The sequence below is a fragment of the Massilia scottii genome (assembly GCF_030846495.1).
Classification (GTDB): Bacteria; Pseudomonadota; Gammaproteobacteria; order Burkholderiales; family Burkholderiaceae_D; genus Telluria_A; species Telluria_A violaceinigra.
The window spans coordinates 287,987-341,645 of sequence record NZ_JAVCWM010000005.1 but is presented as its reverse complement, the minus strand read 5'-3'; the positions used below and the strand labels follow the sequence as shown (position 1 = coordinate 341,645).

59 protein-coding genes and 2 pseudogenes (2 of these 61 cut by a window edge) are annotated in these 53,659 nt (G+C 62.0%); 29 read left to right on the top strand and 32 right to left on the bottom strand.

Annotated elements, in window-relative coordinates; translation table 11 throughout:
- The 4 genes from RBA41_RS09275 to RBA41_RS09260 all read right to left on the bottom strand — a co-directional run.
- On the bottom strand, positions 1-507 hold the 5' portion of the coding sequence (locus RBA41_RS09275; RefSeq protein WP_306623288.1) for a DUF3617 domain-containing protein. It extends 96 nt beyond the left edge of the window; the window shows 507 of its 603 coding nt (coding positions 1-507); its start codon is at positions 505-507; its stop codon lies off the left edge, out of view.
- 108 nt (positions 508-615) lie between these two features.
- Positions 616-900, bottom strand: coding sequence for a hypothetical protein (locus RBA41_RS09270; protein WP_306623287.1), 285 nt, complete (start codon positions 898-900; stop codon positions 616-618).
- 78 nt (positions 901-978) lie between these two features.
- Complete coding sequence (locus tag RBA41_RS09265) at positions 979-1,434, bottom strand: hypothetical protein (RefSeq protein ID WP_306623286.1); 456 nt, start codon at positions 1,432-1,434, stop codon at positions 979-981.
- A 46-nt stretch (positions 1,435-1,480) separates the two neighbouring features.
- A complete protein-coding gene (locus tag RBA41_RS09260; RefSeq protein WP_306623285.1) occupies positions 1,481-1,948 on the bottom strand; it encodes an NUDIX hydrolase in 468 nt (155 codons plus the stop codon).
- On the opposite strand from RBA41_RS09260, the gene RBA41_RS09255 reads away from it, so the two are divergent.
- A complete protein-coding gene (locus RBA41_RS09255) occupies positions 1,947-2,495 on the top strand; it encodes a DeoR/GlpR family DNA-binding transcription regulator (RefSeq protein WP_306623284.1) in 549 nt (182 codons plus the stop codon). The genes RBA41_RS09260 and RBA41_RS09255 overlap by 2 nt on opposite strands.
- 47 nt (positions 2,496-2,542) lie before the next feature.
- Here RBA41_RS09255 and RBA41_RS09250 read toward each other — a convergent pair whose 3' ends face one another.
- The 4 genes from RBA41_RS09250 to RBA41_RS09235 form a co-directional block, all read right to left on the bottom strand.
- Positions 2,543-3,208 carry a YiaD family glycine zipper/OmpA-like lipoprotein gene (locus tag RBA41_RS09250; protein WP_306623283.1) on the bottom strand — a complete coding sequence of 222 codons (666 nt, stop codon included), beginning with the start codon at positions 3,206-3,208 and terminating at the stop codon, positions 2,543-2,545.
- A gap of 104 nt (positions 3,209-3,312) precedes the next feature.
- The gene (locus RBA41_RS09245; protein ID WP_103170603.1) at positions 3,313-3,459 is read right to left on the bottom strand and encodes a lmo0937 family membrane protein; all 147 of its coding nucleotides are present in this window, start codon (positions 3,457-3,459) and stop codon (positions 3,313-3,315) included.
- 92 nt (positions 3,460-3,551) lie between these two features.
- Complete coding sequence (locus RBA41_RS09240; protein WP_306623281.1) at positions 3,552-3,782, bottom strand: hypothetical protein; 231 nt, start codon at positions 3,780-3,782, stop codon at positions 3,552-3,554.
- Between the two features lie 170 nt (positions 3,783-3,952).
- Positions 3,953-4,693 (bottom strand): glycine zipper 2TM domain-containing protein, encoded by a 741-nt coding sequence (locus RBA41_RS09235; RefSeq protein WP_306623280.1) that lies wholly within the window; start codon positions 4,691-4,693, stop codon positions 3,953-3,955.
- Between the two features lie 237 nt (positions 4,694-4,930).
- Between RBA41_RS09235 and RBA41_RS09230 the strand changes: the two genes are divergently transcribed.
- Entirely contained in the window at positions 4,931-5,662 is a 732-nt protein-coding gene (locus tag RBA41_RS09230) for a Crp/Fnr family transcriptional regulator (protein WP_099881034.1), read from the top strand.
- A gap of 133 nt (positions 5,663-5,795) precedes the next feature.
- Here the strand turns inward: RBA41_RS09230 and RBA41_RS09225 are convergent, their stop codons facing one another.
- Positions 5,796-5,954: a hypothetical protein gene (locus RBA41_RS09225; RefSeq protein ID WP_306623278.1), complete on the bottom strand. Its 159-nt coding sequence runs from the start codon at positions 5,952-5,954 to the stop codon at positions 5,796-5,798.
- A gap of 12 nt (positions 5,955-5,966) precedes the next feature.
- On the opposite strand from RBA41_RS09225, the gene RBA41_RS09220 reads away from it, so the two are divergent.
- Positions 5,967-6,746 carry an IS66 family transposase gene (locus RBA41_RS09220; RefSeq protein WP_306623276.1) on the top strand — a complete coding sequence of 260 codons (780 nt, stop codon included), beginning with the start codon at positions 5,967-5,969 and terminating at the stop codon, positions 6,744-6,746.
- A 750-nt stretch (positions 6,747-7,496) separates the two neighbouring features.
- On the opposite strand, the gene RBA41_RS09215 is transcribed toward RBA41_RS09220, so the two are convergent.
- The 3 genes from RBA41_RS09215 to RBA41_RS09205 form a co-directional block, all read right to left on the bottom strand.
- The gene (locus tag RBA41_RS09215) at positions 7,497-7,718 is read right to left on the bottom strand and encodes a YMGG-like glycine zipper-containing protein (protein WP_099881030.1); all 222 of its coding nucleotides are present in this window, start codon (positions 7,716-7,718) and stop codon (positions 7,497-7,499) included.
- Between the two features lie 27 nt (positions 7,719-7,745).
- A complete protein-coding gene (locus tag RBA41_RS09210; protein ID WP_306623274.1) occupies positions 7,746-8,057 on the bottom strand; it encodes a BON domain-containing protein in 312 nt (103 codons plus the stop codon).
- Between the two features lie 142 nt (positions 8,058-8,199).
- Positions 8,200-10,272 carry an AsmA family protein gene (locus RBA41_RS09205; RefSeq protein ID WP_306623273.1) on the bottom strand — a complete coding sequence of 691 codons (2,073 nt, stop codon included), beginning with the start codon at positions 10,270-10,272 and terminating at the stop codon, positions 8,200-8,202.
- 185 nt (positions 10,273-10,457) lie between these two features.
- Here RBA41_RS09205 and RBA41_RS09200 point away from each other — a divergent pair, with 185 nt between their 5' ends.
- From RBA41_RS09200 to RBA41_RS09170, 7 genes are all read left to right on the top strand, one after another.
- On the top strand, positions 10,458-10,850 hold the full coding sequence (locus RBA41_RS09200; RefSeq protein ID WP_306623272.1) for a DUF4398 domain-containing protein: 393 nt from the start codon (positions 10,458-10,460) through the stop codon (positions 10,848-10,850).
- 132 nt (positions 10,851-10,982) lie between these two features.
- Positions 10,983-11,918, top strand: coding sequence for an OmpA family protein (locus RBA41_RS09195; protein WP_306623271.1), 936 nt, complete (start codon positions 10,983-10,985; stop codon positions 11,916-11,918).
- A gap of 38 nt (positions 11,919-11,956) precedes the next feature.
- On the top strand, positions 11,957-12,496 hold the full coding sequence (locus RBA41_RS09190) for a ferritin-like domain-containing protein (protein ID WP_306623270.1): 540 nt from the start codon (positions 11,957-11,959) through the stop codon (positions 12,494-12,496).
- A 55-nt stretch (positions 12,497-12,551) separates the two neighbouring features.
- Complete coding sequence (locus tag RBA41_RS09185) at positions 12,552-12,890, top strand: ElaB/YgaM/YqjD family protein (protein WP_099881018.1); 339 nt, start codon at positions 12,552-12,554, stop codon at positions 12,888-12,890.
- A gap of 18 nt (positions 12,891-12,908) precedes the next feature.
- Positions 12,909-13,295, top strand: coding sequence for a phage holin family protein (locus tag RBA41_RS09180; protein WP_306623268.1), 387 nt, complete (start codon positions 12,909-12,911; stop codon positions 13,293-13,295).
- Positions 13,296-13,321: 26 nt separating this feature from the next.
- Positions 13,322-13,714, top strand: coding sequence for a hypothetical protein (locus RBA41_RS09175; RefSeq protein ID WP_306623267.1), 393 nt, complete (start codon positions 13,322-13,324; stop codon positions 13,712-13,714).
- Between the two features lie 170 nt (positions 13,715-13,884).
- Positions 13,885-15,039, top strand: coding sequence for a patatin-like phospholipase family protein (locus tag RBA41_RS09170; RefSeq protein ID WP_306623266.1), 1,155 nt, complete (start codon positions 13,885-13,887; stop codon positions 15,037-15,039).
- A gap of 18 nt (positions 15,040-15,057) precedes the next feature.
- On the opposite strand, the gene RBA41_RS09165 is transcribed toward RBA41_RS09170, so the two are convergent.
- The 3 genes from RBA41_RS09165 to RBA41_RS09155 all read right to left on the bottom strand — a co-directional run bounded on the left by RBA41_RS09165 (position 15,058) and on the right by RBA41_RS09155 (position 16,273).
- Complete coding sequence (locus RBA41_RS09165) at positions 15,058-15,477, bottom strand: hypothetical protein (RefSeq protein ID WP_306623265.1); 420 nt, start codon at positions 15,475-15,477, stop codon at positions 15,058-15,060.
- Between the two features lie 103 nt (positions 15,478-15,580).
- Positions 15,581-15,733, bottom strand: a complete 153-nt coding sequence (locus tag RBA41_RS09160) for a DUF3309 family protein (protein ID WP_099881010.1) — start codon at positions 15,731-15,733, stop codon at positions 15,581-15,583.
- 75 nt (positions 15,734-15,808) lie between these two features.
- Entirely contained in the window at positions 15,809-16,273 is a 465-nt protein-coding gene (locus tag RBA41_RS09155) for an outer membrane lipoprotein (protein ID WP_306623264.1), read from the bottom strand.
- A 208-nt stretch (positions 16,274-16,481) separates the two neighbouring features.
- On the opposite strand from RBA41_RS09155, the gene RBA41_RS09150 reads away from it, so the two are divergent.
- From RBA41_RS09150 to RBA41_RS09125, 6 genes are all read left to right on the top strand, one after another.
- On the top strand, positions 16,482-17,030 hold the full coding sequence (locus RBA41_RS09150; protein ID WP_306623263.1) for a hypothetical protein: 549 nt from the start codon (positions 16,482-16,484) through the stop codon (positions 17,028-17,030).
- 60 nt (positions 17,031-17,090) lie between these two features.
- Complete coding sequence (locus RBA41_RS09145; protein ID WP_099881004.1) at positions 17,091-17,405, top strand: BON domain-containing protein; 315 nt, start codon at positions 17,091-17,093, stop codon at positions 17,403-17,405.
- A gap of 66 nt (positions 17,406-17,471) precedes the next feature.
- Entirely contained in the window at positions 17,472-18,716 is a 1,245-nt protein-coding gene (locus tag RBA41_RS09140) for an AI-2E family transporter (RefSeq protein ID WP_306623262.1), read from the top strand.
- Between the two features lie 152 nt (positions 18,717-18,868).
- Positions 18,869-19,792, top strand: a complete 924-nt coding sequence (locus tag RBA41_RS09135; RefSeq protein WP_306623261.1) for a polysaccharide deacetylase family protein — start codon at positions 18,869-18,871, stop codon at positions 19,790-19,792.
- A 6-nt stretch (positions 19,793-19,798) separates the two neighbouring features.
- Positions 19,799-21,058 carry a lipoprotein-releasing ABC transporter permease subunit gene (locus RBA41_RS09130; RefSeq protein WP_306623260.1) on the top strand — a complete coding sequence of 420 codons (1,260 nt, stop codon included), beginning with the start codon at positions 19,799-19,801 and terminating at the stop codon, positions 21,056-21,058.
- A gap of 670 nt (positions 21,059-21,728) precedes the next feature.
- Positions 21,729-23,036, top strand: coding sequence for a hypothetical protein (locus tag RBA41_RS09125; RefSeq protein WP_306623259.1), 1,308 nt, complete (start codon positions 21,729-21,731; stop codon positions 23,034-23,036).
- Positions 23,037-23,361: 325 nt separating this feature from the next.
- Here RBA41_RS09125 and RBA41_RS09120 read toward each other — a convergent pair.
- Positions 23,362-23,521, bottom strand: a pseudogene (locus RBA41_RS09120) (acetyl-CoA C-acyltransferase); the annotation flags it as partial.
- Between the two features lie 545 nt (positions 23,522-24,066).
- Between RBA41_RS09120 and RBA41_RS09115 the strand changes: the two are divergent.
- The 6 genes from RBA41_RS09115 (at position 24,067) to RBA41_RS09090 (ending at position 32,273) form a co-directional block, all read left to right on the top strand.
- Positions 24,067-25,227 (top strand): GNAT family N-acetyltransferase, encoded by a 1,161-nt coding sequence (locus RBA41_RS09115; protein WP_306623258.1) that lies wholly within the window; start codon positions 24,067-24,069, stop codon positions 25,225-25,227.
- Between the two features lie 10 nt (positions 25,228-25,237).
- Positions 25,238-26,452, top strand: a complete 1,215-nt coding sequence (locus RBA41_RS09110) for an MFS transporter (RefSeq protein ID WP_306623257.1) — start codon at positions 25,238-25,240, stop codon at positions 26,450-26,452.
- A complete protein-coding gene (locus tag RBA41_RS09105) occupies positions 26,449-27,609 on the top strand; it encodes a LuxE/PaaK family acyltransferase (protein WP_306623256.1) in 1,161 nt (386 codons plus the stop codon). The genes RBA41_RS09110 and RBA41_RS09105 overlap by 4 nt, the downstream gene beginning before the upstream one ends.
- A 2-nt stretch (positions 27,610-27,611) precedes the next feature.
- Positions 27,612-30,143, top strand: coding sequence for an acyl-CoA reductase (locus tag RBA41_RS09100; RefSeq protein WP_306623255.1), 2,532 nt, complete (start codon positions 27,612-27,614; stop codon positions 30,141-30,143).
- Entirely contained in the window at positions 30,143-31,420 is a 1,278-nt protein-coding gene (locus RBA41_RS09095) for a phenylacetate--CoA ligase family protein (RefSeq protein WP_306623254.1), read from the top strand. The genes RBA41_RS09100 and RBA41_RS09095 overlap by 1 nt, the downstream gene beginning before the upstream one ends.
- Positions 31,421-31,616: 196 nt before the next feature.
- Positions 31,617-32,273 (top strand): IS5 family transposase, encoded by a 657-nt coding sequence (locus tag RBA41_RS09090; protein ID WP_306623253.1) that lies wholly within the window; start codon positions 31,617-31,619, stop codon positions 32,271-32,273.
- A gap of 115 nt (positions 32,274-32,388) precedes the next feature.
- On the opposite strand, the gene RBA41_RS09085 is transcribed toward RBA41_RS09090, so the two are convergent.
- The 3 genes from RBA41_RS09085 to RBA41_RS09075 all read right to left on the bottom strand — a co-directional run bounded on the left by RBA41_RS09085 (position 32,389) and on the right by RBA41_RS09075 (position 34,931).
- Positions 32,389-33,321, bottom strand: coding sequence for a YihY/virulence factor BrkB family protein (locus RBA41_RS09085; RefSeq protein WP_306623252.1), 933 nt, complete (start codon positions 33,319-33,321; stop codon positions 32,389-32,391).
- 62 nt (positions 33,322-33,383) lie between these two features.
- Complete coding sequence (locus RBA41_RS09080) at positions 33,384-34,400, bottom strand: OmpA family protein (protein ID WP_374709520.1); 1,017 nt, start codon at positions 34,398-34,400, stop codon at positions 33,384-33,386.
- 240 nt (positions 34,401-34,640) lie between these two features.
- On the bottom strand, positions 34,641-34,931 hold the full coding sequence (locus RBA41_RS09075; RefSeq protein ID WP_306623250.1) for a collagen-like protein: 291 nt from the start codon (positions 34,929-34,931) through the stop codon (positions 34,641-34,643).
- 341 nt (positions 34,932-35,272) lie between these two features.
- On the opposite strand from RBA41_RS09075, the gene RBA41_RS09070 reads away from it, so the two are divergent.
- From RBA41_RS09070 to RBA41_RS09055, 4 genes are all read left to right on the top strand, one after another.
- A complete protein-coding gene (locus tag RBA41_RS09070) occupies positions 35,273-35,884 on the top strand; it encodes a winged helix-turn-helix domain-containing protein (RefSeq protein WP_099880988.1) in 612 nt (203 codons plus the stop codon).
- Positions 35,885-36,210: 326 nt separating this feature from the next.
- A complete protein-coding gene (locus RBA41_RS09065; RefSeq protein WP_306623248.1) occupies positions 36,211-36,963 on the top strand; it encodes a glutathione peroxidase in 753 nt (250 codons plus the stop codon).
- 82 nt (positions 36,964-37,045) lie between these two features.
- On the top strand, positions 37,046-37,939 hold the full coding sequence (locus RBA41_RS09060) for a M90 family metallopeptidase (RefSeq protein ID WP_306623246.1): 894 nt from the start codon (positions 37,046-37,048) through the stop codon (positions 37,937-37,939).
- 68 nt (positions 37,940-38,007) lie between these two features.
- Complete coding sequence (locus RBA41_RS09055; protein WP_306623355.1) at positions 38,008-39,360, top strand: ATP-binding protein; 1,353 nt, start codon at positions 38,008-38,010, stop codon at positions 39,358-39,360.
- A gap of 63 nt (positions 39,361-39,423) precedes the next feature.
- Here the strand turns inward: RBA41_RS09055 and RBA41_RS09050 are convergent, their stop codons facing one another.
- The 6 genes from RBA41_RS09050 to RBA41_RS09025 are packed head-to-tail and all read right to left on the bottom strand — an operon-like array spanning position 39,424 to position 46,505.
- Positions 39,424-39,951, bottom strand: a complete 528-nt coding sequence (locus RBA41_RS09050; protein WP_306623244.1) for a response regulator — start codon at positions 39,949-39,951, stop codon at positions 39,424-39,426.
- A gap of 1 nt (position 39,952) precedes the next feature.
- A complete protein-coding gene (gene nosR, locus RBA41_RS09045) occupies positions 39,953-41,284 on the bottom strand; it encodes a response regulator c-di-GMP phosphodiesterase, NosR family (RefSeq protein WP_306623242.1) in 1,332 nt (443 codons plus the stop codon).
- Positions 41,281-42,771 (bottom strand): PAS domain-containing sensor histidine kinase, encoded by a 1,491-nt coding sequence (locus RBA41_RS09040; RefSeq protein ID WP_306623241.1) that lies wholly within the window; start codon positions 42,769-42,771, stop codon positions 41,281-41,283. The genes nosR and RBA41_RS09040 overlap by 4 nt, the downstream gene beginning before the upstream one ends.
- 13 nt (positions 42,772-42,784) lie before the next feature.
- Positions 42,785-43,630, bottom strand: a complete 846-nt coding sequence (locus RBA41_RS09035; protein WP_306623239.1) for an HDOD domain-containing protein — start codon at positions 43,628-43,630, stop codon at positions 42,785-42,787.
- Positions 43,630-43,959, bottom strand: a complete 330-nt coding sequence (locus tag RBA41_RS09030) for a hypothetical protein (protein ID WP_306623238.1) — start codon at positions 43,957-43,959, stop codon at positions 43,630-43,632. Before RBA41_RS09030 ends, RBA41_RS09035 begins: the two co-directional genes overlap by 1 nt.
- A complete protein-coding gene (locus tag RBA41_RS09025) occupies positions 43,956-46,505 on the bottom strand; it encodes an EAL domain-containing protein (RefSeq protein ID WP_306623237.1) in 2,550 nt (849 codons plus the stop codon). The genes RBA41_RS09030 and RBA41_RS09025 overlap by 4 nt, the downstream gene beginning before the upstream one ends.
- Positions 46,506-46,721: 216 nt before the next feature.
- On the opposite strand from RBA41_RS09025, the gene RBA41_RS09020 reads away from it, so the two are divergent.
- Positions 46,722-47,279, top strand: a complete 558-nt coding sequence (locus RBA41_RS09020) for a hypothetical protein (protein ID WP_306623236.1) — start codon at positions 46,722-46,724, stop codon at positions 47,277-47,279.
- A 222-nt stretch (positions 47,280-47,501) separates the two neighbouring features.
- Positions 47,502-47,903 (top strand): hypothetical protein, encoded by a 402-nt coding sequence (locus RBA41_RS09015; RefSeq protein ID WP_306623234.1) that lies wholly within the window; start codon positions 47,502-47,504, stop codon positions 47,901-47,903.
- A gap of 6 nt (positions 47,904-47,909) precedes the next feature.
- Here RBA41_RS09015 and RBA41_RS09010 read toward each other — a convergent pair whose 3' ends face one another.
- A complete protein-coding gene (locus tag RBA41_RS09010) occupies positions 47,910-48,758 on the bottom strand; it encodes a universal stress protein (protein ID WP_306623233.1) in 849 nt (282 codons plus the stop codon).
- Between the two features lie 136 nt (positions 48,759-48,894).
- Between RBA41_RS09010 and phbB the strand changes: the two genes are divergently transcribed.
- Positions 48,895-49,641, top strand: a complete 747-nt coding sequence (gene phbB, locus RBA41_RS09005; RefSeq protein WP_306623232.1) for an acetoacetyl-CoA reductase — start codon at positions 48,895-48,897, stop codon at positions 49,639-49,641.
- Between the two features lie 5 nt (positions 49,642-49,646).
- Here the strand turns inward: phbB and RBA41_RS09000 are convergent, their stop codons facing one another.
- From RBA41_RS09000 to RBA41_RS08975, 6 genes and pseudogenes are all read right to left on the bottom strand, one after another.
- Positions 49,647-50,039, bottom strand: a complete 393-nt coding sequence (locus tag RBA41_RS09000) for a TraR/DksA family transcriptional regulator (protein WP_306623230.1) — start codon at positions 50,037-50,039, stop codon at positions 49,647-49,649.
- Positions 50,040-50,208: 169 nt separating this feature from the next.
- Positions 50,209-50,652 carry a hypothetical protein gene (locus RBA41_RS08995; RefSeq protein ID WP_306623228.1) on the bottom strand — a complete coding sequence of 148 codons (444 nt, stop codon included), beginning with the start codon at positions 50,650-50,652 and terminating at the stop codon, positions 50,209-50,211.
- An 18-nt stretch (positions 50,653-50,670) separates the two neighbouring features.
- Positions 50,671-51,525, bottom strand: a complete 855-nt coding sequence (locus RBA41_RS08990; protein ID WP_306623227.1) for a hypothetical protein — start codon at positions 51,523-51,525, stop codon at positions 50,671-50,673.
- A 147-nt stretch (positions 51,526-51,672) separates the two neighbouring features.
- Positions 51,673-52,017, bottom strand: a pseudogene (locus tag RBA41_RS08985) (TIM barrel protein); the annotation flags it as partial.
- Positions 52,018-52,193: 176 nt separating this feature from the next.
- Complete coding sequence (locus RBA41_RS08980) at positions 52,194-53,246, bottom strand: hypothetical protein (protein ID WP_306623226.1); 1,053 nt, start codon at positions 53,244-53,246, stop codon at positions 52,194-52,196.
- A 330-nt stretch (positions 53,247-53,576) separates the two neighbouring features.
- Positions 53,577-53,659, bottom strand: partial view of a hypothetical protein gene (locus tag RBA41_RS08975; protein WP_306623223.1) — the final stretch only. Its footprint extends 109 nt past the window's final position; 83 of the gene's 192 nt are visible here — the last part of the coding sequence; its start codon lies off the right edge, out of view; its stop codon occupies positions 53,577-53,579.

Here is a 53,659-nt window from a genome sequence, read left to right as displayed (position 1 = left end):
CATGTTTCCCATGGCGCCGGCGGCGCTGGACGTCATCGTCACGGTCGAGCTATACGAATCGGCCTGGTACGAAATCTTGCCCTCGCCGGACGCCTGCGGGTTGACGCAGGTGTAGGAGAAGCTTTGGGTGCCGCCCACCAATGGCCCCTTCTTGTGGGTGCAGTTGCCGTTGAGCTGGCCAAGATGGTTGCCGGCCGAATCGTCGATCATTTTCTGGGTGATGCACATCTTGACGGTGACGCTGCCGTCGTCGTTGAGCTTGAAGTTCGGCGCGCCGGAGTTGCCCATGGCTTTTTCCATCGCCTTGCGCTGTTCCGGCGGCATGGACTTCATCTGTTTCTGCATCTGTGCCATGGCCTTCGCAATCTCTGCGTTTTGCGAGGTCGACTTGCTGGTGTTTTCCCAGAGACCGGGCTTCATGTTCTGGGTGGCGGCGCTGGCGGGCGCGAGCGACAAGGTCGCGGCGGAAACGATGGCGAGGGCGGTCAGGCGAAGGCGTGGGTTCATGGTGGCTCCAGTGTGAATACGCGAGTTTATCGCGAAACGCGCACTGGATGTTGTTAATAGAACACGCAGGCGAACGGCGCGCCGCGCCGCCGCCGGTCGCCAAGCAGATCAGTTGAAGTCGTCGTCTTCGTCGTCGAGGTCGTCATCGAGTCCATCGTCGAGTTCATCGGCATTGTTCGCCGCGCTGTCGTTGCCGGCCTGGGCGTCGCCGCGCGCGCGCCAGGATGGATCCGATCCGACCGCTTCCAGCAAACCCTTGACGCGGCGTACGCGCGCGCTCTGGTTGGCGTTGGTCTGGCCGGTGGAGGTGACCGGCACTGCTGCCGGGGCGGGCGCTTCCGCGCTCCAGGATTGCAGAGAATCCAAAAAATGGGCAAAACGCTCCGTGCTCATACCGTGCTCCTGTGCGAGTGGTCAACCTGCGAAAAGTGGATACTGCCAATTGCGACGCCAATGCGGACGGCGTTCATCTCAATGCACCTGCGTGATCAAGGCGAGCAGCCGGACGTAGCCGACCACGTATGCAATGAACAGCACCAGCGCGCAGGGCAGGGCGACGGCCCAGGACTGGCGCGCATAATCGGTGCCCAGGCGCTCGCGGATGAAGCGCTCCTGGGGACTGGCCTCGGCGATATACCAGACCAGCAAGAAAATCACGTTGCTCATGCGTATGGGCGAGGACTCGCTGCACAGCAAGGAATAGTAGAAGTTGAGGATGAGCATCACCAGGCTCAGGGCGAACCACCAGCATGCGCGCACGGCGCGCCCGGGCTCGCCGAGCGCTTCCCAGTTGCGGATGATCAGGTAAGTGCCGAACAGGGGCGTGAGCAGCAGGCTCCAGCAGGCGGCGGCGTCCGGGTTCCACAGCGTGTCGCGCCGCTCGGCGCGCGCTGCCGGGTTCTCTGGGAGGGAGGTATGTGCATTCATAGGTGCAACTATCGCGTGCCTCCCACGCCGATGTATTGATCTGGCGCTAGGTTTGCGCCGACATCAGGTGCAACTGGAGATATTGCAACAGCAGGACAGTCTTGCCATCCATGATCTCGCCGCTGGCCATCATGGCCAGCGCTTCGTCGAAACCGAGTTCGAGCACGTCGATATCCTCGCCCTCGGCGGCCAGGCCGCCGCCATCGCCCACCTTGTGTTCCGGCGCGTAGGCGCCGATGAAAAAGTGCAGGCGTTCGGTCACCGACCCGGGACTCATGAACAGGTCGTATATCTTTTTCACGTCGTCAATGCGGTAACCGGTTTCTTCCTCGGCTTCCGCGCGGATGCGCTGCTCGGGGCTGGCATTGTCGAGCAGGCCGGCGGCCGCTTCGATCAGAAAACCGTGGTGGCCATTCACGAAAGCGGGGATGCGGAACTGGCGCGTGAGCAGCACGGTGCGCTGCCGGCCTTGCCCGCCTCGCCGGCGCTGGCCGACTTCAGCGCGCGCGCGCATGTCGCCCGACGCCAAGGCGGCCATCGGACGCGCCGCCGCCGCGCTGATCTGGCCGGGACAGGTGGTGTTCATCGATGGCGGCACCACGTCAGGCCACCTGGTGCGGTCACTGGCGCCGGACTTGCGCGCCACGGTGCTCACCCACAGCCCGTCGGTGGCGCTGGCGCTGCTGGGGCACGAGCAGGTGGAGGTGATCATGCTCGGCTGGCGCCTGTACCGCCACTCGGTGGTGGGGGTGGGCGCGGCCACGCTGGAAGCGATCGCCCAGGTGCGCGCCGACCTGTGTTTTTTTGGCGTGAGCAGCATCGACCCGGATGCCGGCCTGTCCACGGGCGACGTCGAGGAGGCGGCCGTCAAGCGCGCCATGTGGGGCGCGGCCGCGCGGACCGTGGTGCTGGCCTCGCCCGAAAAACTGGCGACCGCCTCGCCCTACCGCATCGCCGGCGCCGACCAGATCGCCGCGCTGGTGGTGGCGCACGGCACCGACGCGGCCTTGCTGGCGCGCTACCGCGCGCTCGGCGTGACGGTGCACGTGGCGCCGGCGTAAAAAAGCCGGCATCGCGATGCCGGCTTTTCGGGGTGTTGCAGCGGGGCTTAACCCTGGCGGTTCGGCTCGGCGACGTAGATCTCGACGCGGCGGTTGCGCGCGCGGCCGGAAGCGTCATCGTTCGAGGCGACCGGTTCGCGCTCGCCGCGGCCATCGATCATGATGCGGTTCGGCGAGACGCCGCGCGAAGCGAGGAAATCGCGCGTCTGGGCGGCGCGGTCGACCGACAGCGGCTGGTTGATGGCGTCGCCGCCGGTGCTGTCGGTGTGGCCGATGATGGTCACCGTGGTCGCAGGATTGTCCTGCAGGGTCGCGGCGAAGCGTTCCAGTACCGGACGGAAATTCGATTTGATGTCGGAACGGCCGGTGTCGAACGAGACGTCGGCAGGCACGTCGAGCTTCAGGCGGTTATCCTGGGTCTGGCTGACCTGGATGCCGGTGCCGCGCGTGGCCTGTTCCATGGCTTGCTTCTGCTGTTCCATGCGGTTCGACCAGATATTGCCGATGATCGCGCCGGCGGCGCCACCGATCAGGGCGCCCTTGCCCGCGCGTCCGCCGCTGCCGGCGGAGGCGCCAATGATCGCACCGAGGCCAGCGCCAACGCCGGCGCCGGTGGCGGTGCCGCGCTGGGTCGGTGACATGTCGGCGCAACCGGTGGCAAACATGGCGACGATGGTGATACCAATCAGGGACTTGCTCAGGTTCTTTTTCATAGTGGCTCCAAAAGTAATTAATCCGTTTCGCTGTCACACCAGGCTATGCCGGGCGCGACCGCGAAACGGATCGGACATCAGTCGATGGCCGGATCATGCGTCAGCTAGATACCTCGGCCGCTGATCAGGCGAACCAGAATCATGATGACTGCGACAACCAGCAAAATGTGGATGAAGCCGCCAATTGTATAGGAAGTGACCAAGCCAAGCAGCCACAGGATAAGAAGTACTACGGCGATTGTATAGAGCATGATATTGTCCTCGGTGGGTTTTTATAGACGACTGGTATGTCGTGATTGCAGTATGCAGAACTCTTGCATGCCGCTCCGTACGCTGGCGTACATTAAGAATAACTTTTTTGTTCGTTTCGCAAGGCTGGCAGCCATCCCAATACGCCAGCCATGCCAACCAGACCGATCAGGCAGGCCACCAGGCCGCCGGCAATCAGGAACACCACATCCTGGGCCTGCATCGTGGCGCTGCTGCCCGCCGCGACAGGTCCCGCGGCGCTGAAACCGAACAGCGTCACGATAATGCCCCAAGCTAAAATGCCGATCCAAACCATGCGGTTCATGATAATTCCTTCGTCTCTGGTGATACTGCCGCGCCTTTTGCTGCAGGCGTAAAGCCATTCTCGCGCCAGCTCATCAGGAGATCGGTTCGCTGGCACACATTGCAAAGAAGAAAACACAACGCCCCTTGCTTTTCAGCCAGGGGCGTTGTTTTTTGTACTGCTGTGCGGGATCAGGCGGCCGAGCGCAAGGTCCCGTTGACGATCTTAACGCGGTCGCCGGCGCGCCAGCCGGCGGCGCTTTGCTGATGAAAGGTGCGGGCCCCGCCATCGTCGAGGCGCACGCGGATTTCGTAGCCGCGGGTCGCTTTCAGATTGCCTTCGACCTGGTTGCCGACCACGGCGCCGCCCACCGCGCCGGCCACGGTGGCCAGCTTGCGGCCGTTGCCGCCGCCGACCTGGTTGCCCAGCAAGCCGCCGAGCAGGGCGCCGCCGGCCGCGCCCAGGCCGCTGCCTTCGGCGCGCTGCCTCACTTCACGCACCGATTCGATATTGCCGCAGTGCGCGCACCAGCCGCTTTCCTTCACCGGCTCGGCCGCTGCCAGGCGCGGTGCCGGTTTGCGTGGCTGCGCCGCATTGTCGAGGGCGGCGCGTTCGGCGGCGCGTTCGCGCGCGGCGAGGCGATCGGCCGCACGGTCACGGTCGCGTTCGCGTTCGCGGTCGCCGTCGTGGTCGAGCTCGCGCAGATCGAGCGCGGCCGGCTGGGGCGGCGTGGTGCCCTGCAGTTTGGACGCGAGCACGGCGCGGTCGATTTCGCTCAGTTCGGCCGCGGCGGGCGTGCCGCCGATGGAGGAAGGAATCCAGCCCAGGATGGCGGCCGTGCCGGTGCCGCAAAACACGATGACCGCGACCGCGGCGGCGATCAGCAGGGGATGCCGCGCGCTCGGCGCCGCGGGGGAAGTGGGAGTACTCATGGTGTTTCCTTTGGATTGAACGTGCGCTGCCGCACTGTCGGGTTGATGCAGGCCATTCTCCCGAGGATGGGGCGGTGCTTCCGTGCGTCACCGTACATACTTTGCCTATTATTGCCGTTACGCTGATTGAAATTGTTTGTAAATGTATCCGCAGTATTTACCTGGCCTTACCTATCTAATGATCGCTATCCGTTTTGACTTATGGTCGACCACACGCTTTGCCTGCCGGAGGGAGCGATGAATCACGTTTCCGCGGTAGAGCTCGACCACCCGAACGGCAACCAGTTGCTCGCCGCCCTGCCGCATAACGATCTGGCGCGTCTGTCTCCCTTGCTCGAACCGGTGCAGGTGGAAGTGGGCGAGGTCCTGTACGAGCCGGCCGAGCCGGTGCGCTTTATTTATTTTCCGCACGATAGCCTGATCTCCCTGCTGGGCGTGGCCGAAGGGCGCATGACGCTCGAAGTGGGTTTGGTCGGACGCGAAGGCATGCTGGGCGCCACTGTCGCGCTCGGGCACGACACGGCGCAGACGCGCGCCATCGTGCAGCGCGCCGGCTGCGCGAGCCGCATGGACAGCGCCAAGTTCCGCACCGAGTTCGCGCGCAATCCGGCGCTGCAGCGGGTGCTGTACCGGTATACCGACACCTTGCTGGCGCAGGCCATCCAGATCGCCGTGTGCAGCCGTTTTCACGTGCTCGAAGCACGCCTGGCGCGCTCGCTGCTCATCACGCGCGACCGCCTCAAGTCCGACAAATTCCACCTCACGCACGAATTCCTGGCCCATGCGCTGGGCGTGCGCCGGGTCGGCGTGACCAAGGCCGCCAGCGCCCTGCAGCAGCAGGGGCTGATCATCTACAGCCGCGGCAATATCGAAATCCTCGACGTGCAGGGTTTGGCCGCGGCCTCCTGCAAGTGCTACGAGATCGTCAAGGAAGCCGGCGCCAGCGCGCTGTCCACCGCGTTCGTCTGAACCGCCGGGCGGCGCCGGCCTGCGCGTCTTGCCGCTGTCGCAGTACCTGCTTGCGGCACGCCATCCATTGCCTCACCGGGGCGTGATCCGGCACATTGAAACCAACCGAGCCGAACGGGCCCTGGCAGCGGCCTCATGGCGGGCCGCTCCAGTCGGTGTCCGCGAACAGGTCGGACATGGCGGCCTGGATTTGCGCGCGGTTTCCCAGCGGCAGGCAGGACTCGTCGTTACCGATCTGGTCGACGTGGGTAGAGGTGCGAGAAAACTTGCAAACGATAGCATCCCAGTTCATCGGTCCCCCTGTGTGTTCCGCCATCGTCAGGTGGTGGAATTGACCGCGCCGGAGATGCGCGCCTTGCTCGACGCGCAGGGGCGTGAAATCATCCGTCTGCGTCGCCAGGTAGCGTGGTTTCAGCGGCAGATCTTCGGCCAGAAGAGCGAGCGTCGAATGCCCGAACCGGAAGGCGTCCAAGGCACGCTGGGCGAAGCGTTCGACGTCGTTCCCGATGACGCAGCGCCCGCCAAAAAGATCAATATCGCTGCGCACGAGCGCGAACCCAGGAGCAAAAACAGGAATCTCATCGATGGTAGCGACGACGCGGTCCTGTTCTTTGACGAGACGAAGGTGCCGGTCGAGGTCATCGCCGTTGCCAATGAGGAGACGGCAGGACTGGACGCGGCGGACTTCGAAGTGATCGGCGAAAAGGTCAGCTATCGCCCGGCCCAGCGTCCCGGCAGCTATGTCATCCTCAAGTACGTGCGCCCGGTCATCAAGCTGCGCGCTGATCAAACCCTGTCGTGCCCCTCCGCGCCGGTGGGCGTACTGGATGGTTGCCGCGCCGATGTCAGCTTCATCGCCGGGATGATCATCGACAAGTTCGCCTATCACCAGCCGCTATACCGTCAACACGTCGAACTGCAGGGGGCGGCGGCGACTCCCCGCGCACCCCACTACTGGCGACTTTTGCTGGGGTTTTCACACCAGAGCGAATTTTTACGGTCCGAACGGGATACGTACAGCCTACGGATAGCATACGAACAGGATACGGAACTGCTCAGTCCGTGTCCGTCTTGTTGGCACTGACCCTCACGCCTCCGACGTCACCGACCTGGACGGCCGAATATCCAGTCCTTGCCGGCTCGTCGGCATCTGCCCTTACGCCGCCACTACTTCGCTCGCCACATTTTCCATATTTGCACTAACACTGGAAAACTATAAAACATTACAAATATAAGCGGGATGCACGCCATTGCAATTGCTAATGGCACATTTGGAACAGACGACATGAAATATATGCCCCCTCCCCAAAAAAATGACATCAAAGCTCCCGCTGCAAGAAATTTCATTAAAGCAGCTACCAGGTCTCTCATTTGCTCGGCACCTATCGTCTATCACCAGCCCGGGTCGCTAGAAAACTGGGAGGAGCCCCCCGAATCCGGACGAAATTGCCAGCCTGGCCCTGATAGAAGGGCTGGCAGCTGACTAAATTGCTTGCCGTCTGTGTCGCCATTCCAATTGTACCGTTAGCGATTGCGTTCGCAAGTGCAGCCTTGCCCACCGAGGTCACAATTCCACCGATCCATGCCCCAGTTGCATCAGAAACCGCACCACCAACCGTATTTGCCAGCAACACTTCCCCGTTAAATGGCGCGTCGCCCCCTAATTGTTGAATTAAGTTAACTCCACCTCCGAGGACCCCTCCCACAACAGCACCAAAACACCATGGACACGATCCCGTTGGATCGTGTAACTCAGCGGATTACCGCCTACCGTCAAACAGCAGGCGTAAAAAAACCCCGTAAGCGGGGTTTTTCATCAATCAGGCAAACCGGATCATTTCGGTGGCTTGACCTGGTTGCCGATCACGCCGCCGACGGCTGCGCCGCCAACGGTGCCGACCGCGCTGCCGCCGGTCAGAACGCCACCGACCACTGCGCCGGCACCGGCGCCGATGGCCGTGTTCTTATCCTGGGCCGACATGCCTGCGCAGCCACCTAAACCGAGCGCCACCGTGACCAGTGTCGCGCTCATGACCAGTTGCTTGATTGTTTTCATCTTGAACCTCTTTGAATTGCTTGCTGCTTATTTCATGCGAATGTCGTTTTTCACCTGCTTCACACCCTTGACGTCGCGTGCGACCTTGCCGGCGGTAGCGATGCTGTCCTGGGCGGCAACGAAGCCGCTCAGCTGAACAACGCCCTTGAAGGTTTCAACGTTGATTTCAGCAACTTTCAGGGTTGGCTCGTTGAGGATGGCGGCTTTCACGCTGGTGGTGATCACGCTGTCGTCAACGTACTCGCCGACGCTTTCTTTCTTTTCGGTCGAAGCGCAGCCGACAACGGTGGTCAGCATCAGGGCGGCGAGCAGGGTCGATACGATTTTCAGGTTTTTCATGGGGTGTTCCTCTATGGTGGTGGTCTATGTTGTTATGCGTTCGGTGGTGCGTGTCGCCCAACCGATGCGTCTAGATTACGGTCTGGCGGGCGCGTGGTCTGTTCGGCAACGCACATAAGTGACAAAACGCAATTTTGTGTCTTTATCGGCGGCTGGTCTTGCCCGGCGGCGGGGCCACCGGCTTCTCGCGCGCCTCGGCCAGCAGGCGCGCGCAGCCGCTGTCCTTGCCCGGCCCGGTGTTGACCAGCGGCAGCAGGGCGGCCGCCGGCGCCGCCAGGCCGAGCGCCACCGCGCCGCCCGCTTTCAGGGCCAGCACGCCCTTGTCCACGCTCACGTCGGGCTTGGAGAAGCTGCCGCGCACGTGCAGGGGAGAACGCAGCGAAAAGATGCGCAAGCCCTTGGTCTTGGGGTTCAGGGTCAGGTCCATCTGTTCGTTGGCCAGGTTGATGGTGCCGTCGGCCGTGATGACCGCCTCGTCGGTATCGACGACGAAGGTGCGCGTCTGCATCAAGCCCTTGGTGACCTGGAAATCGGTGGCCATGCAATTGAGCTTGACCTGCTTGTCGCCAAATAATTTGGTCAGCACGATGTTGCCGATATTGAGGCCCATCTGTTCGAGCAGCATCTTGCTCACCGTGCCTTCATCGATCAGCGCCTTGATTTCGCCGTTGGAAGCGCCCAGCAGGGAGGCCACCGAATTGCCGGTGGCGGACAATTGGGCGTCGCCATTGATCTGGCCCACGGTCGCTTTCATTTCCTGAATCGACGGAAACAGTTCCTTGATGCGGATGTGGCGCGCGCTGACCTTGGCGGTGGCCTTGATGGCTTGCTTGCCCTTGCCGCTGCCGTCGAGCTTGATGGTCGAGGTCATGTTCCCGCCCGCCATCTCGAAATTCAGCGGCGCCAGGTTGAGCACCCCATCCTTGAGGATCAGGTGGGTGTTCAGCTTGCTGATCGGCAACTGCTTTTCGCGCACGATGCGCTCGGCGGCATAGCGCACATCGGCGTCGATGGCGGTCCAGCGTTCGGTGCGGAACGATTCGACCGGCAGCACCTTGCCGGCCGGCTGCACCGCGTCGACCCCGCGCGCTTCCTTGCTGGCGTTCGAGTCGGCGCCCACCAGCGGGCCCAGGTCGGCGAACTGCAGCAATTTGGAGGACACGCTGCCGCTCAGTTTGCCGCGCGGCTTGCCGGTCCGGTAGGCGAGGTGGCCGGCGATATCGCTGGAACCGACCTTGCCGGTGAATTTGTCGTAGACCCAGAGGCTGCTGGCTTCCCCCAGCTCGCCGGTCAGGCGGCCCTCGGTGCGAAAGGCCGGGGTTTCCGGCAGCAGCACCCCGGTCAGCGTATACAAGCGCGCCATGCTGGCGCCGGAGAGCTTCAGGCGCAGGTCGAGCGCGGCCAGCTTGGTCGGCTTGGTGAGCGTGCCTTCGACTTCGATGTGGGTCTTGCCCACGCGCAGGTCGGCCTGCACCGGGTAGGGCGTGGTCTGCTGCTTGAGCGAGAGTACCGCGCCAGCCTTGCCGCCGCCGGTGACCGGCCCGCCATTGTAGGTGCCGCGCAGCTTCCAGCTGATGCCGTAGGCGGGGTCGGCGTTGACGGTGTCGACGTCGGCCGTCAGGTCGATCTTTTCCACCTGATCGTTGAACTTGACCACGCCCTTGGTGAAGATCACCCGTTCGAGGTCGAGCTTCCAGCGCGCCGGCTTGTCTTCCTGGTGGAAGGTCCAGTTGTTCTTGCCATCCCTGGTGCGGCGCAGGTCGACCGCCGGCGCGTCGAAGCGCAGCACGGGAATGGCGATGGTCTTGTGCAGCAGCGCGAACGGGTTCAGCGAAAACGAAAACTGCTTCACGCTGGCCATGTCGCCCGCCCCTGCGCCGGGTGCATCCATGCCGGCCGGCTGGCCGACGTGGACATCGTTGGCGACCAGGTGCGGCCAGGGCACCAGGTCGCGCCAGGTGCGGTCGCGCCCGGCCATGAGGGTGGCCGGCTTTTCCCAGCTCAGCTTGAGGTCGCCGGCGATGACGAAGGGGCGGTCGATCGCTTCGCTGGCCTTGGCGTTGAGCCAGGGCCTGGCCTTGTTCCAGTCGTAGGTGAGCAGGATGGCCAGCGCGATGGCGGCAACGGCGACCAGCACGGCAAGGATGGCGAGAATGATCTTGGTGCGGCGCGCGAGCGGGGTGCGGCCGGATGGGACCGGGGCGGCTTGACTCATGACTATCCTTCTTGTGAAAGTAGGAACAGCTTAAGCGATAAGGGTAGCGCTCTTGTGTACGTTAGCGCACGGTCGCCAATGCCATTGCGCGTAAAACATTTGCTATGTGCGGCAGCGAACCGAACTTGCCAATAAATCAGCTTATAACGTTATCACGACATCATTACACCTCATGGAGAAACCCGATGAATGCACAAATCAAGACTCACGTCAGCAAAGTTCTTTGCGCCGCACTGGTTATGACACTGGCCGCCTGCGCCAGTTCGCAGAAAGCACCGGCAACGGCCGATGTGGCCGTGTCGAAGAACGCGGTTGAAAACGCAGTGAGCGCCGGCGCCGCCGACCTGGCTCCTGAAGAAATCAACGCAGCCCGCGCCAAGATGATGCGCGCCAACGAAGCCCTGGCCGCCAAGGATTACAAGCTGGCACGCGAACTGGCGACCCAGGCCCAGGCCGATGCCAAGCTGGCACAGAGCAAGGCCAATTCGACCAAGGCCACCACCGCCGCCAACGCACTGCAGGATGACCTGCGCGTGCTGCGCGAAGAAGTCGACCGCGCCAACAGGCCACAACAATAAGAACAGATTGACGCCGCGCGCCCTCACAGCGGCAGCGCAGGCCGCTTGGTCCGCGCACAGTACCACCCAGAGCACAAGAATACGATTGATTACCGCGCCAAGTGCGCTACGACAAGAAAAGGAAACACCTCCATGAAACATACATTGATCAAGTCCGCCATCCTCGCCTCCGTCCTCGCGCTGGGCGCCTGCAGCAGCGTGCCGACCACCACCCCGTTGCTCGATGAAGCCCGTGGCGCTTTCGTCGCCGCCAACAACAATTCGCGCGTGTCGACCTTCGCACCGCTGGAATTCAAGCAGGCCAGCGAAGCGCTGGAACAAGCCAACGCCGCCGCCGCCCGCAAGGATAGCCTGGAGCAGATCGACAAGCTGGCCTACCTGGCCAAGCAAAAGATCGCCACCGCACAAGAAGTAGCCAAACAGAAGCAGGCTGAAGCCGATATCGCCGCTTCCGGCAAAGAGCGCGACGCCGTGCGCCTCGAAGCGCGCACCGCCGAAGCGGACCGCGCCAAGATGGATGCCGCCGCCGCCAAGGCCGCCGCCGCCGCCGCCAACGCCGATGCGGCCGCCGCCCAGAACCAGGCTGCCGCCGCGCAAGGCCAGGTCGCCGCCGCCGAAGCCCAGACCCGCGAAGCCCAGGCCCGTGCCGCCCAGCTCGAGGCGATGATGACGGACCTGCAAGCGAAGAAGACCGAACGCGGCCTGATCATCACGATCGGCGACGTCCTGTTCGGCGTGAACCAGGCCAACCTGACCCCGAACGGCCAGGCCACCCTGCGCAAGCTGGCCGATGCATTGGCACAGAACCCGAACCGCACCGTGCTGGTCGAAGGGTTTACCGACAGTACCGGCAGCACCGCGTATAACCAGCAACTGTCCGAGCGCCGCGCCACCGCCGTGCGCGCCGCCCTGGTCGACATGGGTATTCCGCGCGACCGCGTGGCCATGCGCGCTTACGGCGAAGCATTCCCGGTTGCCGCCAACGATACGGCAGGCAACCGCCAGATGAACCGCCGCGTGGAAATCGTGCTGTCGAACGAAAACGCGACCATCGAACCACGCCGTTAATACCGAACACAATCGCAACAGATATTGAAGGAATCATCATGGAACAAAACACCAAGCCACTGGCGCACGGTTTCGACGTGCAAGCCATCCGCCAGGCAGCCGCCAATCTGGACGACGGCGCCGTGACGGACGGCTACGCCGCCGACCGTGAAGCGGTCATCAACATGCTGAACGACGCGCTCGCCACTGAACTGGTGTGCGTGCTGCGCTACAAGCGCCACTACTACACCGTCAGCGGCGTGGGCAACGGTCCGATCAAGGCCGAGTTCCTCGAGCACGCGCAGCAGGAGCAGGACCACGCCGACTCGCTGGCCGAACGCATCGTCCAGCTGAACGGTTCGCCGAATTTCAATCCGGCCACGCTGACCGCGCGCAGCCACGCCGAGTACGACGATTCGGACGATGTACAAGCCATGATCCGCTCGAACCTGATCGCCGAACGTGTGGCAATCGAGTCGTATCGGCAAATGATTGCCGCCATTGGCGACAAGGACCCGACCACCAAGCATCTGTTGATCAGCATCATGGCGGTCGAAGAAGAGCACGCAGACGACATGCGCGATCTGCTGGCGCATTAAGAGCAAAAACGGAAGCACTTTTCAGATTTTTTTCAACCCACCACTGGAGTTCATCATGTTAGATACCAATACCCGCACCAACGGCTCGGCCAACCTGAACGGCAATGTGAACGCAGTCCAGACCGATGTCAAAACCCTGGTCAAGGATGCACAGACCCTGCTGTCCGCAGCGGCCGCACTGACCGGCGAGAAAGCCGAAGACATGCGCGCACGCGGCATGGAAATGCTGGACGTGGCGCTGGGCAAGGCATCGCAAGTGCAAGGTCAAGCCATCGTCAAAGGTAAGGAACTGGCGCACACCGCCGATGTCTATGTTAAGGACAACCCATGGCGCACGATCGCTGCAGCAGCCAGCGTCGGCTTGCTGGTCGGCGTGATCCTGGGCCGTAAATAATTCAAGCCGGGAGAAGCCATGGACAAAACAACAGCTGCAGTGCATGGCCCCGGCCTGATGGGCGGCCTGACAGGGCTGGCAAAAAATATCTTCGGACTCGTGGTGTCGCGCGTGGAACTGGCGGCACTCGAGTTGTCCGAAGTGCGCAATCATGTCCTCGAACTGCTGGTGATCTTTTCGCTGGCGGTGCTGTGCGCCATGTTTGCGCTGGCCTACGGCACCGCGACAATCGTCGCGCTCGCCTGGGAAAGCATGGGCTGGAAAATCCTCCTGCTTATGTTTGCCGTGTTCATCGCCGTGACGATCGGCCTCGTGGTCAAGGCCAAGGCCATGCTCAAAGAGGGCAAGCTGGCTTTCCCAGAGACTATGAACGAACTCAAGAACGATCGTGACATGCTGCTGTAAGCGGCCATTCAGACGGGAGGATTACGATGGATAACATTATCGGGCTCGAAAAAACCCCGGACAAGGGTGGGGCCAAGACCGATTCGGTGTCTGAGCGCAAGGCGCGCCTGCTGCGCCAGGGCGATTTCTACCGCGTCGGCATTGCCCGTGCCAAGGCCCAGATCAAGCACGACTCGCGTCCCGACGTGCTGTTTCACTCGGCGCTCGACCATGCGACCTGGGCGGTCCGCTCGCGGATCGACAGCGTGCTGCATCCGACCGGCATCAGCGTGGCGTCGATCATGCCGTATGCGGCGACCATCATCGGTTTCATCACGCGGCGCCGGCTGATCAAGCCGGCGATCGGGGTGGCGGCGGTGGTCGGCGGCGTGGTCTGGTACCTGCAGCAACGCCGCACGCGGGACGCGCAGACCTTGTGAACTGGTTGGTGACCATGCCGGGCAAGCGAACCCGGCCTTGCAACAAGAACGGAAAAATATGGTGGGGCTTGAGCGGCGTCGTAATCTTCGGATTCGACGCCGTCTTTTTTTCCGCTAATCTCTTTCCTCTTTCCTTTTTACTCGATTCATCTTTTCATTCCGGCTATCCCATGACAGACATTAACAAACTCAATCCCGACAAGCTGCGTATTGTTCTCGTTTTGCAAGGCGGCGGCGCCCTGGGCGCTTACCAGGCCGGGGTGTACCAGGCGCTGCACGAGCACAAGCTGGTGCCGGACTGGATCGTCGGCACCTCGATCGGCGCCATCAATGCCGCGCTGATCGCCGGCAACGAGCAATCGGTGCGGCTGGAAAAGGTCAAGGCCTTCTGGGACCGGGTGTCGCATCCCGATATGCTGGACATGACGCGGGTCGACGACCGCCAGCGGCGCTCGAATATCTGGCTCAACACCTTCGATACCGTCATGCGCGGGGTGCCCGGCTTTTTCTCGCCGCGCCTGTTCAGCGGTTTTCCATACGGGATGACGGTGGCGCCCGAAGAAGCGTCTTTCTACGACACCCTGCCGCTGCGCGACACGCTCGATGAGCTGGTCGACTTCGACTACCTCAACGCCGAGGGCGGCATGCGCCTGACCGTCAATGCGGTCAATGTGCGCACCGGCGAACTGGCGCATTTCGACAGCCATAGCGGGCAGCTGTGCGCCGACCATGTGCGCGCCAGCGGCAGCCTGCCGCCGGCGTTCGCCCCGGTGCGCATCGGCGAGGAACTGTACTGGGACGGCGGCCTGTACTCGAACACCCCGCTCGAATCGGTGCTGCGCGAGCTGCCCGGCGGCGACACGATCTGCTTCATGGTCGATTTGTGGAGCGCGGAAGGGGAGGTGCCGGTGACGATGGATGAAGTGAGCACGCGCCAGAAGGATGTGACGTACGCCTCCCGCTCGAAACGCCATATCGAAGACTACAGCGCCACCCACGCGCTGCAGCACAAGCTGCGCCAGCTGTACGCGCGCTTGCCGGAGGCCGAGCGCACCGACGACGACCGGCGCGAACTGGCAGCGCTGGGCTGCGACGCCACCTTGCACATCGTGCGCATTCCCTATGCCGGCCACGACTGGCATATGGCGTCGAAAGACGTCAATTTTTCCAGGGGATCGATCGAGTGGCGCTGGGAGCAGGGCTATCGCGATGCATTGCGTGCGCTCAAGCATGCCGGGTGGCTGGAGATGGTGGCCGAAGAGACGGCCGTGGTGGTGCACGAATTGCCGCCGGAGCAGGACGACTGGGTCGCTGCGGCGGCGTAAGGGCCATGCCGGGGCCGGTCAGCCGCCCGCGGCTGCCTGGGCGCGCGCGCCGGCCATGTCTTTCTGATAGTTCGCTTGCGCTTCCTTGTTGCAGGCGCTGCGTTCGGCGGCGGGCAGGGCGCGGCAAGCGCCTTTGGCTTCCTGCAGGGCCGCGCCCATTTCCTTGCGCAGGGTGCGCAGGCGCGCTTCGGGGGTGGTATCCTCGCGCGACCAGCGCGCCGGGTCGCCGCGGGCGATTTCAGCCGCTTGCTGGCGCGCGGTGGCGGCCGGCACGTTCTGGTCGGTCGATGTCTGCGCCATCTGGGCGTGGGCCAGGCTCATGCCCATCAAACAGGCCGAGGCCAAGGCCGTGGCCAGGGCCGTGCGCAGCGCGCGGGAACATTGACTGGCGGTGTTGCGCGATGCGCTTGGCAGCGCGTTGGTAACAGGCTGGCTCATGGCAGCTCCTTTTCTTATGTTGCGATATGTTGCGATATGTTGCGATATGGTGGGGCGGCGGGGCAAAAAAAACCGGCGCACGCGGCGCCGGTTGGTCGACTTCTTACAGGCGCCCGGTGATGAGCAGCACGATCAGCACGATGACGATCAGGCCGGTGATGCCGGTTGGACCGTATCCCCAACTGCGGCTGTGGTTCCAGGTAGGAAGGACGCCGATCAGCGCAAGAATGAGAATAACGAGAAGAATGGTACCCATGGCGGGCTCCTTAAAAGTTGTCGAGCTGGCTGGCAGTTCGTGTTTTATTGTAAATTGGTGGGTAGTACGGTGAAATTAGTAACGGTAGACGCGGCCATCGACCAGACGCACGCGGTTGCCCACGCGCAGGTCGTACACGCTGTCCTGCACGATCGTGCGGGTTTCGCCATTTTCGAGGCGAACATGAATCTGGTACATGTCCTGGCCGCTGCCCGCATTGCGGTTCGCTTCGACCTTGTTGCCGACGACGGCGCCGCCGACTGCACCGGCGACCGTGGCCGCGGTACGGCCGCTACCGCTGCCGACCTGGTTGCCCACCAGCGCGCCGACGATGCCGCCGACCACCGCGCCGGTACCGTTGGTCTGGCCTTCGCTGCGCGTAACCTGGATCGATTCGATGGTGCCGTATCCGGCCGAGGCCGATACCTGGTTGCTGTAGCTGCCATTGTTGGCCGGCTGGGTCGCGCTGGTGCTGGCACAGCCGCTGAGGACGGCAGACACGGCGACCACGAGTGCTGCGATAGTCTGAGTCGATTTCATGTTGTTCTCCTGACAAAGTGTAGAGCCAGCATAATCAGCAACAACCCCCGGGTCTGTGCGTTGCCGCACCCAGTCTGCTGCGGCTGGGCTTGCATCAAACTGTTGGTTTTTTGCCACTAATCGCGCTGTGTTCGCCAGCGTACAGATATGCTGGTGCACTTCCCGTAAAACGTATCTCAGCGATATATTGTCACCGGAGAAAAGCAAAATGAAGCGAGCAGTTACCCCAGCCCTGATCGGCGCCTTCCTGATGTCGGCCTGCATGGCCGCCAGCGCGGCCACGCCGGAAGCGAAAGCGGCGTACAGCCAGGCCAGGGATGCGGCGAGCGCCGCTTACAAGGTGGCACGCGCGCGCTGCGACACCATGACCGGCAACCCGAAAGAGGTTTGCGTGGAAGAAGCCAAGGTGGCGCGCGTGCGCAGCGTGGAAGAAGCCACGGCCATCTACAAGAACACGCTCAAGGCTTACACCCAGTCGCGCCTGCAGATTGCCGCGGCCAGCTACGACCTCGACAGGGTCAAGTGCAAGGCATTGACCGGCAACGACAAGGATGTCTGCATCCAACAGGCAAAAGCGACCCTGATCGCGGCCCAGGCCGACGCCAGGGCCGACAGGAAAGCGATCGAAGCGCGCACCGATGCGCGCGACGATAAACGAACGGCCGAGTACAAAGTCGCGCTCGAAAAGTGCGACGCGTTCGCCGGAGCGGCCAAGGACACATGTGTCTCAGCCGCAAAATCGCAGTACGGGAAGTAAGCCGTCCTGCAACAGCTCACACCGAGCATATTTTTTGAACCACCCACCAAGGAGTCCACCATGAAAATCGCAAAACGTCTGTCGTCCATGCTGTTTGCCGCCACCCTCGTTGCCACCATGGCAGGTTGCGCTTCGACCGCCACCAAAGAAGGCACCGGCGAGTTTATCGATGACACCGTGATCACCGCCAAGGTCAAAGCATCGATCTTCAACGACCCGACGCTCAAGGCGTCGGAAATCAACGTTGAAACCTTCAAGGGCGACGTGCAACTGTCCGGTTTCGTGGCTGATCCTGCCGATGCCACCAAGGCGGCCGATGTGGCACGCGGCGTGAAGGGTGTAGTATCGGTAAAGAACGACGTACGTGTGAAGTAAGCTGAGCTCTTCAGGCTGGCCCGCAGTGGCCGGCCTGTGGCGCCGGCACTATAATGTGAAGATTTTATGCAGCTTGCAGATCCGATTCCGGCCCCCGCCAATGAACATCCCGCTCCATTCGTAGAGAGCGCCGCCGTCAAGGCAGCCCCCGCCGAACCCGGCGCGGAGCATCACGATCCCCTTGTTTCGAGCGCCGCGCACCCCTTGCGCCTCCCGATCCATGTCAACGCGCGCGGGCTGGCGCTGGGCATCATCGCGACGATTGCCTTTGTCTATGCGCTGCAGTGGTCGCAAAAATTCCTGGTCCCGCTCTTGCTCGGGATCTTCATCGCCTACACCCTCAACCCCGTGGTCCTGTGGCTCGAACGGCGCCTGCGCATCCAGCGCGCCATCGGCGCGACCATCGTCACGGTCGCCATCCTGGCCTCGATGGCTGGCGTGCTGAACCGGGTGCAGGGCGAGTTTTTCAACATCATCGATGAATTGCCGAAGATTACGCAGAAAGTCACGCGCCTGCTGACCAATGCCAGCGGCGGGCAGCCGAGCACGATCCAGCAGATGCAGGCAGCCGCCTCCCAGATCGAACAGGCCACCTCCAGCGTGGGCGGGCAGCGCCAGGCGGCGCGCAAGGCCATGCCGGCCGCCGCTGCCGCCGGCGGCACGTTCAAGATCATGGACTGGGTGCTGGCCGGCTCGATGGGCTTCATCGGCTTCATCACCCAGGCCACGATGGTGGTGTTCCTGGTGTTCTTCCTGCTGCTGTCGGGCGATACCTTCAAGCGCAAGCTGGTCAAGCTGACCGGGCCGTCATTGAGCCGCAAGAAGGTCACCGTGCACATCCTGGACGATATCAACACCTCGATCCAGAACTATATGTTCATGCTGCTCGTTACCAATACCTTGCTGGCGCTGATGATGTGGGTTGCCCTGCGCGCGCTCGGGCTGGAAAATGCCGGCGCCTGGGCCATTTTTGCCGGGCTGATGCACATCATGCCGTACTTCGGTCCGCTGCTGATCACCGCCCTGACGGGGCTGGTTGCCTTCATGCAGTTTGAATCGCTGGAAATGGTGCTGCTGGTGAGCGGGGCCTCGCTTGCCATCGCGACCCTGGTCGGCACCGTCATCGCCACCTGGATGACCGGCAAGATCGCCAAGATGAACCCGACCGCCGTGTTCGTCAGCCTGCTGTTCTGGGGCTGGCTGTGGGGCATGTGGGGCTTGCTGCTGGGCGTGCCGGTGGTGGTGATGATCAAGGTCGTGGCCGAACGGGTCGAAGGCATGGAAGTGCTGGCCGAGCTGCTGGGCGAGTAAGTTTGGCCTTCAGTCGGGCGAGCATGACGGCGGCGGGGCAGGGCGCGTGCCTTTGCGCCCGCGCCGCCGTATGTTAGGCTTGCAGATCGTCAATTCAGAAGCGCGCTTCGTCCATGCTCCAGTTTAAAAATTTCGCGATTAAAGATGTCGCGATGAAGCTCTCCAGCGCTGCCGCTGCCATCCTGTGCGCCGGCCTGCTGTCGGGCGCCGCCTGTGCGCAATCGGTGGCCTTCAGCTTCGATGACGGACCGTCGCTGGCCGAGACGCCGCGCCTGTCGCCGCAGCAGCGCAACCAGGCCATGCTTGATGCGCTCGCCAAGCACAAGGTGAAGGCGGCGCTGTTCGTTACCGCCGGCAACGGCGCCGACAAGCGCGCCGGCCATGCGCTGGCACGCGCCTGGGGCGAGGCCGGCCACGCCATCGGCAACCATACGATGACCCATCCCGACCTCGACAGCGCCAAGCTCAGCCTGGCGCAGTACCAGCAGGAAGTGATGGACTGCGACAAGATCATCGCCACCTTGCCCGGTTACCAGAAATGGTTCCGCTACACGTATCTGCGCGAAGGCAACACGCCCGAGAAGCGCGACGGCATGCGCGCGTTTCTCGCCGCGCAGGGCTACCGCAACGCGTATGTGAGCCTCGATACGAGCGACTGGCGCCTCGACGATCACCTGACCGGACTGCTCGCCAACAACAGCAAGGCCGACCTGGCGCCGCTGAAAAAAGTCTACCTGGCGCACGTGCGCCAGCGGGCCCTGGCGTACCGCGCCTTGTCGCAGCGCCTGCAGGGCCGCGACATCGCCCAGGTCATGCTCATGCATCACAACCTGATCAACGCGCTGTTTCTCGATGACGTGATCGGCATGTTCAAGGAGATGGGCTGGACCATCGTGTCGCCGGCCCAGGCCTTCGAGGACCCGGTGTATCAACTCGTGCCGCAACGCGCCGCACCGGGGCAGAGTCTGCTTCTATCGATGTCGCGCAGCCTCGGGGTGGACAAGTTTGATGGCTGGGAACGACTGGTCGACGACGGCGATGCCGATATCGCCAGCCTGAAAGCACAAGGATACTAAGAATACATGCTCGCCAATTTACCTTACGAATTACAGATCGCGCTGCGTTACACCAGCGCGCAACGCCGCAGCGAACGCAATCCCATGCTGTCGGTCATTTCCCTCATTTCGGTCAGCGGCATTGCGCTGGGCGTGGCCGCGCTGATTGTCGTACTGTCGGTGATGAATGGCTTCCAGAAGGAAGTGGCGGCGCGCATGCTGTCGATGATTCCGCATATCGAAGTCATCGACGAGCGCGGGGGCCTGCCCGACTGGGAGCGGACGCTGGCGCAGGCGCGCAGCAATCCGGCCGTGTCCGGCGGCGCGCCGTTCGTCACCTTGCAGGGCATGTTGCTGTACGACGAAACCATGCGGCCGGTGGCGGTGCAAGGCATCTTGCCGTCGGCCGAGAAGACGGTGTCCGCCATCGCCGAGCGCATGAAGGACGGAAAACTGGACGATTTGCAGCCGGGCCGCTTCAATATCGTGCTCGGCTATGAGCTGGCTAACAAGCTGAGCGTGAAGGCGGGCGACAAATTGTCGCTGCTGGTGGCGCCGCAGGGCGGCAACGCTACCTCGTGGACGCCGCGCCGGCAGGTATTCACGGTGACGGGATTGTTCAATGTGGGGCATAACGATTTCGATTCCGGGGTGGCCCTGGTGCATATCGACGATGCGCGCGCTGTTGAACAGCTGGAACTGCCTTCCGGGCTGCGCCTGAGCTTGCACGATTTGCACCAGGCGCCGCGGGTGGCGCAGGAATTAATGGCGAGCATGCCCGAGCATCTGATGTTTCGCGACTGGACGCGCCAGAACGAGGTGTGGTTCGCGGCCCTGCAATCGCAAAAGCGCATGATGTTCTTGATTCTGGTGCTCATTATTGCGGTGGCGGCGTTCAATCTGGTGTCGACCCTGGTGATGAAGGTCAACGACAAGCAGGCCGATATTGCGATCCTGCGCACCCTGGGCGCGTCGCCGCGTTCGATCATGGCGGTGTTCATGATGCAGGGGGCGCTGGTGGGCGTGATCGGGACCGCGGCCGGGGTGGCTGCGGGCGTGCTGTTTGCGCTCAATATCGATGTGATCATGCCGGTGGTGGAGAAGCTGCTGGGCAGCAAGCTGCTGTCGAAAGAGATCTACTTCCTCAGCTCGGTGCCGTCGGACCCGCAATGGCAGGATGTGGCCATGATCGGCGGGGTCTCGGTGGCGCTGGCGTTCCTGGCGACCTTGTATCCGAGTTACGGCGCGGCGCGGATCAATCCGGCGGAGTCCTTGCGCTACGAGTAAGAGGAGTCTGTTCGCCATGCATCGCTCTTGTCAGAACGTGGCACAAGCTGCATAACGGACGAGCCGTTCGCAACATTTTCGATTCGCCCACTTCTCGATTTTGAAGGATGAGGCGCTGCGGCGTGGGCCGCCGCCGGCAGGACAGGTGGGGCTTTGTGCGTCCACAAGTCAATGGTGAATTCGATCTCATGTGACGTAGTCTTAACGCCTTCTAAGCTTAGGGAAGTGCTGATTTGATCGCCAGCGGCCGTTTCGCCAGTCCGTCCGACCTGAGACAATAGCGGCACGTTCATTTCCGACCAGACGATCATGCAGAGAAGCTTTTCCGGTTTGAGCGCTACCTGCGACGTCATACTTGCGAGGAGTAAGTCAGGCACGCTTGGCAATCAATCGCCGCCTTCCGAGCGCGCAATGGCGGCGAACTGTTGTGCGATTGCCGCTTCCAGCATTGCCTTAAATTCCTCGTGAAACCATGTGCATGCCGCACTTGGGTCGAGGCAGCGTGAGCTATTTTTCTTTCCTGGGAATCCGGTTACTATCTGGCGGCAGGCCTTGATGTTGAACGGAACCATTCCCACCCGGGTCTGGCCAAAAGCAATCGCAACGATCGGCTCGCCCGTCCTGGGCTAGTCGAACAACCAGCAGCTTCACCGAAGCTTGGAAAGCGACCATGCACCTTCACAAACTGTTGTCCTTGCGTTTCGCGCTTGCAACTGCGGCAATGTCCCTTATGTTATCCACCAACTCCTTCGCCTTGAACGTGACTGTCGTGCAAGGACAGTCCTGTCCGGCCAACACGACCTTGCTGGGCTATCAGGAAGCCGAAGCCAACAAGGCGGAGCTATGCACCAAGCTCGGCCAGTGGGATATTGCCCGCATTGGCGGCGGTGGCGCGATGGACGGATCCGGTTATCGTTGCGGCATGAGGCCGCAGGACACGCGCGCGCTCAATGCTGTCGTGTGCGTGGTGCCACTTGCCGCGCCTGCCCCCGATTACGTGCAGCGTTTTGCCCCCGAACTGCGCCATGACAGGGCGTCAAACGGCTATCCGATGTCGGCGCAAGTATTCTACGAGGCGATGAAAAATTACAGGGCCGGCGCCTTCCGTGTTGAAAATACCGATCGCGCAACGCTTGCCGGCGGCGCCATTCCGACCTACTACCAGGCCAGGATGATCGGCCGTCAGACGCGCATCAACTACTGGTGGTTCTCCGGTTACCAGCACGCCTGTTTTGCCGGACAAGGTAGCCATAACGGCGACTGGGAACACGTCACGGTGATCCTGACGGAGGACCGCAGCGCAGTTGCCGCTGTCAGCTACTACCAGCATGGGGACCACTACACACGGATTGCCGGCCCGCGTGCCGCGCCCTGCACCCCAGATGGCGTCGGGCGTTGTTCCGGCCCGCGCGGTTTCCCCATGAATGGCACGCACCCCGTTGTCTATTCAGGAAAATACGCGCATGGTTCCTACCACGACAGCAATTCCTTTGGTCCGCCGGGCCCGACCGAGTGCGCACAATTTGGCGATTACCGCAATCCGGCATCGTCCGCCGACTATTTGCAGAGCTGGCGCAATCTGGTTGATCTTGATGGCAATCAGGAGCCCTGGATCAACGATGATCGGACAGCGAGCTGGGCCTGGGGACCGGACGGTATCAGCACCCATCCAACCCAGCGCTCGCCGGTCGATGCCGAGCATGCGGCGTCTTGCACGGGGAGCGCCATGTTCGGGGTTGCCAATGCCGGCTGCTATCAGTCTGAATGCCTCGCTGGCGACGATCAAGCCTTCGATACCTGCCTTAAGGAATGCAAATCGGGCTATACCAATATGGGCCTGACATGCAACAAGGGCCGCTGGCCTTGGGAATGGTCCGTCTACGCGAGAAACAAATACAATTTCAATTACAAAATTCCTGCGCAAGACGCCGGCCTGATTCGGCGGCGCAATACGGGAAGTGAGTGGGATTTACCGTAAGGCGACAAGGGCGATCTCGCGACGAACGCGCGATCGCCCCAGCGCACGCGGCGATTACAGTGCTTTTCTGACGGGAACGCGCGGCGCGCAAACACCACCCAGGCTAGCGGACCATCTGGCATGCCTGTTTGTACCCTCCATCGCAACAGGCCTGGTAGAGCGTCCATGCGGCAGCACTGTCCTGGGACACGTCGGCCCCACGGTGGTACAGGTGCAGCGACGTGCCATGAGCCGGTTTCGTGGCGCGACGGCAAAATGGCAGCCGCGATATGGTGGTTCATGCGCTTGAATCGCCTATCTGCCGCCTTCACTTCGTGGATGAAGGTGACGCGCTGACCGCGCCCTCCGGGTTGGCGCAGCCGATCAGCACATCCTCAACTTCACCCGGCTCGATGTTGGCGCGCGCGATGGCCGCCCGCAGCACATGGCCGCCCAGCGTGGCGCCGTGGGGTCATGTTGAAGGCGCCCTTCCACGATTTGGCCAAGCCCGTGCGGGCGGTCTAGCGTGTGTCTCTCCTGGTATGGGATGAATGGTCTGTGCCCGGCGGCGTTGGCCCGCCGCCGGGTGGATCGATACGGGAATAGCACAATTTAGTACGGTCGTTCGCAAATTTATTTGGTGAACGCTTCGCCTCCAAAGCATGCCGCCCAAAGCGCTGCATGTCGGTCATGAAAGCGTCACATTATGTCGAGACCGCCGCGTTTATCGACTGGCAAGGTATCAAATGGTTTGCCAGAGCGAGGCGACGCGTCGCTCTCGCTGTTTCAAGAAAAACCAGATCCGTGGAAAATTTAATGCTTATTGCATTTGCGTTACAAATTGATGACAATTTTCCGCTTGATCTCCTTGTCCACCTTGTCTAATCATTTGCGCCGGCCTCCTATTTTCTTCGTCGTCACCAAGCTTTTATATTTCCCGGCTTGACTTTCAATATTGCCTTATATAGAATTCGGCGCCATGATTAACTTGCACGCCGATAAAACGGCGCCATTCCAATAAGATAATACACTGTCAAAAAAGAATAATATTATGATAAAAGATATTACCTTAAGAAAAGCCATTCCACGAGATGCCGCTCGGATCGTCGACCTCTACCAGAGCGTCTACCAAGGTGATTACAGTGATCCAATGATGTCGGAGACGGCGCGACTGCGCGCTGCGCTCGGGCGGGATGACTATTACTGGATTGTGGCGTCCATCGATGACCGAATTGTTGGTTCCGTTGTCTATCAGCACACGCTCACCGGGTTTGCCAAAGTCTTTGGCGCAGTCATTGAAAATGACTGTCGCGGACAGAATTTGACGGAACGGATGATGGAATTCGGCTATGCGCAATTGCGCGCCATCGCACATGTCGAAGTCGTCTACGCCACAACCAGAACGGTTTCTTCGGCACCGCAAAAATTGACGGCGAATCTGGGCTACCGAAAACTGGGAATTTTCCCAAATGTTCACAAGACGAGTGGGTATGAAACGCATTGCCTTACTGCATTATTTACGAAAAGCGCGTTCGATTCGCGCTTTACCGATTTTGCCCTGCATCCACGCCTGCGTCCCCTTTTTGAAATCGTCCGGCGCGAATGCGGCTTGCCCGCGATTCCCGACGATTGGATTCCCCATACCAGCGCCGAAAATTTCTCGCGCGCACGCTCCGCGCTGGAACTCGAATTGATCCATGCACCGCGCCTGACCAAGCGCCGTTTTGACGAGGGCAAGAACATGCTGGTGGCGCAAGACCACCATACTTTTTTCCCGTTTCAAGAACCCAATCTGCTGATCAGCTCGGCCGATCAGGACGTGGAGGTTTTCTGTTATTTCTCAGAGACGGACAAACATTGCGTGTTGATCGGCATTCACGATTTGTGCAATGCAGGATTCGCCGATATCGTGGAAAAGGCATCGGTAATCTTGCAAGACCTGGGTGTGCGCTATATCGAATTCATTATTCGCGCCGATGAGTCGGAGAAAATAGAAAGCGCAATGCAAGCCGGTTTCATTCCCTGCGCCTATTTCCCCGCCATGCATTTGATTGGCGCGCAGCGCTATGATTTCGTCATATTCAGCCGATCTTATGAAATACTGAATTTCAGAAATATCCGCCTGGAAGGCGTTAATCGCGAATATTTGAACCAGTATCTGCAACTCTGGAAAAAAAATTCGCTGGAGCCGGAACCGGCGTGCGCAGCGTGACAGGATTATCATGAAATTTTCAATGGCAGTATTCAAGGACCAGAATTCATCCCGGCTTTTCGCCGGGCAATTCATTTCACAAATCTGCGACAAGATGATGACCCTCGGCCTGGTCTGGGTTATTTCGCAGGAGCAATCCATACAAATGATACCGTGGTTCCTGGCGATAGGCGCGCTTCCCCATCTGTTGCTGGCCAGCAGTGGGGGCAAGCTGGTGCAAAGAATCGGCGTCCTGAGGACACTGATACACACCGACGTATTAAGGGGCATCATCTTCTTGCTGGTCGGACTGTTGTGGCTCGCCTATTTCAAGCACCATTCGCTGACCACGCTATTTATCCTGACGTTTGTTTCAAATTTGCTTGGCGCGCTGTTCAATATCGCTGTCTTTACGCTGCCCGGGCTCATGCCAAAAAAGGAATTGGTCCCACAGTTGACCGCCATGGTCGATTCCTGCTTTTCCCTGGGGACGGTAGTTGGGCCAGCGATTTCCGCCTTGCTCTATCCTTGGCTTGGTTTGTCGGGTCTGCTTGTATTGAATGGGCTTAGCTATTTGCTGGCGGCAGGGCTGGAAGGGGGAATCCGGCTCGGTCCTGCTGATCCGGAAACGGTCGAATCGGAGCCGGCGAATGCCGACATGGCGCCAGCGATACCCGGGCGGTCGATGTTTGCCGATCCCTTGATACGCTTCATGTTGTCGGCATTTTTCCTGATGAATCTTGCGCTGACACCCTTGATGGCCTTGCTCCCCTTGTTTGTCCAGACCCGATTCGCCGGCAATCTTGCCATGCTGGCCGCCTTCGAGGTGTCGATCGGCATGGGGATGGTGGCGGGAAGTTTGTTGCTTTCGGTCGCGGAATTTCCGCTCAACAGGGGCAAGCGGGCGATCGCCGGCTTGAGCGCCGTGTCCCTGCTCTACCTTTTCTTTGGCTTGAACCACAATCCCGTATTGGCTTGCCTGGCACTGGCTGGCTTGGGGCTGGCACTGGCCGTCGTCAATGTGTCGCTATTGACGCTGTTTCAATCGCGGCCCGCGCCAGCCGATGTCCCCGTGGTCATGAGCTGGGTCAATACGATCAGTATTGGCGCCTTGCCGATATCGATGTTGATGGTGGGAAGCTTGATTGAAAAAATCGATTTGACAAAAATGACGATATGTCTCGCGCTCGGGTTGTTGACGATATCACTGGCCACCGCATTTTATCGGGAATTTAGGGAAATATGAATATCAAGACTATGCACGCGGTCCAGGGCGTTTGCGAACAACGCCATCCCTTCGCTTCCTCCGCCGCGCAGGAATCGATGTTTGTCGATGCCATGAAGGAAAATATCAACTGGCACCAGGAGCGATCGCCATTTTATCGGAAATTGCTGGAAATGAAACAATTTGATGCCGCCACGCTGACCTCGATCGATGACCTGGCGAGCATCCCCTTTGTTCCGGCGACGTTTTTCAAGTCGCACGAACTTCTTTCGGTTGCGCGCGATGACATCAAGCTGCACCTGACTTCTTCCGGAACGACCGGTCAAAAGTCGCAAGTCTCGTTTGATGCCTGGTCATTGAGCGCCGGGCAAAAGATGATCGACGCGGTCTTCGAGCACTTTGGCTGGAACACGCCGGATGTCAAGACCAACTATCTGCTGTATTCGTATGAAACCGCATCGGATTCGCAACTGGGAACGGCCCACACCGACAATTTCCTGTGCAAGTATGCACCCGTTGCATCGGCATTTTATGCTTTGCGCAGGACCGGCGCGCCAACAACGGCGACGGGCGGCGCGTCGCACGAGTTCGATGTTTTTGGTTGCATCGAAAAGCTGCAACACTACGCCGCGGAAGGTCTTCCAGTACGCATTTTCGGTTTCCCGGCATTTCTGTTTTTTACACTGAAGCGGATGCGCGAGCTGGGCTTGCCGCCGCTCAAACTCTCCGCCGATTCGCTGGTATTCCTCGGCGGTGGATGGAAAGGCAATGCCGACCAGGCGATCGCCAAACACGATCTGTACGCCCGCATTCACGAGCAGCTTGGCATTCCCGACCTGCGTATCCGCGACAGCTTCGGCTCGGTCGAGCATGCCGTCCCGTACGCGGAGTGCGCACACCACCAATTTCATGTTCCCGTCTGGTCGCAGGTGATCATCCGTGATGTGCGGACCCTGAAACCACGGAAATTCGGTGAAGCGGGCTTTCTGCAATTTCTCACGCCCTACATCACCTCAGTGCCTGCCCAGAGTGTCTTGATGGGCGACATGGCGACACTGTATCCCGGCGAATCCTGTGCTTGCGGAAATGAGCGGCCGTATTTCGTCATTCACGGACGGGCTGGAACAAGTAAAAATAAAAGCTGCGCCATTGCGGCGGCTGAACTGTTGAGGCGGTAATCATGGAAAATATGAACAAGCAACACCTCTGGCAAGGCGAGTGGATCGGCGATCAAGAACTGGCCAGCAGGATCGGCGATATGCAATCGTGGGTGGCCCGGCAAATGGCGTGCGAACTCGATATCGAGACGGTGCTGGCGGCCGGGGATTTACTCGGGAAAAATATCAGGGAAAAATCGGCTATTTTTACCGAATTGAAGAACTGCTTGTCTGGCACCGATCAATTCACGTCGGACGAAATCGGTCTGGCCTTGCTTGAAATAGCCGATGTCTTGCGCCGTGCGAATCTGGAAAAGAAGCTCATCCGTGAACTCGGTTCCAGCAATCCCTTGCTCGCTTGCCGCACCCAATTCGACGATGCGATCTTCGAAGCCTGGGCGCCGTTGGGTTTCCTGGTCCACATTTCACCGCAAAATGCCTTCACGGTCGGGCCGATGAGCGTGCTCGAAGGATTGCTTTCTGGAAATTTTAACTTTCTCAAGACGAGTCCGCAAGAGAGTTCCTTCCCCCAGATCTTGTTACATGCCTTGGGCAAGTGCGATCCGAGCGCCCAGCTTGAGAAATTCATCATCGTGGCGAAAATGTCGTCGAAGCGAAAAGATCTGTTGGAGCCGGTATTTGCCGGGGCCGATGGCATTGCCGCCTGGGGCGGTGAGGAGTCGATTCAATCGATACGCGCCATGGCCCCTGCCAGCGTGCGCATCGTCGAGTGGGGACACAAGATATCGTTGGCATTTCTTTCCATGGAAGCTGCCCAGGATCCCCATACGCTGAAACAACTCGCCATGGAATGCTGCCTGATGGAACAGCAAGCCTGTTCCAGTCCGCAATGTGTCTATCTCGACACGTCGGACTGGAATGAATTGCAGCGGTTTGGCGAGCGGCTTGCCGATGCCTTGACGCTGGTGGCGCACGAACTGCCACGCCAGTTGCCCGATACCGCCAGTGCCGGCGAAATTGCTTTGGTCAGCGAGTGTCACAGGCTCGAATCGTGCCTCGGCAATGCTCGCCTCATCGAAGCACCAGATGGCGGGTGGCGCATTTACATCGACGACCATGCGGCGCTGGCGGCATCGCCGCTGTACCGCAGCATCTGGGTCAAGCCCTTGCCGCGCACCGACATCATCCGGGTCTTGCGGCCCATGCGCAACTATCTGCAAACAGTGGCGATCTGTTGCAAACTCTCGGAAATTGATCCGCTGTCGCGCTCTTTTTTGCGTGCGGGTGCGATCCGTATCCGGCGTATTGGCGAAATGACGGGAGGATACCCCGGCGAGCCGCATGACGGTGTGTATGCGTTGCAACGCTATTGCCGCAGAGTGAGCTTGCAGTTGGCCCATGAAGCGCAGGGGATTTCCAATTTCGATGAGTTGAGAAAATTCCCTCCGCTGCAGTGGGACCCCGTTCCGGCCATTACCGCCAAGGAGCAGTTCCAGTCGGTGCCGGCCGATCCTGCCCAAGCCCATCTTTTCTTCAAGTCGGGCGGTAGCACGGGCGAACCAAAACTGTCGACGTTCAGCTACCAGCAATACCATGAGCATATCCGGCTCGGTGCCGAGGGTTTGTACGCGGCGGGCTTTGATCCGCTCGGCGACCGGGCGATGAATCTGTTCTTTGGCGGGGGACTCTACGGTGGCTTCATCAGCTTTTTTTCGGCACTCGAACAGCTGGGCGCCATCCAGTTCCCCATGGCGGCCCATGGCGATACCCGCATGGTCGCCCAGGAAATCGTCAAGAACAAGGTGAATGTCTTGCTCGGCATGCCATCGTATATTCTGCAACTGTTTGAAAAGGAAGCTGACATTCTCTCCGCCTATCGGGGAGTCAAGAAGATCTATTATGGCGGAGAACATTTCAGTCCCGCCCAGCGAAATTATCTGCACGAGTCCTTCCAGGTCGATGTGATACGCTCGGCCGCCTATGGCAGCGTCGATATCGGTCCGATCGGGTTCCAGTGCGAACATAGCGATGGCGCCGTCCACCATCTTCAGCAACAGCTGCAATACCTCGAAATATTGAAAATGGATGAAGATCGAGCGGTGCAAGGCGAGGAAGTCGGCCGATTGGTTTTCACGCCGCGCATGTTGTCGGTCAATAAGCCATTGCGCTACGAAATCGGCGATGTCGGCCACTGGATCGCCGATCCGGATGGCATTTGCGCCTGCGGCAGGGCCGCGCCGCGCTTTCGACTGCTGGGACGGACGGGGGATATTTGTCGGATTGGTTCCACTTTCCTCAATTATCAGGAATTCATCCGTATCCTGGCGACGCACTTCGCCTATGCGGGCGAAGCGCAGCTGATCCTGGCGCAAGCCGAGATCAAGGACAAGGTCATCTTGGTGATTTCCGATTCGGAGCGCTTGCCAGCGCTGCGTTGCCGAGAGATTTTCCTGGAAAACTACCTGGATTTGCAGGAAGCCGTGCTGACCGATGAAACGCTGCTGTTTGAAGTGCAAGCGGTGGGAATCGATGAATTCCACAGGACTGCGGGAAGCGGAAAATTGATTCGTGTGCTGGACCGGAGAGCGCGTTGATGAGCATGGAAATTAGCCGGGAAATACTTCCCTCACTGATCGCGTTTGCCCGGAAAAATTCGCCATTTTATGGCGATCTTTACCGCGCATTGCCGGAAACGATACACGCGATCGAACAGTTGCCCGTGTTGAGCCAGCAAGCGTTTTGGGAAGCCAACCGTCTGGAGGGTGGGCAATTGCTGACGGGGGCGATACACGATGGCATCGTCTTGAAGAGTGGCGGAACCACCGGCAACCCCAAGTTCTCGGTGTTCAGCCGGACTGACTGGAATGTGTTTGTCACAGCCTTTTCCCGCGGACTGGCGCTGGGAGGTCTGCAGGATGGCGACCGGGTCGCCAATCTGTTTTATGTCGGCGAGTTGTATGGATCGTTCCTGTTTACCCACAAGGCGCTCGAAGAGTGCCCCAAGCGGGTCATGCAACTCCCGATTGCGGGCGCTACGACACCCGACCATGTCTATCGCTTTATCACGGAATTCAAGGCCACGGTCTTGGCCGGCGTGCCGACCACAATGATGAGTCTGGTAGATCACATTGACAAGGTGGGGTGCGATCCAGCCGCGTCGACGGTCAGATTGATCCTGTTTGCCGGCGAAGCCATGTATCCCGATCAGCGCGCCAGGTTGGAAGCATGCTTTCCGGGCGTCGAGATCCGCTCCATCGGTTATGCGAGCACGGATGCCGGATTGCTGGGATTCGCCGATCTTTCATGCGGCCCCAATGAATTTCGCTGCTACGATGATGATGCGCTGTTCGAAATTATCGATGAAGAAACGGGCTCGCCCATCGTCGCGCCGGGCATCGAAGGGCTGGCCGTGGTCACGGCCCTGCGGCGCCATTTGATGCCGATCCTGCGCTATCCGGTCGGCGACAGGGCCAGGTGGGTCGATGCCCATGGTACGGCGCATCGCAAGTTTCTGTTACGGGGGCGTTCCGATGAATCGGCCAGGGTCGGCCCGGTCACGCTGTATCCGGAAGATGTAAGGTCGGTACTGGCGTCGTTTCCGGCTTGCCAGGGCGCCTGCGATTTTCAATTGCTGACCATCCATCGTGACGGAAAGGATGGGTTGATACTGCGGATCGGCAATCGCAATGCCGATCCGGCGCTCAGCGCGCAGATCATCGCTGCGATCTACGAGCATCGCCCCATGTATGGTCAATTGCTGGCGCAAGGCAAGATCCTGCCCATCGACATAGAATGGGTGGATGCGACGGCGCTGGAAATCAATCCCCGCTCGGGAAAGCTCAAGCGCGTGATCGATCGTCGCTTTGCCTGAGTTCACGTAGAGCTTGGCGCGGCAATAGCGTATGCTGTCGTCCTCGATTCATGGATGGAGCAGCGACGAATGGCGACGAGGTGGATCATGTTACATGAGTGCCAGGGAAGCACTGATTAATTCGCCCGATCCCGTTTCGGTCTGGCCTGTGATCTGAGACAATAATGGCACGTCCACCCCTGACCAGCCGACCACCATGCAAAAGAGTTTTTCCGACCTCGAGTACGCCGCCAAGAAGAAGCTGACACGGCGTGACGTCTTCCTTGCAAAGATCGACAGTGTCACGCCGTGGTCGCAGTTGCATAAGCTGATTGAGCCGTTCTATCCGAAGGTTGAAGGCGCTGGCCGCCCGCCAATGATGCACCAGTCGAAGAAAGGAAACGACTGGCATTTCGGCTTGAAAGCCCATATCGGCGTGGACGCGGCGTCGGGCCTTGTGCATACCGTTATCGGTACGGCTGGCAACGTGTCCGACGTGACGCAAGCACACGCGCTGTTGCATGGTGATGAAGTGGCAGCAATGGGCGATGCCGGCTACCAGGGAGTCGAAAAGCGAGAAGAGAATCCTGGAAAGGACGTGACCTGGCACGTCGCGATGAAGCGTACCAAACGCAAGGCGCTGCCGAAGAACAAACTCGGCCGCATGACGGAAAAATTGGAGCACCTGAAGGCGAGCGTCCGGGCAAAGGTTGAGCATCCGTTTCATGTCGTGAAGAACCTCTTTCGGCATCGGAAAGCACGTTACCGCGGCTTGGAGAAAAATACCGCGCAATTGTTCACACTGTTCGGCTTCGCTAATCTGATGCTGGCTGGCCGGCAATTTAGACGCGCAGGCAGAATGGATTGCATGTAATATCTTCCGCGCCCGGCAAAATCAACCATCGCGGTGAAAGCCCGGGGTGTTACGTTTGGCGCAAAGGCGGCGCTTGCACCGGCATCATTCTCGACGCCGATGGATTTGGAATTGTTCAGCGAATCCGCGTCACCTTCGCCGCCGCCGTCTGTCCGCCCCCGGTCACCTCATCCGGCTTGTGCTTCAGACTGCCCAGTTGCAGCGCATACTGGCGTGCGAACTCCGCACCCAAAAAGAAAATCTGCGCCGAGTAGTACACCCACAGCAGCAGGGCGATCATCGACCCGGCCGCGCCGAAACTGTTGGCCACGCCGCTGTTGCCAATATAAAGCCCTATTGCAAATTTCCCCAAGGTGAACAAGGCCGCCGTCCCCAGCGCGCCGATGCTCACGTCGCGCCATGACAGCTTGATGCGCGGAAGCATTTTGTAGATCACGCCGAACAGGGTGGCGATCACCATGAAGCTGATCCCCCACGATACCCACGACAGCAGCACCGCCGCATCTTTCCACAAGCCGTTCATGTACTTTTCCAGCACGGCCAGCGCGGCGCTGACCACCAGCGACACCATCAGCAAAAAGCCCAGCACCAGAATCAGCCCGAACGACAGCAGGCGCGTGCGCAGGATGGCCCACCAGGTGGCGTCGGTCGAGGCCGGCACCGCCCAGATTTCGTCCAGGCTATCCTTGAGCTCGGAAAACACGGTGGTCGCGCCGAACAGCAGCAGGCCGGTGGCGATGATGGTGGCCCAGATGCCGCTTTCCTTGTTCTGCGCGCCGGCCAGGACCAGCTGGATCGCTTCCGCGCCCTGCTTGCCGACCAGTCCCCTGAGCTCGTTGAGCAGTTGCCCCTGGGCCGCTTCGGCCCCGTAGAAAAAACCGGCAATGGCAATCACCAGCACCAGGATCGGCGCCATCGAAAACAGGGTGTAGAACGCCAGTGCCGCGCCCTTGCTGGCGGCGCGGTGGGCAAACCATTCGGTGACCGCGCAACGCATCACGCGCGCAAGTTGCTTGGAGTACGGCACCCATTCTTTGATTTCGATCATATGTCTTCCTAAAATTTGCGCGAGGGGCGCGCGCCCCCCGCAAAACAGGCCGCGGCCCTTGCTTATTGAACGCGTCGTTCGATGGTGATCTGTTCGACCTCGACGCGGCGGTTCGGCTCCAGGCACTTGATCAGGTCGGCGCGCCGCTTGTCGGTACAGGTAACGACCGGGTTGGCTTCGCCCTTGCCGTAGGCTTTCAGGCGCGCACCGTCGATGCCCTTGGCGACCAGGTAGTCGCGCACCGCGTGGGCGCGCCGCTCGGACAGCTTGAGGTTGTATTGCTCCGAACCGAGCCGGTCGGCGTAGCCGGTAATGTCGACGTCGGTGATGCTCGGATCGGCCAGCAGCGCGGCGGCGATGTCGTCCAGGCGCGTCTGCGTCAGGTTGAGCGTGGCGCTGTCGAAGGCGAACAGCTCGGTGGCGCTCAGCGTGATTCTCTCGAAACGGGCCGGCGGCGGCGGCGGTGGCGCGACCGGCTCCGGCGGCGGCGTGACGGCCGGCGGCGGCGTCGGCGCTGGCGGCGGAGCCGGCGGGGTCGGCTTGCTGAAGGCGTAGTTCAAGCCGATCGTCAGGTATTTGTTGTTGCTGCGCCCGAAGCCGAACGCATCGTCGTCGCGCAGGCGCCCGCGCACGGTGCGCAGGTCGGCCTGCATCGACCACTGGTCCGTCATGCCCAGCTGGAAGCCGATGCCGGCGGTCGCGTAGGGCGACGTTTGGCTGGCCCGGCGCAGCGGATTGTCGACCCGGTCGCGCTGGGCGCCGACGCCGATCAGCAGGAAGGGCCGGAAGTTCTGGCGCGACAGCATCAGCAGCGCGTCGGCGCCCAGCAGGCTCTGGCGATAGTTGTAGCGGCCTTCTTCGGTGCGCGCGTGGGTCGCGCCGATCTGCACATCCCACATCTCGGAGAGCGGTTTGCCGAATTTGAGCCCGCCGCCGTAATCGCGGTCGCTCACGCCGAAATCCTTGTCGGGCTTGAACGCGTTGACGCTGGGCTGGATGTACCACGAGGGGTTGATGTCTTGCGCAATGGCCAGTCCGGCGCTGCACAACAGCGCCGCCGCAAGGGCCGTCTTTTTCATTTTGTTCACAGGGAACTCCTATTCGATGGGTCAGTAGATCTGTCAGCACTGATGCGAGGCAGTGTGACGTTCGACTTGAGATTAAGCGGCGGAGTTCAATGCAACCGTTCGATAGCGCACCGTGATGCTGGACTTGTCTTTTTAATACAACGATTTGTGCGAGTGCCAACAAAAATCGCGCCGGACCAGGCGCAAACCTGGTCCGGCGCGATGTTGTCGCGCGAAAAATAGCCGGGGCTATTAGTTCGTTTTTTCCGGAACGACGATCACGGTGTCGCCGCCGGTCTTGCCGGTGTCGCCCTTGGAACCGTCCATGCCCGGTGCGCCCGGGGTGCCTGGAGCACCGGCGGCGCCCGAGGTACCGTCAGCGCCAGGTGCGCCCGGAGCGCCAGGCGCGCCGGCAGGACCAGGTACGGCAACCGGAACTTCAACGGTTGGGGTAACAACGGTTGCAGGTGGGTTAACAGTGGTTTTTTCGCATGCGGTCAGACCGGCGATTGCCAACAGTGCTGCCAGAAGTGTCGTTTTCATGGTGGTTTCCTTTTATAAGTGTCTGGTGCCGGGCGGCAGGCAGACTGAACGTCAATGAAGTCATTGCACACACAATGTTGTGCGAACGGGGCCAGAATACGGTGTTGTATTGATGGAATCTGTACGCCAACGCACACAGCCGGGCCCGTCATCACAATTGCAACGATGAAAAGATGATCATAGGAAGTAAATTGTGCGAAATGTTCGATGGCGCACAGACCATCGACGTCCACGCAGGCAATCTTGTACTCAGATGTGCGGAACCGAATTATTGTCAGGCTGTCAAACGACATGTACCGGGTCCGGACGACATGACTATCTCTTCTCTTGGAGTACTCAACATGCATGCAACGACACAGCACCACAATGCGGCCCAAGGCGACATGACCACATTGCACACTTCCGCCAACTCTACCCTGATCGAGCGCGTCGCGCCCCAGCCAGCCGAGCGCGCCCCGATCTCGATGGCCCCGATCGAACGCGTGCGTTCGACCTCGGCCACCCAGCGCCGCATCGAAAATATGCAGAAACTGATCGGCGAATTGTCGACTCACGAAATGCTGGCCGATGAAATCGCCTGGTTCCTGAAGTTTTCGCCTTCCGGCGCGCGTAAATACATCCGCGACCTGCGCGAAGCGGGCGTGATCGAACTGGCGCGCTATATTGAAGGCACCGCCACCTACCTGGGCAAGGCGGTGTACCAGATCTCGCCCGATCCGGAACGGGTCAAGGCGTTCCTGGCCGCGATCGTGCAGCCGAAACGCGAAGGCGCCGCACCGCGCAAGGAGCGTCCGGGCCTGCGCGAGCAAAGCATGGCAGGCACGGGCCGTCACTTCCACATCCTGGCCGACGACACCCACTATGCCATCCGCGTCAATCGCAGCCCGGTGGCGCGCGACCCGCTCGTCGCCGCCCTGTTCGGCGCAGCACCGTCGGCCAAGGAACAGGCTTGATGCTGCGCTGAGCGGTCCCCGCGGCGCCTGGTGGCACCGCGCCTGCCGCCACCTCCCGGTTCGGTTGCAGGGCAGGGTCCGTTCACCTCTCGTATCGTCCAGGCAGGGCCGGCGCAGTCCGGCCCCCCGTTTTTAACCTGACACTCGCGTGACCGTCGTGTCACCTTCGCGTGTCCTCCTTGGCGCTTGCCCTTCGCGGCAGTGCGGGCACAGGCGCGTCTGCTGTTTTTCTGTCATCCCCGCCAATTGAAAACCCCTGAACCAGCCCCACTTGTGGCGGTGCGGGGATGCTTTGCCGTCCCGATCACTCACCAAAAGGAACACCCATGTTACCGACGCCAGAATCGCTGGAAGGCAAGATCGTGCCGAATGTGACGTTCAAGGCCAGGCCCAACGACCAGTGGAAAGATCTCACCACCGACGAGCTGTTCAAGGGCAGGACGGTGGTCGTGTTTTCGCTGCCCGGGGCTTACACGCCGACCTGCTCCTCCACCCATTTGCCGCGCTATAACGAACTGGCGCCCGTGTTCAGGCAAAACGGGGTCGACGAGATCATTTGCATCTCGGTCAACGATGCCTTCGTGATGAACGAGTGGAAAGTCGGGCAGGATGCGGAAAACATCACCGTGATCCCGGACGGCAATGGCGACTTCAGCCAGGGCATGGGCATGCTGGTCGACAAGCGCAACCTGGGTTTCGGCATGCGCTCGTGGCGTTATTCCATGCTGGTCAAGGATGGCGTTATCCAGAAGGTGTTCATCGAGCCGGACAAGGAAGGCGACCCGTTCGAAGTGTCGGACGCCGAAACCATGCTGCGTTTCATTAACCCGAACGTGCAGATCCCGGAACCGGTGGTGGTGTTTTCCAAGCCCGGCTGCCCGCATTGCGCGCGCGCCAAGGCCACGCTCAAGGCGCACGGCCTCAAGTTTACCGAGATCGTGCAGGACCAGAAGATCAATTCCAGCGTGCTGCGCGCGGTGTCGGGCCAGTCGACCTGGCCGCAAGTCTTCATCGGCGGCAAGCTGATCGGCAATGCCGACGCGGTCGACGCCTGGTTCGGCGCCGCCAAGCCGGCCTAAGCCCCCGGCCGCGCCGCCCGGTCCCGCGCAGCGCCATGGCTGCGCCGGGCCTCGTTTTCGTACCCCCCCGACAAGGAACAAGATGGAAGCGCTGCTCTGGACCACCGCCATCATGGTGGCAATCGCGCTCGGCATGAGCTATCCCGGCTGGCGCCTCAAGCGCGCGCTGGCCCAGCCTTTTCCGCCGGCGTGGCTGGACATACTCGAACGGAATATCCCGATTTATCGGCGCATGCAGCCCGAGCTGCAGGCGCAGCTGCAGCGGCTGGTGCAGCAATTCCTGTTCCAGAAAAAATTCGTCGGCTGCGAAGGGCTGGAAGTGGACGACGAAATCCGCGTCACCATCGCCGGCCAGGCTTGCCTGCTGCTGCTTAACCGCTACACCCGCGTGTACCGCAAGCTGCACACCATCCTGGTGTACCCGAGCGCCTTCCTGGTGCCGCGCAACCACGCCGACGACGCCGGCATCGTCAACCCGGTACGCCAGGAGCTGCTCGGCGAATCGTGGGGCGATGGCCGCGTGGTGTTGTCGTGGGACCACGTCCAGCGCGGCGCGGGCGACTGGACCGATGGCCAGAATGTGGTGCTGCACGAATTCGCGCACCAGCTCGACAGTGAATCGGGCAGCAACAATGGCGCGCCCTTCCTCGGCCATCCGGGCAGTTACCGCAACTGGTCCGAGGTACTGTCGCGCGATTTCAACAACCTGCGCCACGAAGCCATGTTTCACCGTCAAAGCGTGCTCGATCACTACGGCGCGGTCAGTCCCGCCGAGTTCTTTGCGGTCGCCACGGAAACCTTTTTCGAGAAGCCCTGGCAGATGGCCGAACGCCATGCAGAATTGTTCGACCAGTTCCAGCAATACTACCGGGTCGACCCGCGCGCCTGGCTGGCCCCGCCCGCCCCGGAACCGGACGCCGGGCACGCAGCGGAGCCGCCGCCATCTTACGGCACCGTGTACGGGCAATGGCAATGAGAGTGGCGCTGTCCTGAATACTCGTTCATAATTGCCTGAAGCACTTTCCCACGGGATCGATCATGGCGATGCAGTTCGAGGAATTTGAATCCTTTACGTCCGATACGCCGCCCGCGGCGCGCGCGCCGGCCGCGGACGCCGCCTCGCCCCTGGTGCGGCTGCAATACCTGATCGACAATACCCCGGCCATCATCTACTGCACCGTGCCCAGCGGCGACTTCAAGATGACATTCGTGAGCAACAATGCCTACAATGTGCTCGGCTACCGGCCCGAAGACATGGTGGCCGATCCCAATTTCTGGTTCGACCATATTCATCCGGACGACGCGCCGGCGATTTTTTCCAGTCTGGCGCTGGTATTCGTGGAAGGCCAGCGCGCCTACGAGTACCGCTTCCGCGCCGCCGACGGCGGCTACCTGTGGATGCACGACACCCTGCGCCTGATCCGCGACGAGCAGGGCGCGCCGCTCGAAGTGATCGGCGCGCTCACCGACATCACGATCCGCAAGACCATGGAAGAGGCGCTCTACAGCAAGGGCCAGGAACAGCAGTTGCTGATCGGGCGCTTGCAGGAAGCGCAGAACCAGTTGCTGCAGTCGGAAAAGATGGCGTCCATCGGCCAGCTGGCCGCCGGCATCGCGCACGAGATCAACAATCCGGTCGGCTTCGTCAATTCCAACATGGGTACCTTGCAAAAGTATGTGGCGACCCTGTTCGGCGTGGTGCGCGAGTACGATGCCGCGATTGCCGCGCACAGCCCGCCGCCGGCGCTGGCCAAGGCCATCGCCCAGATCGGCAAGAGCGCCGACCTGGAATTCTTGCAGGACGATGCGACCGACCTGGTGCGCGAGTCGATGGATGGACTCAAGCGGGTCAAGGATATCGTGCAGGCGCTCAAGGATTTCTCGCATGTGGGCGAGAATGAATGGCAGGTGGCCGACCTCCATCACGGGCTCGACAGCACGCTGAACATCGTCTCCAACGAGATCAAGTACAAGGCCACGGTCGACAAGCAGTACGGACAGCTTCCGCAGGTGACCTGCCTGGCGTCGCAGCTCAATCAGGTGTTCATGAATTTGCTGGTCAATGCCGGCCACGCGATCAAGGACAAGGGCGTGATCACGATCCGCACCGGCGCCGAAGACGGCTGGGTGTGGGTAGCGGTGAGCGACACCGGCTGCGGGATCGCGCAAGAGCATCTGAACCGGATTTTCGAGCCGTTCTTTACCACCAAGCCGGTGGGCAGCGGCACCGGTCTGGGCTTGTCGCTATCGTACGGGATTGTGAACAAGCACGGCGGACGCATCGATGTGGCCTCCACGCCGGGGGAGGGGACCACGTTTACGGTGCGCTTGCCGGTGCTGCCGCCGGCGGCGGTGTCGCCGGGGTCGGAACCGGGGACGGCTGGCGCGGCGGCATAGGCCCGGTTTCCCGCGTCGCAGTTCTCTTGCCTCCGGCAGTGCCAGGCCCGGCGGGGCTGGCAGCTACATGATGATTTCCCCGTTCGGCCCCCACTTCACCTTCAGCAGCCCCGGTTCCTCTTCCTCCATCTTGCGCAGCGCGAGTTCCTCCTTGCTCAAGGTGCCCTCCTGCACGCGCTGGCGGTCGGCCAGCTGGTGCTCCTTGCGCAGCGAGTCGCGGTAGTCGAACGCCAGGCGGATGTTTTCCCGTAAATCCCCCACCTGCCATGGCTTGGGAATGAAGCGGAACACCTGGGCGTCGTTGATCGCACTGGTCACCGTCTCGAACTCGGTCGAGGCCGATAAAATCATGCGCACCGTGTCCGGCGCCACTTCCTTGATCGCATGCAAAAATTCCACGCCCGTCATCTGCGGCATCCGGAAGTCCGAAATCACCAGATCGAAGGTGCATTCGGCGCAGCGGGTCAGCGCATCGAAGGGATCGGTAAAGGTTTCAATATGCAGGTCCTCAATGTCCAGGTGCTGGCGCATGGCCCGTACCAGTGCGTTCAGGACATTGATTTCATCATCGACTAAAAGAATGCGTCGCATGTCAGTCCCCTTTCGGTGGTGCAGGCCAGACCCAGATATTCAGGCGGACCTCGTTCTTGCTTTCAAAATCCTGGACTTGCTGGATCAGGCGCTCGTCGAGCACATGGTCGGCCGAGAGCAGCATGACGCCGTCCGGCGTGACCAGGTCGCGCGAGAGCGTCATGCCCGGCGTCAGGTACTTGGCCACCGTGGCCAGGTCGCGCAGTTTTTCCACCGGTTCGCCATCCATCAGCGCGCGGAACGCGGCCACCACCTTCGGGTCGTAGCGCTTGCCCACCGCGTCGTAGATGATCTGCTTGGCGTCGGGCGCCAGCACGCGCCGCTGCAGCAGCGCCCCGATCTGCAGGTTGTCGTAGTCCGACGCCAGCGCCAGGATGCGCGCGCCGAGCGGAATCAGGGGGCCGGCTATGCCGTCCGGAAAACCGCCGCCGTCGAAGCGCTCCATGTGGGCGCGCAGCAAGGCCGCCACCCCGCGCAAGTCGTCCAGCGGCATCAGCAGTTGCTCGGCGCGCAGCGGGTGCTTGCGGAACACGCCCAGCATGTCGCCGGCGAGCAGGTTGACCGGCATCGCCAGCAAGTCGTCCGGAAAACCGATCTTGCCGATGTCGTGCAGCAGCGCGGCAATGAATACTTCCTGGGTCGCGTTCGCATCGAGCCCGAGCTTGACGGCGATGCGCCGCGCCAGATCGGCGACCCGGCGCGAATGCCCGGCCAGATTTCCGCCGCGCATCTCGATCATGCTGGACAGGATCTTGATGGTCGTGATGAAATTGCCCTTGAGTTTTTTGTTGGTCTCAAGGATGGTGTCGCGCGAACTGCGCAGCTCTTCGGTGCGGATCTCGACCTTCGCTTCCAGGCTCTGGTTGAGCGTCTTGAGTTCATCGTTCTGGCGCAGGGTCAAGGCTTCCAGGCGCGCTTTTTCCTGCTCCAGCGCATGGCGTTCGAGCCCGTGGCGCACCACCAGCAGGATATCGTTGTCGTCCCACGGCTTGGTGATGTAGCGGTAGATCTCGCCGCGGTTGATCGCCGCCAGGATCGAGGATACGTCCGAGTAGCCGGTCAGCAGCAGGCGCACGGTGTCGGGCCAGCGCTGGCGCACGTGTTCGAGGAATTTGGCGCCGTCCATTTCCGGCATGCGCATGTCGGAAATGACCAGGTCCACTTTTTCCTGCTCCAGGATGGCCAGGCCGGCCGCGCCGCTTTCGGCCACCAGCACCCGGTAGCCCTCCGGGCGGAACAGGCGGCGCAGCGCCGACAGGATGTTCGGTTCGTCGTCGACGCACAGCACGGTGGCCGGGGGTGGGGCAAGATCGTCGGTCAGGCTGTCTGTCATGGGCTGGGCTCCTCGCTTGCTGCGCTGGTCTGGCGCACCGGCAGGACGATGCGGAACGTGGTGCCACGTCCCACCTCGCTGTCGACGTCGATGCTGCCACGGTGTTTTTGAATGATGCCGTAGGCCAGGGACAGGCCCAGGCCGGTTCCCTTGCCCACCGGCTTGGTGGTGAAGAAGGGATCGAAGATGCGCGACAGGTTTTCGCGCGCGATCCCGCCGCCGTTGTCGGCAACCTCGATCCATACCTGTTCGCCCTCGGTCCCGGCGTCAAGGCCCTGGCTGGTGCCGGTGCGCACCGTGATCGTGCCGCGCCGCTCGCTCATCGCATGGGCCGCGTTGACCACCAGGTTCATGATCACCTGGTTCACTTGCGAGGGCAGGCATTCGATGTCGGGAATGGCGCCGTACTGCTTGACCACGTCGGCCTTGTACTTGACCTCGTTGGAGACGATGTTCAGGGTCGAATCGATGCCGCCGTGGACGTTGGCCCACACCCATTCCTGGGTGGCGTCCACCCGCGAGAAATCCTTGAGATCCTGCACGATGTGGCGCACGCGCACGATGCCTTCCTTCGACTCGCTCATCAAGACGGGAATATCTTCGCGCAGGAAATCGAGGTCGAGCGTCTTGCGCATGGCCGCCAGCCGGGCCGCCGTTTCCGGGCTCGCTTCGGTTTCCGACTCCTGGTACACATGCAGCATGTCGAACAGCTGGTCGAGGTAGCTTTGCAGGGTGCCGAAATTGGAAAAGATGTAGCCGATCGGGTTGTTGATCTCGTGCGCCACGCCGGCCGCCAGCTGTCCGATCGAGGCCAGCTTTTCGGACTGCACCAGCTGTTCCTGGGCCATCGACAGCTTGGCGTTCAGTTCGGTCAGGGCGAGGTGCTTGGCGCGCAGTTCGGCATCGGCGATCTGGCGCTGGCGCAGGTCGTCCTCCAGCCGTTCGTTGGCCTCGGCCAGCTGGGCGGTGCGCTTCTCGATCAGGTGTTCGAGGTTGTCGTGGGCGCGCCGCAGGGCGTTTTCGGCCACCCGCCGCTCGGTGACGTCGCGCATGGTTTCGATCGCGCCGACCACCTGGCCGGAGGCGTCGCGCAGGGGCGCTGCGGTGAAGTGCAGCCAGTGGCCGCCCACGCCCAGGTTTTCGAAAAAGCCTTCGGTCTCGTAGGCGCCGGGAATCAGGGCCGACTGGCGGTGCGCGGCCAGGCCGGCGCCGTCGCCCGAGACGATCATGTCCGACAGCATCTGCCGCTCGTGCGCATAAAACGCCACGCCATGGTTGCGCGTGCCGATCATCGCTTCGGTGCTCCAGCCGAGCAAGTGTTCGCAGGCCTTGTTCCAGTGCGTGATGGTGTGTTCGTGGTCGATCACGAAGGTGGCCACCGGGTGGCCGTCGAGCAGTTCGGACAGGACAATGCCGCCGCCCCCTTCATCGGTTGGCTGGCTGGTCTGGAGCGGGTGTTCGCGGTTGAGCATGTTGATGGCCTCCATGGCACGCGTCGGGCTAGGTGACGAGAATCTGGCACATATCGACAAAGGTCGACTCGGAATCGCGGAACAGTTTGGCGCAGTCGGCCTCGCTCAGCGCCAGGCTTACCCACAGCGCCTGCGACATCGGCGGCACCAGGTCGTCTTCCTCGCCGGACAGGTCGAGCGCATGCGCGAACACGTTGGCGGCGTGGATCAGCAGCGGCAGGGTCGGGGTGCCGGCGGCGTCGAGATGGTGATGGCTGGCCACCGCTTCCTGCATGGCGGCCGGGAACTTCCAGTAGGCGGCCAGGGCGCTGCCGGCCATCGCATGGTCGATCCCGATCACGCTGCGCTCGGCCTCGATGATGTAGCAATCGTGCTCCTTGCGGTAAGCCAGCATGGCCGCGTACTCGGTGGGAAAGCGCGTGGCCAGCACCAGGGTGCCGATATCGTGCAGCAGGCCGGCCGTGAACGCCGTGTCGGGATTGAGTTTCAGGTGCACCGCCAGCAGCTTGGCGCACACCGCCGTGGCCACCGAATGGCGCCAGAAGGCCTGGAAATTGACGCCGCCGTTGGCGCTGGCGCTGGCAGGAAAGCTGCCGGTCACCGCGCAGGCCGTCACCAGGGTGCGGATGCTGTGAAAGCCGAGCACCGAAATGGCCTGGTGGATGGTGGTCACCTTCGATGACATGCCGTAGAACGAGGAGTTGGCCAGACGCAGCGTCTTGGCCGTGAGCGACTGGTCGAGCGCGATCTTGCCGCCCAGGACGTGCACATCGATGTCTTCCTGGTCCATGGTCGAGAGCAGTTCCACCACCACCGCCGACAGCGAAGGCAGGTCGCGGATGCGTTTGACGAGGTCGTCGAGCGAGGTAGGCATCAGCTACTCCTGCGGTGGGCCAGCAGGCGCTCGTAGAGCACCGCGCTGGCGTTGGCGGGCGTGCCGGCAAGGCAGCGCCGGAACAGGTGTTCCAGGCGCGCGCACTGGCGTTCGCGTTCGGCGCGCACGGCCGCCTCGTCGACCGGCGGCGCGGCCGCCACCACCTGCACCTGTTCGATGCCGCGCCGCCGCAGCGAGGCCAGCGACGAGGCACTGAGGGTGGCGCCGGCCGGCAGCAGCACGCCGCCGCCGGCGTCGCGCAAGTCCTGGGCCAGCACCATGCCTTCGCTGGCGTCATCGATGTCGATGGTGTCTTCGGCAGGCGTCATTCGGTTTCCTCGCACACGCTAATGGTGATCAGGCTGCCGCGCGACTGCGAATTCGCGCCCATGGGATGCGCCACCACCTGGTAGCAGCGTTCGTTGATGTGGACCTGGTGGCTGCCGCTGGGGGCCAGGCCGTCGGGAAACAGTTCGGGCAGGACGATCTCGGCCTCATTGCCGAGTATGGCACCATTCTGGCGGAACATGCGCTCGGCTGCGTCGTTGACGAACGCCACCATGCCATCGTCGTCGAGCCCGATCACCGCCAGCGGCACGAACTGCAGCAGTTCGCGCGCCACGTTCAGGCTGATCTCGTCGCGCGTGATCTGCTGCTGCTTCTGGCGCAGCACGTCTTCCATGCGCCGGTTGGCCGCCGCCAGTTCGTGGTTGGCGGTGCGCAGCTCCAGGTTCAGGCGTTCGTTGTCGTCGGCGATTTCCTTGAGCCGGAACGCTTCGGCAATGTGGCCGCGCAGCTGCTCGTCGTCCCAGGGCTTGGTGAGGAACTTGAAGATCGCGCCCTCGTTGACGGCGTCGGTCACCGATTGCAGTTCGGTGTAGCCCGACAGCATGATGCGGATCGTGTCCGGATACAGGCCCTTGGCCGCGCGCAGGAAGTCGGCGCCGATCATGCCCGGCATGCGCTGGTCAGAGACGATCACGTCGACCGCGTTGGCGGCCAGCACGTCGAGCCCTTCCTGGCCGCTGTTGGCCGACAGGATCTGGTAACCGTCGCGCCGCAGCAGGCGCTTCAGGGCCGAAACGATGTTTTGCTCGTCGTCCACCAGCAGCAGGGTGCGCGGCTGCTTCTGGATGCGCAGCAGATGCGGCGGGATCGCATGGCGCGCGGCCAGCATGCCGGCCACTTCCTCGCGGTCGCACGGCTTGGCCAGAAAATAGCCCTGGATCTGGTCGCACATATTGCGCCGCAAGAAATCGCACTGGGCTTCGGTTTCCACGCCCTCGGCCGCCACTTCGATGCCCAGGTGGTGCGCCATCGAGATGATGGTCTTGACCAGGGCGGCGTCGTCGGCGCCGGTGACGATATTGCCGGTCAGGCCGCAGTCGATCTTGACCAGGTCGAGCGGGAAGCGCTTGAGGTGGTTGAGCGAGGAGTAGCCGGTGCCGAAGTCGTCCAGGGTCAGGCCGATTCCCAGCGCTTTCAGCTGGGCCAGGGTGGCGTCGCTGGTGTGCAGGTCTTGCATCAGGGCCGCCTCGGTGATTTCGAGCGACAGCTGGCGCGGCGCGATGCTTGAGGACGCCAGCGCGTCGGCCACCACCTGGGGCAGGGCGGCGTCGCGGAACTGCTTGGGCGAAATATTGATCGCCACCCGCACCAGCGGCAGGCCGGCCGTGCGCCAGGCCACCATGTCCTCGACCGCGCGGCGCAGGCTCCAGTAGCCGAGCGCGATGGTCAGGCCGGCCGCTTCGGCCAGCGGGATGAAGCGCCCGGCGGGAATGAGGCCCATCACCGGGTGCTGCCAGCGCACCAGCGCCTCCAGCGCGCAGATGGCGCCCTGCTGCAGGTCGGCCACCGGCTGGTATTGCAGCTGCAGCTGGCCTTCGATGAGGGCGATGCGCAGCGCCGCTTCCATCTGGGCCCGCTCGGCGGTGCGCTGGTTCATCTCGGCGGTGAAAAACTGCAGCTGGTTGCCGCCCAGGCCGAGCGCATGCGACAGTGCCATGTCGGCGTAGCGCAGCAGGGTCACGCCATCGTCGGCATCCTGCGGAAAGCGCGCAATGCCGATGCTGCAGCCGGCGTGCAGGCTCTGGCCGATGACGGGGAAGGGCGCGCCGATCACGCGCACGATGTGCTCGCACACGGCCTGCACCTGCGCGGTACTGTCGATCTCGTCGAGCACCAGCACGAATTCGTTGCCGCCGTGGCGAGACAAGGTGTCCTGCGGGCGCATGCAGCCCTGGATGCGCATGGCCACGCTGATCAGCAACTGGTCGCCGGCCACGTAGCCGAGGCTTTCGTTGATCAGGTTAAAGCCGTCCAGCGCCAGGCACAGCACCGCCACGCCGTTCGCGCGCTGCCGGGCGCGCGCCATGGCCGCTTGCAGGCGCTCGTTGAAGAGGCTGCGGTTGGCCAGGCCGGTGAGGGCGTCGTGGGTGGACAGGTGCGCCAGCAGGGCTTGCTGTTCGTGCAGCTCGCTGACGTTCTCGGCAATGCAGACCAGCTGGCGCGGCGCGCCGCCTTCGCCGTCGCCCGGCACCGCGCTGATGGTCCACCGGCACCAGGGGGCGCTGCCGCCGGCGCCGCCCACGCGCAGCAGCAGCGAGGCGCTGGCGCCGCCGCCCGCCACGTCTGCCAGCGCCGCGCCGAACGGCCCGCCGGGCCCGGCGCCTTCGGCACCGCCAAGCAGGCTGGCGCTGGTGCCGATCAGTTGCTCCGGCGTGCGGCCGCTGAGCTGGCAAAAGGCGGGGTTGACATCGAGGATGGGAAAGGCGGCGACGCTGGCATCGACCAGCAGCACGCCGTTGGTACACGCGGACAGCACCGCGGCGGCGGCGGGACTCGATCGTAAGGGATGGGCGGTGTCCAATTCCATCAGCGTCTTTCAATAAAGATTGCGAGCGTGCTGGGCCTTGCCGGGCAGACGAAACAAGCCGTCTTACCTTCGATTTATATTATACGGAGAAATATTTACCGAACGGGAGGGAAAGATTTCTTTTTGTTGCGCCCTGACCTTAGGTGCGTTTGCGTACAGAGCAAACAGGCGTATGGGCGCATGCTGGCAGCATCATTAATGCAGGAGGAATACAGCATGTCTACCATCGTTGCAGGTCATTTTCAACTTCAGGACGAGATCGATCACGCGCGCCGCGAGCTGGTGCGCGCCGGATTTTCCGAAGATCGTATCTCCGCCTTTTTCCTGAACCAGCCGGGCCAGCATGACCAGACCCCGATCGGCGGCGACAGCATGCAGTCTCCGGGCGCCAAGGAAACCCCGGAAGGCGTGCTGCAAGGCGCGGCCACCGGTGGCGCCGTCGGCGTGGCCGTGGGCGCGGCGACCGCGCTGGTCACCGGTCCGGCCGGCCCGATCGTGGGCGGCCTGGTCGGCGCGCACGTCGGCTCGCTGTTCAGCCTATCCAAAATGAAGGATGCCGGCGAGAAGGAAGAGGGTAGCAATGCCAACCGCTACGAACCGCGCCAGTCCGGCATGCTGATCGCCGTGGCGGCCGACCAGCCGGACCAGGAAGCGCGCGCCATCGAGGTGCTGCGCGGGCTCGGTTCGCACCATATCGAACGCGCCAAGGGCACCATCGAAGGTGGCGACTGGACCGATTTCGATCCGCTCAGCTTGCCGGTGCTGGTGCAGTAAGCAGCCCCTGACGCCTCCGTCGGTTCATCGCCGGCGGCAAGCGCGCCGCCCGGCCTTCGTGCCCGGCGGCGCGTTTCCATTTCATGCTGCCTGCAACAGCGTTCAGATAGCGCTTCCCAACGCGGGCTTTTTCGGTATTATGCTCTTTACATAGTGCATCCATGTACCAGTCCAGCCAGCGCATCCGCGCCGGTGGCTGCGTGCCGACGGGAGGACGCGACCATGAACCAAGCCTGGCTCACCCTGACGAGCATGGACGGACGCGACATCGCCGCGCCCACCGAGGCGCAGCTGACGGCTGTTCTGGCCGAGCTGTACGCAGCGCCGCGCAAGACCCGGGCCAAGGCCAAGGCCGGGGCCAAGGCCAAGGGCAACGGTCCGCCCGAGTCCGCCCCCGAGCCGGCCAGCGCGGCCCTGCGCTTCGGTTACGACGACGGTTTGATGTATGTGATCGAAGTGAGCCGCGGGGGCGCCATCCGCTTCGAGGAATGGTCCGACCGCGACTGCGAACTGGCGCTGGCGCCGCCGCGCCGCATGAGCGCCGACCTGACCCTGGCGCAGCAGCTATGGTCGCTCATGGCGCGCCGCCAGGTGTCGCGCATCCGCGAACTCGACTGGCACTGACGCCGCTTAGTGCGCCATCAGCACCGGCACGCTCATCGACTCGAACAAGGTACGCGTGACCCCGCCCAGGATGGTTTCGCGCACGCGCGAGTGGCCGTAGGCGCCCATCACCAGCAGGTCGGCATTTTTCTGGGCGGCAAGCGCCAGCAGCGCTTCGCCCACTTGCTGGCGCTTGTGCGCCAGCGCGTGCACCGCGAAATTGGCGTGCACGCCATGCCGGGCCAGCCAGGGACGCGGATCGGCCGCGCGCGCGTCGGCCGCCGTGTGGCTGGCGGGGCCGGTATCGAACACCGCCAGGTCGACCGCGACCGCCTGGCGCAGCAGCGGCAGCGCCAGTTGCAGCGCGCACGCCGCCTCGCGGCTGGCATCCCACGACACCAGCACGCGCTGCCCGACGCTGGCACGCTCGCCCGTGAACGGCACCATCAGCACCGGCTTGCCGGAGTGCAGTACCACATAGGCGGGCAGGTCGGCCAGCAGGCCGGGCCCGCCCTGGTCCGGATCGGACTGGCTCAGCACGATCACATCGGCCACCCGTCCATGCAGGCACAGGCCGCCGCCGGCGTCATCGTCGATCACGCGCGCCTCGTGCGAGGCCACCGCGGCCGCCGCGCAACGCTGGGTGAAGGCGGCCAGCGCTTCCTGCGCCTGCTCGCGCAGGAAACCCAGGTGCAGCGACAGGGTGGGGTCGCTCTGGCCGGGCGGCAGGCTGGGAAGGAGGGTGCGCGCGACCCCGGTCGGGGCCATGCCGATCAGGTGGCCGCCGCCGCTGTTGGCCAGCGCGATCGCCACGCCGATGCGCGCGTACGCGGACGGACTGTCGTCAACGTGGACGAGGATGGTCTGATACCCCATGAATGCTCCTGTCTCGATGGACTTGATATCCATCATCTTAAACCATCTTTCCCCAAGCTTTGATATTGCTCAATGTTGCGCACGGTAAGCGCCCTAGACTTGGGCTCGGACTTCACCACGATGACAGGAAAGCATGATGGAAATCAAAAGAGTGGCTCTCGTAACCGGGGGCATGGGAGGTTTGGGGACAGCAATTTGCCAGCGCCTGCACCGGGCCGGCTTCAGCGTGGCGGCGACGTATTCGCCCAACAACAGTTCGCCCGAGGGCTGGCTGGCGGCGCAGCGCGATGAAGGCTATCGCTTCACGGCCTACAAGGCCGACGTGGGCGACTTTGCCGACAGTGAATGGATGGTGCAAAAACTCTTGTCCGAACAGGGGCGCCTGGACGTGCTGGTCAATAATGCCGGCATCACGCGCGACCGCACCCTGGCCAAGATGCATCATGACGACTGGATCGAGGTCATGCGCACCAATCTCGACAGCGTGTTCAACCTCTCCAAGCAGGCGATCGAACCGATGATCGCCCAGGGCTGGGGCCGCATCATCAATATTTCTTCGGTCAATGGACAGAAGGGCGCGTTCGGCCAGACCAACTATTCCGCGGCCAAGGCCGCCATGCACGGTTTTACCAAGGCGCTGGCGCTGGAAATGGCGCGCCATCACGTCACCGTCAACACCGTCTCGCCCGGCTACCTGCGCACCAAGATGGTCACGGGGGTGCCGGACGAGGTGATGACGAGCCGCATCCTGCCGCAAATTCCGGTGGGACGGCTGGGCGAACCGGAGGAAGTGGCGGGCCTGGTCGCCTATCTGTCGTCGGACGAGGCGGCCTTCGTGACGGGCGCCAATATCGCCATCAATGGCGGACAGCACATGCTCTGAGCGCGTCAGCGCTTCTCGGCGCGGGTCTGGCAGGCAATGCAGAGCCGCGCTTCCGGGCGCGCCTGCAGGCGCGAAAAGCCGATCGGATTGCCGCATTCCTCGCATTCGCCGTAACTGCCCTCGTCGATGCGCGCCAGCGCCTGGCGCAGCGTGCGCACTTGCGCCACGTGGTGGCCGGCCGCTTCCAGCGCCAGGTCGTTGAGCAGGCGCACGGTGGCCTTGTCGGCGGGCGAGGTTTCGACCTCCTGCACCGCCAGGTCGCGCGGGCCGGACAGTACCTCGGCCCCATCGTGGCGCGCCAGGTCGGCCAGCCGCTGTTCGAGGACGGCTTTGAGGAGCGCAAGCTGCCCTGGTTCCAGTCCATTCATGATGACGCTCGGGAAAGTGAATGTTGGCACGGCCGCGTCACTCCATTTGGACGCGCGCGCTGGTATCGAGTGTAGCGCGTTCGCGCGGCGCTGAATACCCGCGCACGCGCACGCAGCGTGGCGGCTTGGCGCGTTGCATGCGTCTGTTACACGTGTCTGTTACACGTGTCTGTTACACGGGTCTGTTACACGGGTCCCCCTACTGCCCCTTGATCGCCTTGATGTGGTCTTGCACATTCTTGAGCGCGAGCGAGACCGTGCCGGGCACGCCGCTGGCCGCCGCGCCGGCCAGTGCCACCACGGACGCAACCAGCCCGGTGACGTTGGCGATCGCGGCGATCTTGCGGATTTTTTCGGTCGCCTCGGCGGTCAGCGCCAGCACATGCTGCTGCGGCTGGCCCAGGCCCTTGAGCACGGCGCGGGCGGCATCCAGGTACAGCGCATGCACGTGCTGGCGCAGCACCAGTTCCTCGTCGAGCAGGGCGAAGGCATGGTCGCGTTCCTCCTGGCTCAGCTTGGCGTCGGGGGGCGTGCGGATCGCAACCAGCGCGCGCTCATGCATGGCGGCCGCGCAGGCCGACAATTGCGCGGCCAGCGCCATGATGTCTGGCACACTGGCCAGTCCGTCTTGATCTGTCTTCATAGCACACCTCGAATCGGTTTAGTCGGCTGCCAGGCCGGCACGGATCATGCGCAGGTCGCGCACGTAGTTGGTCAGCATCTGGCGCATCTCGGACGAGGACATCGTGGCGAGGTTCTCGCGCAGCTTCTGGTGCCCCTGCGCGACCTTGGCCAGGCCCTGGCGCGCCAGCTCGAAGCGCTTGTCGATCATGCGGTACTCGCTGGTCTTGCCCTGCACATGGGCGCGCGCCAGGGTGTACAGCAGGCGGTCCTGGGGCCGGTCGGCCAGCGGCAGGGCCAGCTCGAAAAAGCCGAGCACGGTTTTCTTTTCGTTCTCGTTGGCTGCCGCGTACACATCGGTCAGGGTAATCATCGCTTCGAGCAGCACGCGCACGTCGGCGTCGCCTTCGCGCACCATGGTCTCGACGCTTTCCCTCTGATAGTGCGAGGTGACCGCGCGCGTCAGCAGGCGCGCCAGGCCGGTGTAGGCGCTCACCTGTTTCTGGCCGAGGGTGGTTTCAGCCAGTCCGGTCAGGCCCGCGCCCATGGTGTCGATCTGGGGCGTGAAATCGTAGCGCCCCTCGCCGGCCAGTGCGGCGAGGGTTTGCATGTACAGCACCACGGCTTTCTGGATCGTCACGAAATCGTTGTAGGCGGCGTGCCGCCTGGCATCGTTTTCCCTGGCCACTTTGTCGGCCGCGGCCGGCAGGTAAGGCTGCTCGCGCAGATAGGTGTCGCGGTAGCGCGTGGACAGTTCGGCGTAGCCGCCCAGGCGGGCCGAGGCGTTGGCGAATTCGCGCACCTCTTCCAGATTGACCTGGTTGCTGACGCAGCCGCCCAGCAACAGGCTGGCGGCGAGGAGGGCGGAGGTGGCGAGGGTGCGAAGCGGGTTCATAAATCCTTTCAGGCGCGCGCGGAAGGGCTTGCCAGAAGTTCCCATTCTTGCGCCGATGATTTGAATGCAGTTTGCTATAAGTCAAACTTCGCTGATGTTTTCACTTGCGAAATATGTCTTCGATCAAGTTGTATATTTTGCCATGGATTAACTCGATGCGCCACGCCAATTCAGGCCGGCGATGGTGTCGCCGCGTGGATGATACTCGCAGCCGACCCAGCCGTCGTAGCCGAGTTCGTCGAGCAGGGCGAACAGGTAGCGGTAATTGATTTCGCCCGTGCCCGGTTCGTGGCGGCCGGGATTGTCGGCCGCCTGCATGTGGCGGATCAGCGGCAGGTGGGCGCGGATGGTATTGGCCAGCTCGCCTTCCATGCGCTGCATGTGATAAATGTCGTACTGCATGAACAGATTCGGCGCGCCGCATTCGGCGATCACGGCGGCGGCCTGGGCGCTGCCGGTGAGGAAGCAGCCGGGGATATCGTAGCTGTTGATCAGGCTGAGGTTGGCGCAGAATCTGGGCATCGGCGTGGATTGGCGGGTTGGCAAGCCGATATCGTATACAAGATTGTGGCGCCCGCAGGCGCACCCGCAGGAAGTTGCGAACGGCCAGGCCCTGGTGTGGCCTGGCCGTCCGCGCCCGCGCATCGTGCTGCCGGGCCTGAGCGAGCTTAACGGTAGAGGAAGCGCCAGGTGCCGCTACCTGAATCACGGTTATTGCTGCCGCTTGTAGAGGCGCACTGCAGGTTATCGGAGCACGAGTAACCGCGGGTATCGAGGTAAGTCGGAAAGGAGCCGGTTGGGTAGGTCATCAACGATACGGGCTGGCCGACCCAGACATAGTTGCGCGCGCTCATGACAGCCCATCTGGTGCTGCTATTGCCTGTGTCCTTTACCTGCGACGTGGACAGGCAAAAGACATTGAACTCGCAGCCTTTGTTGCGGGTTTCAAGATAGGTGCCTGAGGGCAGATTCGAATTGATATACTGATTTTGCAAGAAAATGACATCATTGGGCATGACCGGCGTGCCGGTGGCAGGATTGCCGATGCCGCTAATCGCCCAGCTGCCGGTGCTTTCACTGGAACGCTCAGGCCAGTAGGAGGTGGAGACGCATAACATGTTGCCGCAGCCCGCACCACGTACATCAAGGTAGCCGCCAGACCAGTTCTGGTAGTTGTTTTGCAGGTGGTAGATTGTCCCATACGTCAGTTTTTGACGGTTTTGGCTGGCCGCTGTGACTCCCGAGCACCAGATCTCTCCCAGAGGGGCGGCCGGCGTGCCTCTGCTGACACACAGATTGGCGTCATCTTTCAGCTTCAAAAAGTAGTTTCCCTCCGATCCCGAGTTGGTCCTGCACCACGCGTTGTTGCCGTTTGCGTTAACGGTGCACAGGTTGCCATCGGTTTTCATCGCGGTTCGATAGACCGCTTCGCCCGCCGAGCTCGATCGGCTGCACCACACGCCCGAGTTATCAAAATCGCGATAGACACACAAGTTGCCGTCGGTTTGCGTGATCAAAAAATATTCGCCGCTGGGCGAAGTCATTACTTCCTGTTGACTCATTTCCTTGGGGGAGCTGATCGTCGAACCCAAGTTGATCCAGTAAGGTGCGGCGCTTGCGGGCCGCATGCCTGCCAGCGAAAACAGCAATCCGATCAACAATAGCAGGCTCCACCTGAGGGCGGAGGTTGGCAGTGCCGGCGTAGCGTCATTCATGTCCATGTCTTGCTCCAGATAAGGGAATTCAATGGGTGAACTGTAGACAAACGGTGATGTCAATTGACGAGCAAACCGGCCTGGCCAGGCAAGTGGTGTTTCCCCAAACGGTTACTTCAACATCGGCTTCGGAGACCGGGAAGCGTAGCGGAAGGATGTAACAAAATTGCCTTTGAATAGTGACTGCGGTTGCGCAATGTCCCGGTGATATTTCGCAACCGCAGTGCATGCTAATACGAGAAAACGATTCAAAAATATTATCTTTAATATTGTTGTATCTTTACACTTTCAAACCAAGGTGGCCGTATTCCACCAACGGCGCCTGTTCGACCGATGTCATCGGCCCTCGGCGGGCGTGGCCGGTCCCCCGTCCGCGATGCTGCGCATCGACGTCAACAGCCACGCCAGCAGCGCGGTCG

Excerpts from the sequence above, each read along its gene's own strand:
- RBA41_RS09270 (WP_306623287.1), bottom strand. The coding sequence starts at position 900 with ATGAGCACGGAGCGTTTTGCCCATTTTTTGGATTCTCTGCAATCCTGG.
- RBA41_RS09265 (WP_306623286.1), bottom strand. The coding sequence starts at position 1,434 with ATGAATGCACATACCTCCCTCCCAGAGAACCCGGCAGCGCGCGCCGAG.
- RBA41_RS09255 (WP_306623284.1), top strand. The coding sequence starts at position 1,947 with ATGTCGCCCGACGCCAAGGCGGCCATCGGACGCGCCGCCGCCGCGCTG.
- RBA41_RS09260 (WP_306623285.1), bottom strand. The coding sequence starts at position 1,948 with ATGCGCGCGCGCGCTGAAGTCGGCCAGCGCCGGCGAGGCGGGCAAGGC.
- RBA41_RS09250 (WP_306623283.1), bottom strand. The coding sequence starts at position 3,208 with ATGAAAAAGAACCTGAGCAAGTCCCTGATTGGTATCACCATCGTCGCC.
- RBA41_RS09245 (WP_103170603.1), bottom strand. The coding sequence starts at position 3,459 with ATGCTCTATACAATCGCCGTAGTACTTCTTATCCTGTGGCTGCTTGGC.
- RBA41_RS09240 (WP_306623281.1), bottom strand. The coding sequence starts at position 3,782 with ATGAACCGCATGGTTTGGATCGGCATTTTAGCTTGGGGCATTATCGTG.
- RBA41_RS09235 (WP_306623280.1), bottom strand. The coding sequence starts at position 4,693 with ATGAGTACTCCCACTTCCCCCGCGGCGCCGAGCGCGCGGCATCCCCTG.
- RBA41_RS09230 (WP_099881034.1), top strand. The coding sequence starts at position 4,931 with ATGAATCACGTTTCCGCGGTAGAGCTCGACCACCCGAACGGCAACCAG.
- RBA41_RS09225 (WP_306623278.1), bottom strand. The coding sequence starts at position 5,954 with ATGAACTGGGATGCTATCGTTTGCAAGTTTTCTCGCACCTCTACCCAC.
- RBA41_RS09215 (WP_099881030.1), bottom strand. The coding sequence starts at position 7,718 with ATGAAAACAATCAAGCAACTGGTCATGAGCGCGACACTGGTCACGGTG.
- RBA41_RS09210 (WP_306623274.1), bottom strand. The coding sequence starts at position 8,057 with ATGAAAAACCTGAAAATCGTATCGACCCTGCTCGCCGCCCTGATGCTG.
- RBA41_RS09205 (WP_306623273.1), bottom strand. The coding sequence starts at position 10,272 with ATGAGTCAAGCCGCCCCGGTCCCATCCGGCCGCACCCCGCTCGCGCGC.
- RBA41_RS09200 (WP_306623272.1), top strand. The coding sequence starts at position 10,458 with ATGAATGCACAAATCAAGACTCACGTCAGCAAAGTTCTTTGCGCCGCA.
- RBA41_RS09195 (WP_306623271.1), top strand. The coding sequence starts at position 10,983 with ATGAAACATACATTGATCAAGTCCGCCATCCTCGCCTCCGTCCTCGCG.
- RBA41_RS09190 (WP_306623270.1), top strand. The coding sequence starts at position 11,957 with ATGGAACAAAACACCAAGCCACTGGCGCACGGTTTCGACGTGCAAGCC.
- RBA41_RS09185 (WP_099881018.1), top strand. The coding sequence starts at position 12,552 with ATGTTAGATACCAATACCCGCACCAACGGCTCGGCCAACCTGAACGGC.
- RBA41_RS09180 (WP_306623268.1), top strand. The coding sequence starts at position 12,909 with ATGGACAAAACAACAGCTGCAGTGCATGGCCCCGGCCTGATGGGCGGC.
- RBA41_RS09175 (WP_306623267.1), top strand. The coding sequence starts at position 13,322 with ATGGATAACATTATCGGGCTCGAAAAAACCCCGGACAAGGGTGGGGCC.
- RBA41_RS09170 (WP_306623266.1), top strand. The coding sequence starts at position 13,885 with ATGACAGACATTAACAAACTCAATCCCGACAAGCTGCGTATTGTTCTC.
- RBA41_RS09165 (WP_306623265.1), bottom strand. The coding sequence starts at position 15,477 with ATGAGCCAGCCTGTTACCAACGCGCTGCCAAGCGCATCGCGCAACACC.
- RBA41_RS09160 (WP_099881010.1), bottom strand. The coding sequence starts at position 15,733 with ATGGGTACCATTCTTCTCGTTATTCTCATTCTTGCGCTGATCGGCGTC.
- RBA41_RS09155 (WP_306623264.1), bottom strand. The coding sequence starts at position 16,273 with ATGAAATCGACTCAGACTATCGCAGCACTCGTGGTCGCCGTGTCTGCC.
- RBA41_RS09150 (WP_306623263.1), top strand. The coding sequence starts at position 16,482 with ATGAAGCGAGCAGTTACCCCAGCCCTGATCGGCGCCTTCCTGATGTCG.
- RBA41_RS09145 (WP_099881004.1), top strand. The coding sequence starts at position 17,091 with ATGAAAATCGCAAAACGTCTGTCGTCCATGCTGTTTGCCGCCACCCTC.
- RBA41_RS09140 (WP_306623262.1), top strand. The coding sequence starts at position 17,472 with ATGCAGCTTGCAGATCCGATTCCGGCCCCCGCCAATGAACATCCCGCT.
- RBA41_RS09135 (WP_306623261.1), top strand. The coding sequence starts at position 18,869 with ATGAAGCTCTCCAGCGCTGCCGCTGCCATCCTGTGCGCCGGCCTGCTG.
- RBA41_RS09130 (WP_306623260.1), top strand. The coding sequence starts at position 19,799 with ATGCTCGCCAATTTACCTTACGAATTACAGATCGCGCTGCGTTACACC.
- RBA41_RS09125 (WP_306623259.1), top strand. The coding sequence starts at position 21,729 with ATGCACCTTCACAAACTGTTGTCCTTGCGTTTCGCGCTTGCAACTGCG.
- RBA41_RS09115 (WP_306623258.1), top strand. The coding sequence starts at position 24,067 with ATGATAAAAGATATTACCTTAAGAAAAGCCATTCCACGAGATGCCGCT.
- RBA41_RS09110 (WP_306623257.1), top strand. The coding sequence starts at position 25,238 with ATGAAATTTTCAATGGCAGTATTCAAGGACCAGAATTCATCCCGGCTT.
- RBA41_RS09105 (WP_306623256.1), top strand. The coding sequence starts at position 26,449 with ATGAATATCAAGACTATGCACGCGGTCCAGGGCGTTTGCGAACAACGC.
- RBA41_RS09100 (WP_306623255.1), top strand. The coding sequence starts at position 27,612 with ATGGAAAATATGAACAAGCAACACCTCTGGCAAGGCGAGTGGATCGGC.
- RBA41_RS09095 (WP_306623254.1), top strand. The coding sequence starts at position 30,143 with ATGAGCATGGAAATTAGCCGGGAAATACTTCCCTCACTGATCGCGTTT.
- RBA41_RS09090 (WP_306623253.1), top strand. The coding sequence starts at position 31,617 with ATGCAAAAGAGTTTTTCCGACCTCGAGTACGCCGCCAAGAAGAAGCTG.
- RBA41_RS09085 (WP_306623252.1), bottom strand. The coding sequence starts at position 33,321 with ATGATCGAAATCAAAGAATGGGTGCCGTACTCCAAGCAACTTGCGCGC.
- RBA41_RS09080 (WP_374709520.1), bottom strand. The coding sequence starts at position 34,400 with ATGAAAAAGACGGCCCTTGCGGCGGCGCTGTTGTGCAGCGCCGGACTG.
- RBA41_RS09075 (WP_306623250.1), bottom strand. The coding sequence starts at position 34,931 with ATGAAAACGACACTTCTGGCAGCACTGTTGGCAATCGCCGGTCTGACC.
- RBA41_RS09070 (WP_099880988.1), top strand. The coding sequence starts at position 35,273 with ATGCATGCAACGACACAGCACCACAATGCGGCCCAAGGCGACATGACC.
- RBA41_RS09065 (WP_306623248.1), top strand. The coding sequence starts at position 36,211 with ATGTTACCGACGCCAGAATCGCTGGAAGGCAAGATCGTGCCGAATGTG.
- RBA41_RS09060 (WP_306623246.1), top strand. The coding sequence starts at position 37,046 with ATGGAAGCGCTGCTCTGGACCACCGCCATCATGGTGGCAATCGCGCTC.
- RBA41_RS09055 (WP_306623355.1), top strand. The coding sequence starts at position 38,008 with ATGCAGTTCGAGGAATTTGAATCCTTTACGTCCGATACGCCGCCCGCG.
- RBA41_RS09050 (WP_306623244.1), bottom strand. The coding sequence starts at position 39,951 with ATGCGACGCATTCTTTTAGTCGATGATGAAATCAATGTCCTGAACGCA.
- nosR (WP_306623242.1), bottom strand. The coding sequence starts at position 41,284 with ATGACAGACAGCCTGACCGACGATCTTGCCCCACCCCCGGCCACCGTG.
- RBA41_RS09040 (WP_306623241.1), bottom strand. The coding sequence starts at position 42,771 with ATGGAGGCCATCAACATGCTCAACCGCGAACACCCGCTCCAGACCAGC.
- RBA41_RS09035 (WP_306623239.1), bottom strand. The coding sequence starts at position 43,630 with ATGCCTACCTCGCTCGACGACCTCGTCAAACGCATCCGCGACCTGCCT.
- RBA41_RS09030 (WP_306623238.1), bottom strand. The coding sequence starts at position 43,959 with ATGACGCCTGCCGAAGACACCATCGACATCGATGACGCCAGCGAAGGC.
- RBA41_RS09025 (WP_306623237.1), bottom strand. The coding sequence starts at position 46,505 with ATGGAATTGGACACCGCCCATCCCTTACGATCGAGTCCCGCCGCCGCC.
- RBA41_RS09020 (WP_306623236.1), top strand. The coding sequence starts at position 46,722 with ATGTCTACCATCGTTGCAGGTCATTTTCAACTTCAGGACGAGATCGAT.
- RBA41_RS09015 (WP_306623234.1), top strand. The coding sequence starts at position 47,502 with ATGAACCAAGCCTGGCTCACCCTGACGAGCATGGACGGACGCGACATC.
- RBA41_RS09010 (WP_306623233.1), bottom strand. The coding sequence starts at position 48,758 with ATGGGGTATCAGACCATCCTCGTCCACGTTGACGACAGTCCGTCCGCG.
- phbB (WP_306623232.1), top strand. The coding sequence starts at position 48,895 with ATGGAAATCAAAAGAGTGGCTCTCGTAACCGGGGGCATGGGAGGTTTG.
- RBA41_RS08995 (WP_306623228.1), bottom strand. The coding sequence starts at position 50,652 with ATGAAGACAGATCAAGACGGACTGGCCAGTGTGCCAGACATCATGGCG.
- RBA41_RS08990 (WP_306623227.1), bottom strand. The coding sequence starts at position 51,525 with ATGAACCCGCTTCGCACCCTCGCCACCTCCGCCCTCCTCGCCGCCAGC.
- RBA41_RS08980 (WP_306623226.1), bottom strand. The coding sequence starts at position 53,246 with ATGGACATGAATGACGCTACGCCGGCACTGCCAACCTCCGCCCTCAGG.